Source organism: Rhizobium sp. BT04, assembly GCF_030053135.1.
Lineage (GTDB): Bacteria > Pseudomonadota > Alphaproteobacteria > Rhizobiales > Rhizobiaceae > Rhizobium > Rhizobium binxianense.
Window position 1 is genome coordinate 344,369 of the sequence record NZ_CP125653.1, and the last position, 57,671, is coordinate 402,039.

Below are 57,671 nucleotides of genomic sequence, written 5' to 3' on the forward strand. Positions count from 1 at the left end.
GCTAAGAATGTCGCCGACGGTTGATATCGCCGCCTCCGCAGGCCCGATTGCAACAGGCGTTGCGGTTTCACCATCGCCATTGATCGCGACAAGCCAATGTCCGGGGGATTGCGCGACGATACGGATATCGGCGGAAAGCGCCGATAGGCCGAAGGCTCCGCCGCCATCGATGACGAGCGACAGTTTTGGCGCGAGCCGCGGCGAGCCAAGCTGACCGTGGAGCTTACGGCGCAATGCCGTTTCCATTGCGGCCGGATCGCCTGTCTCTTCCGGGTCGATGCCGTGCAGCGGCGAGGTCTCGATCGCCGGCCCGTCCGGCACAACGATCCCGGCGGAATCGATATCGGCAGCGAGTCTCCCGACCGTCTCGGCGCGCAGACCGCGGATCTGCAGATTGCCGCGCGCGGTGATTTCCAGAATGCCGTTTCCACGCGCCGCGGCAGAACCGGCAAGGCTTGCGAATTGCGACAGCGTCAAGGCGCCGCCGGCCGGCCGCAGCCGCACCAGCAAGCCGTCGCCGGTCGGCATCGGCGCCGACAAGGCCGGGCAGGCGCCGCGGGCGTGGGTCTTCGCCGCCTGGCGACCGTGCCGATCCGCCTCGTCTGTTCTGTCGATCGCCGTTGCGGCCTCAATTCCCATACGCAATCCTCTGAGCATTTCTTACATGATCGCAGCCGGTGCGGCAAAGCATGATGGAAATGGTTCTGGCCGGCTATTCCTCGAAATCACGTCCCTTGCGCAGGAGATAGATATCCATGATCCAGCCGTGCCGCTGCCTGGCTTCGGCCCTCAGCGTCACAATGTCGGTGGCGATATCGCCAAGCCGTCCCGATCTGACGATCTCATCCTCGGTGCCGAGATAGGCGCCCCAGAAGATCTCGGCATCGGGATCATCGATCTTGGCAAAGGCCTGTTCGCCATCGAGCATGACGATGGTGCTGTCGCTCAAAAGCCCGTCCCGTGCCAGCCTGCGCCCGGTGGTGATCTCGATTGGCTTGCCGATCAGGTTGATCGGGATTCTGTGGCTGGCCGCCAGGGCCTGGATGCTGGTGATGCCGGGAATGACGCCATAATCGAAATCCAGGCTGCTTTGCTGTCGCACGCGGTCGATGATGCGGATCGTGCTGTCATAGAGGCTGGGATCGCCCCAGACGAGAAAGGCGCCGCTGCTGTCATCCGGGAGGCCGGAAATCAGCTCTTGATAGATGCCGGCGATTTCGCCGTGCCAGGCGTCGACGCTTTGCGCATAGGTTCTTTCCGCTGTCTGCCGTTGCGGCACCGCAAATTCTGAAATGCTGACGCCTGGCCGCGTGATGTAGCGTTCGCAGATGTCACGCCGGATTTCGGCGAGCTCCTCCTTGCCGGCGCCCTTGACCGGGAGGAAGATCGCGTCGGCCGCGTTCATCGCGTTGATCGCCTGTACGGTGAGGTGCTCCGGGTTGCCCGTGCCGATGCCGATGATAAGGATATGCTTCAAGCGGATACTCCGGTGATTCCTGTGGTCTTGCCGAAAAAGCCCGTTCGCCGCAAGGCCGGGAAGGAAAGTTGGCCGCGGCCAACCAAGCCTGTGGATGACGCTAAGGCCCTATTGTTGCTGCAAATCCCGAATCGTGTCACTTTCGATACGCTTTTTGACGCTATGTTGACAGAAAAGCGCATCGAAAAGGATTGAGTGTTTTGGACAACATTAGCGTATCGACGACAGATGTACGGATCGAGCGGCATGCGAACCAGCTTTCGCGGCAGCTGAAGCTGCTCCGCGACAAACTGTTTCCGCCGCTCTCGCAGAAGACGCTGCGCACATTCTCCTCCGGCGAGGCCGCCCAGATGATCGGCGTTTCCGACGGCTATCTTCGTCAGCTCTCGCTTGACGGCAAGGGTCCGCAGCCGGAGCTTTCCCAGAACGGCCGGCGCTCCTATACACTCGGTCAGATCAATGAATTGCGCCATTATATGGCAAAGCTCAAGCCGAAGGATGCGCTTTCCTATCTGCCATGGCGGCGGCCGGGCGAGAAGCTGCAGACGGTTGCCGTCACCAATTTCAAGGGCGGCTCTGCCAAGACGACGACGACACTTTATCTGGCGCAATATCTGGCGCTGGAGGGGTATCGGGTGCTCGCCATCGATCTCGATCCGCAGGCCTCGCTGTCTTCCATGCTCGGTGTCCAGCCCGAATTCGATCTTTCCGATGGCGATACGCTTTATGGCGCCATCCGCTACGATGCGGACCGCAAGCCGCTGAAGGACATCGTCCGCAAGACCTATTTCGACGGGCTTGATCTGGTGCCGGGCAATCTCGAACTGATGGAGTTCGAGCATGAGACGCCACGGGCGCTCAACGATCGCCAGAAGCCGGCAGAGCTGTTCTTCCGCCGCGTCGGTGTTGCCATTGCCGAGGTCGAGGCCGATTACGACGTCGTGGTGATCGATTGCCCGCCGCAGCTCGGCTACCTCACTCTCGGCGCCGTCTGCGCCGCCACATCGCTGCTCATCACCATCCATCCGCAGATGGTCGACGTCGCCTCCATGTCGCAATTCCTGCTGATGACCTCGGATCTGCTCTCCGTCGTCCGCAAGGCCGGCGGCGATCTGCAGCATGACTTCATCAAATATATCGTCACCCGCCACGAACCCTTCGATGCGCCGCAGTCGCAGATCGTCGCGCTGTTGCGCAGCCTGTTCGGCGACGACGTGTTGACGGCGACCATTCTCAAATCGACGGCGATCGCCGATGCCGGCCTGACCAAGCAGACGCTCTTCGAGATCGAGAAGGGGCAGGTGCGCCGCTCGACCTACGATCGGGCGCTGGAATCGGTCAATGCCGCCAACAGCGAGGTTCTCGCCGGCATTCACCAAGCCTGGGGCCGGACATGAGCAGACGCGATCGCCTGAAAGGTCTTTTCGACGATACGGCGCAGGAGTTGGCCGCGGCCAACTACGAGGAGTCGTCTTCGCGCGGATCGGCCGGTCCGGTCCGGACGATGGCGCTGACCCTCGGGCGCATGGAGGAAGAGAGCAGGGCGATACAAGAGGCGTTGCTCTCCGGTGAACGCATCGTCGAGCTCGATCCCGATCTGATCGATTCCTCCTTCGTTCGTGACCGTCTGGCCGACCAGCCGCTTGATCTGGAGGACGAGCTGGTGCAGTCGATTGCCGAGAACGGCCAGGAAGTGCCGGTCCTCGTTCGTCGCCATCCCGATGATGAGACCCGCTACCAGATCGCCTACGGCCACCGGCGCCTGCAGGCCGTCAGGCTGCTCGGGCGCAAGGTGCAGGCGATCGTGCGCAAGCTTGACGATACCGATGTCGTCATCGCGCAGGGCATCGAAAATTCGGCGCGCCGCAACCTTTCCTACATCGAGCGCGCCGTCTTTGCCCTCAATCTCGAGCTCAAGGGTTTTGAGCGCCCCGTCATCATGAAGGCGCTGTCGACCGACAAGACGGAACTTTCGAAGCTGCTCTCCGTCGCCAGGGCCATCCCGGCCGAGATCGTCAGGTCGGTCGGCGCTGCCCCCGGCATCGGGCGACGCAAATGGATGGCGCTTGCCCAGGACTGGAACGGGATGACGGCGGCGCGGCTTGCCAAGCTCGTCGGCTCGGAAAGCTTCCTGGCGGAAGAGAGCGATCGCCGTTTCGAGCTTCTGGTTGCCGAGCTCGCCAGGAAAGAGGCGAAGCCCGAGGCCACCGAATATGATTGGAAGCCGAAGAGCGGCGGCAAGATTGCCGGCCGAATCAAGAGCGCCGGCAATTCCTTCACGATCGCGTTGAAAACGGGCGATGCGCCGGATTTCGGCGCTTACATTTCACGCCGTCTCGATGAGCTTTACGAAGCCTATCGGGCCGGCAAGTTGCAAGCAGGAGAGTAGGCCGCAAAAGAAAAAAGCCTCCGAACGTTGCCGCCGCGGAAGCCTTTCTCATATCTGGACAATCTGAGAATCGCACTTCCTCGAATCACTGTCAAGCGTCTTCGGCATCCTTTTGGGTGGTAGGTTTCTTTTGCCTTGAAAAAAGGTGAGGGACATGGAGCCTCAATATGTATCGACGCCCTTTGGGCGGCGATCGATGACGCTTGGCATGCTGGCAAGCCAGGAAAACGCCAGCAAGGTCGATCCGGACGCATCGGTCGACAAATGGAAGATCTTTCGCGCGCTTTGCGAAGCAAAGGAGATGGTCGGCGTATCCGATCGTGCGCTCGCTGTTCTCAACGCACTGTTGACCTTCTACCCGAAGAACGAGATTGCCGAGGCCAACGGCTTCGTCGTCTTTCCTTCCAACGAGCAACTGTCGCTGCGCACGCATGGGATGGCCGGGACGACGCTGCGGCGGAACCTGGCAATGCTGGTGGAAGCCGGCCTGATCATCCGCAGGGATAGCCCGAACGGCAAGCGTTTTGCCCGCCGCAACGGCGAGGGTGGGCTTGGAGAGGCCTTCGGCTTCAGCCTGGCACCGCTGGTTGCCCGCGCTCGGGAGATCGAGGCGCAGGCGGCACAGGTGCTCGCCGCCAAGCTCGAATGGAAGCGCCTGAGGGAGCGGCTGACGCTCTGCCGGCGTGATATAGCCAAGCTGATCGAAATCGCGCTGGAGGAGCAGATTGCCGGCGAATGGATCGAGATGCAGACGCATTTCAACCTGCTTTCCGCAAGCCTGCCGCGCCGCCCGTCGGCCACCGAGATGGAAAGCTTGCTGACGGATCTCGAAGCTTTTCGCGAATTGATCGTCAAGACGCTGGAATTGAAGACGAAAGCAGAAAAAACAGACGCCAATGACAGCCAAAACGGTCGGCACATACATAATTCAAACCCACACCTCACATTTGAACTTGAACCAGGCTTCGAACCGAAGCAGGACGCAAAGCCGGAGGAAGAACCGCGAGCGTGGCGAGAGCCGCCGAAATCCTTCCCGCTTGCCATGGTGCTGCAGGCTTGCCCGGAGATCGTCGCTTACGGGCCGGGCGGCGGCATCGGCAGTTGGCGGGATCTGATGGCCGCGGCCGTCATCGTCCGGTCCACCCTTGGCGTCAGCCCCAGCGCCTATCAACTGGCCTGCGATATCATGGGGCCGGAAAACGCCGCCACGGTGATCGCCTGCATTCTGGAAAGGGGCGGCCATATCAATTCCGCCGGCGGCTATCTGCGTGACCTGACACGACGGGCCGAACGCGGCGAGTTTTCGCTCGGGCCGATGCTGATGGCGCTGATGCGGGCAAATGGTCCGGCCGCGAGGAAAACCGGATGAACGGCTGTGAAAAAGCTTCGCGCCAGTTGCGGCGGTTAGCGGTTTATGCGGCCGCTCGATCCGCCATCTTAACGGCTTCTTTCCCAGAGCTTTTGTTGAAATACACCGTTAACCATGTCATACATGACGGAAGGAAACATGCGTTTTGCTTCCATTTGTGAAAAACCGTAAAGCTTAACAATGCGCTACGATATCGACGGTGCGATGCTTCAAACCCTGCTTCCATTCCTTGCCGCGGCGGAGGATGCGGTGGCGCGGCTGGACGAGCGGGTATTACGCTCGCCGGTGGGTGAAGGCTTTGCCGAACGCAGCCATTTCTTCGATGCCGCCGGTGCGCTTTGGGTGGCCGGCGAACTCGTGCATGTCGAGGATCTGGTTTTGCACGATGCGCATATGGATAGCCGCGCCCCCAGCCACGAACTGACGATCGCCCATTCCGTGCTGCGGGCACGTCGACGCATCTGGACCGGCGAACCGTCCTGGGCGCTTGGAGCGCCGGGGCTTGCGACGCTGACGGCGACGCTCGGGGAAGGGGAGGGTGATGCGCGGGAACCGAAGCGTCCCGAAGCCTCCGCCGAGGTTGACGAGGAGGGTGAGGATGAAGACGCGCCGCTCGCCGCCGAAATGGCGGAGATCGACGCCATCCTCGCGCGGTCGCAGAAGCTCATCGATATCCATACGGGAAAGACGTCGGCAAGCGAGCAGGTCGCAATCCCCACGGCAAGGCGAAACGAAGATCCTCTGGGCTTGCTCGGCGATGACGAATGGGATGAGGAGCAGCGGCTGGCGGAGTGGCGGAGTGTGCTGCCGCTGGCCGATACGTTGCCGCCGGTTCTCGGCGCCGTCATCCTTTTCGAGGCCTGGGAGAGGATCGAGCCGCTGCGACGCCAGCACTGGCTCGGCGGTCTTCTGGTCGCCGGCCATCTGCGTGCCCGCGGCAAGGTCGCCTCGCATCTCTTTTCTTTTTACGGCGGGCTGAAACTGGTGCGCCATGAGCGTCGCCGGGCCCGCGACCGGGCAACGCGGCTACAAGCCTTTCTGGAGGCTATGCATCTGGGTGCTACCGCCGGACTCAAGGAGCTCGACCGGTTGACGCTGGCGCGCACGCAGATGGAGCTGCGTTTTCGCGGCCGTCGTTCGAATAGCAGCCTGCCGGAACTTGCCGATTTCATCCTGTCGCGGCCGATGGTCTCGGCGGCGATGATCGCCCGTCATCTGCGCATCACGCCGCGCGGCGCGCTCAATCTTGTCAACGAGATCGGCATCCGCGAAATCACCGGCCGCGGCCGCTATCGCGCCTGGGGTATCATCTAATGCATGTCGCCCAAAAGTGTGCATGCGGTTTTGGGACAACGACATGCATAAAACAAAGACTTAGTCTAAAGCGCGTCGCATGATTCCGATTTGACGCGACGCGCTTTAAAACGAAAACGGCCGGGCGTTGGCCCGGCCGTTTCCTTTAAGTGAGCACCCGGTCCGCCATCTGTCACAGATGGCAGGCCAGGCGCTCTTGCGCTTCCATTGCCCCCAGAAGCGCAGTCCTATTCCCGCTCGCCGGTGAAGTTGAGCAGAAGCTGGAAGATGTTGACGAAGTTCAGGTAGAGCGAGAGCGCGCCGAAGACGGCGAGCTTCTGGTTCGATTCCTGATCGTAGTTTTCCGAATACTGTTCCTTGATGTTCTGTGTGTCGTAGGCGGTGAGGCCGACGAAGACGACGATGCCGATCACCGAGATCGCGAACTGCAGGGCGGAGGAGCCCAGGAAGATGTTGACGATGCCGGCGATGATGATGCCGAACAGGCCCATCATCAGGAACGAGCCCATGCGCGAGAGGTCACGCTTCGTCGCATAGCCGTAAAGGCTGGTGGCGCCGAACATCGTGGCGGTGATGAAGAAGGTCCGTGCGATGCTCATCCCAGTGAAGACCAGGAAGACGGAGGCAAGCGACAGGCCCATTACGGCGCAGAAGGCCCAGAAGGTGATCTGGGCGGTGCTGGCCGACATCGTCTGGATGCGGAACGAGAAGAAGAAGACGAAGGCGAGCGGGGCGAGCATCACCACCCACTTCAGCGGCGAGCCGAAGATCGGGACGTAGAGTGCCGGCGTCGAGCCGACGACGAAGGCGACGAGGCCTGTGATGACGAGGCCGAGAGCCATATAGTTGTAGACGCGCAGCATATGCTGGCGGAGACCCTCGTCGAAGAGGGCCTGGGAGCCGGCGACGGCGCCATAGCGGGGATTGATCGGGTTCATGCTGATCTCCTCGGTTTGAATTAATAGAGCGAGCGGGCGAGCCGTTCGGCCGCCTGGTCGAGGTTGAGACCGCTATCGTCGGCGATCAGCGCATAAGCGACCTCGCCGATCTGCCAATAGGCGGCTTCTGCTTTCTCAAGCGTGAGATGGCTGACCGGCTTGACCTCGAAGGCGCCCGGGCGGACGGCAAAAAGCGACAGTCGCTTTCCATCGGCCTGTTCGATCGCCATCTCGACGCTGGGGCCGAATTCGGACGGGAAGATCTGCACATCGGCCACCTTCCAATCCCTGGGCAGTTCGGGCATGACGATCGCAGTGGCGGCGCGAATGTCGTCAGCACTATAGGTGGCCGGCGTCTGCGGAGGCATCGATTGGCGCAGGGCCGCGGTCTGATAGGCACGGACGGCATCTTCGACATAGGCCGGCGCCGGCACGGAGGCCGACACCTCGGTGGCCGAGAAGGCGCCGAAGGAATTGTGCGCCACCCAGCCGGCGGCGACCAGAATGGCGACGGCGGCGATGCGCTGCATCGAATGGAAAATGCGGCCATAGGAAAGGCCACGTTCCAGTCGGCGGGCGGCATCGCGGGTCTCGGGACGGCCGAAGGCACTTTCGCCGGCAAGCGCCAGACGCAGTTCGCCTTTGACACTGAGGTCGGCCATCACCTTGGCGGCAATCGCCGGATGCTCGGAAAGATAGGATTCCACCTGGATGCGGCGGGCGACATCGAGCTCGCCGTCGACATAGGCGTCGAGATCGGCATCGAGGATCGGATCAATTGCTTTCATTGCCGTTCCCTCCGATCAATCTCAGATGCGAAGCGCGCGGCGTCTTCTCCTCGAATTCGCGCAACTGCGCGCGGGCCCGCGAGATGCGCGACATCAGCGTGCCCACGGGAATGCCGAGCGCCTGGGCGGCTTCCTGGTAGGAGAGGTCTTCGATGGCCACGAGATGCAGCGCCTCGCGCTGTTCCTCCGGCAGATCGAAGAAGGCGTCGCGCACCTGCTGCAGGCGCACCGCATGTTCCTGGCCGGCCGGCAGCGACTGCTCGGCTTCGACAGCCGCCTCGTCGTGGCGGCGCGTCAGCGAGCGATTCCGGCGAAGACGGTCGATATGGGCATTGTGCAGGATGGAGAGCAGCCATGTGCGCAGGTTGGCGCCGCTGCGGAAGCTCTTTTTCTTCTCGAAGGCACGCACCAGCGCATCGTGCACCAGATCCTCCGCCTCGTCCGAATTGCGCACCAGCGAGCGAGCGTAGCGCCGCAGCGCTGCAAGCTGTCCGATGACGTCGAAGGGGCGGTCTTTGCGTTCCATGATTGAGTATACGCAAGTGCGGCGGATTTTATTCCCGGCGGAGTGAAAAATTCATACGGGCCGAAGACCGTCGCTGGATAATCATCAAATATCCTTGTCCAGCAGAGGGGCGCCTCAAATCCGCGATTGTTTATGACAATTACATGACAGATCATGACGCCGCTGATTTGCAGGGGAAATAAAGAATGAAGGAAAAGAAGCGGGTCTACGAAGCTCTCGTAGACGGCGCCATGGAAGGGCTGACGGATCAGGCGCTCTACGATTTCGTCAAGGCGCGTTGCCCGAAGGCCACCAGCAAGAAGATCGTCCGCGCCTCGCTTCTCGCCCTGATGGATCCTCATCTCAGAGACCGCAATATTCTCGACGTGATCTATGCGCTGGCGATCAAGCATCGGCTGGATGACGGCGTGCTGGATGATGGCGAAGACGAAGAGCCGGACGAGCGGGCTGAACCCTCGCTGGCGGCCAACCAGAATATGCCGCAGCTTTCCTGAAGCTGCGCTCTGCTCTCCCGACAGGATCAGCCGCCGTCCGAAAGCTCTTCGAGGATCGGACAGTCCGGCCTGTCGTTGCCGTGGCAGGCATGCACGAGGTGCTCCAGCGTGTGGCGCAGTTCCGACAGTTCGCGGATCTTGCGGTCGATCTCGGTAAGCTTGGTCTGGGCGATATCCCTGACGTCGGCGCTCGCCCGGTCCTTGTCCTCATAGAGCGCCAGCAATTGCCGGCATTCCTCGACGGAAAAGCCGAGGCCGCGCGAGCGCTGCAGGAAGCGCAGCTTGTGCACGTCGGTTGCGGCATAGTCGCGGTAGCCGTTTTCGCCCCTTTCGGGGCGGATAAGGCCGATATCCTCGTAATAGCGGATGGTCTTCGACGGCAGGCCGGACCGTTCCGATGCTTGCCCGATATTCATCGCCGTCTCCTACAGTTTTGCAAAACGCAGTCTCAGCGCATTTGATATCACCGAGACGGAGGAAAGGCTCATCGCCGCCGCCGCGATCATCGGTGACAGCAGCAGCCCGAAGATCGGATAGAGCACGCCGGCGGCGACCGGCACGCCGAGGGCATTATAGCCGAAGGCGAAGCCGAGATTCTGGCGGATGTTGCGCATCGTCGCCTCCGCCAGCCGCCGCGCCCTGACGATGCCGGTGAGATCGCCCTTCACCAAGGTGATGCCGGCGCTTTCCATCGCAACGTCGGCGCCGGTGCCCATGGCGATGCCGACGTCGGCCGCGGCAAGTGCCGGCGCGTCGTTGACGCCGTCGCCGGCCATGGCGATGATGGCGCCTTTGGCCCGCAGCTCATCGATCAGCGCCTTCTTGCCTTCCGGCAGCACATCGGCGCGGACCTCGTCGATGCCGAGGCTTTTTGCCACCGCCCGCGCGGTGCGTTCATTGTCACCGGTCGCCATGATGATCTTGAGCCCGCTGTCGTGCAGCGCCTTGATGGCCGCTGTTGTCGTCGGTTTGATCCGGTCGGCAACGGCGACGAGACCGGCAAGCGCGCCGTCGATCACCACGAACATCACCGTCTTGCCGTCGTCGCGCAGGGCCTCTGTCGTCTCGGAAAGTGCTGTGGAGTCGATGCCGAGATCGGCGAGCATCGCCGCATTGCCGAGCGCTATCGTCGTGCCGTGGGCGAGGCCCTGGACGCCCTTGCCGGTCTTTGCCTCGAAGCCGGTGACCTCCACGAAGGGAACACCGCGCTCCTCGGCGCCGGAAACGATCGCTTCGGCCAGTGGGTGTTCGGAGCCGCGCTCCAGGCTTGCCGCCAGCGACAGCAGCCGAGTATCATCGACGCCGCCGAAGGCGACGATATCGGTAAGCTTCGGCTTGCCTTCGGTGAGCGTGCCGGTCTTGTCGACGATCAGCGTGTCGACCTTGGAAAAGCGCTCAAGCGCCTCGGCGTCCTTGATCAGCACGCCTTCGCCAGCGCCGCGACCCGTGGCGATCATGATCGACATAGGCGTTGCAAGGCCGAGCGCACAGGGGCAGGCGATGATCAGAACGGCGACGGCGGCAAGCAGCCCATTGGCCATGCGCGGCTCCGGACCGATCGCGGCCCAGACGACGAAGGCGAGGATGGCGGCGGCGACCACCGCCGGCACGAAGACGGCCGATACTCTATCGACCGCACCCTGGATCGGCGCCCGCGAGCGTTGCGCTTTGGCGACCATGTCGACGATGCGCGACAGCACCATGTCTGCGCCGACCTTCTCGGCGGCCATGACGAAGGTGCCGTTCTTGTTGATCGTGCCGCCGGTCAGGGCATCGCCCTGCGACTTCTCCACGGGCAGGGGCTCGCCTGATATCATCGATTCGTCGACGGTCGACTGGCCTTCGAGGACGGAGCCGTCCACCGGCACCCGCTCGCCGGGACGCACGCGCAGCCGGTCGCCGGTCTTGATATCGTCCACCGGCATGTCGGACTCGCTGCCATCGGCTTGAATGCGACGCGCCGTCTTCGGCGCAAGGTCGAGCAAGGCGCGGATTGCCGAACCGGTGCGTTCGCGGGCTTTCAATTCCAGCACCTGGCCGACGAAGACGAGCGCGACGATAACGGCGGCGGCCTCGAAATAGACAGGCACGGCTGCGGCATGGCCATGGAAGCTCATCGGGAAGATGCCGGGCGCAAGCGTGGCGACGACACTGTAGAGATAGGCGGTGCCGACGCCGAGACCGATCAGCGTCCACATATTCGGGCTGCGGTTGACAAGCGACGCCCATGCGCGGCGGAAGAAGGGGAGGGCGGCCCAGAGCACCACCGGCGTTGCCAGCAGCAGTTCGATATAGGTCGCCTGCGGCTCGCCGATCGCTTCGCGGAGCGTCAGGCCGAACATCGGCCCCATGCTGAGGGCCAGCAACGGCAGGGCAAGGATGGCGCTGACCCAAAGCCGCCTGACGAAATCGATGAGTTCGGGGTTCGGGCCTTCGTCAGCGGGCGGAATGCCCATCGGCTCCAGCGCCATGCCGCATTTCGGGCAGTCGCCGGGACGATCGCTGACGACTTCAGGATGCATCGGGCAGGTATAGAGCGTGCCTTTCGGCGCCGGTTTTGGAGGTGGGCGCTGGCCATCGCGATAGGCTGCGGGGTCGGCTTCGAATTTCGCTTGGCACGCCGCGGAGCAGAAATAGAATTTCTCGCCCTCGACTTTCAGGAAATATCTCGCCGTCGATCGATCGACGCTCATGCCGCAGACGGGGTCCTTCGCCGTCAGATAATCCTCAGGTGCAGCGGCGAATTTCGTCCGGCAACCCTCGGAGCAGAAATGATAGGTGCGGCCGCCATGGTCGAGCGAGGGCTTGCCGGCCTGCGGATCGACGGTCATGCCACATATGGGATCACGGATCATGGCGACGGCAGACTTCTCCTGATCATCGCCGCAATGGCACTGATCGTCGCCATGGGCGTGGCTGTGATGGTGATCGTGTTCGTGCTTGATATCCATAACTCTCTCCGCGCCGGGAGCGGCACCTGGACAGGTTTATGAACCTTCCAGCAACTGGAAGGTCAAGCGCTATTTTCGTGAATGTCCAGGCGTTGGCGCCGGATGCCTCAGAGCATTTCCGTTTTTCTCCGAATCACGGAAATGCTCTGTCTCTTTGTTTTCACGCAATTCCGGACGGAAAACCGCTTCGCACTTTTCCTGGAATTGCTCTAGAGCGGGCTGATCAGCCCAACCGGCTGGCTGCCGAGCAGGGCGGCGACCGAGATGCTGCCGCCGGGTTCGATCGTCTTTCCGGTCACCAGGTCCGCTTTCAGCCCGTGAAGAGGGGAGGGGACGGCGATTGCCGTATCCTCCCAGAATTCCGGGCCGGCAAAGAGCACGCCCGGGTCGAGCCAGCCGAACATCAGCCGCGGCGCCGCGATGATGGCGAAATCACCCTTGTGCACCCGGGCAAAGGCCAGCACATGGTCGCGCCGATTGCCCGTCACCTTCAGCGGCAGATAGTCGCCTCTGGCAAAGAGATCCGCGTACCGCTGGCGCAGTTGCAGGCCGATCGCCACGATGCGCTGCTTCAAGGCCGCCGCCTGCAGCTTGGCGATCGGTCCGGCTTCATCAAGCCATGCTGTCAGCCGTTCATGGTCGATCGGCCGGCGGTTGTCGGGATCGACGAGGCTGAAATCGAAACCCTCCGTGCCCTGGTAGATATCGGGAATGCCGGGAGCCGTCAGCTTGAGCATCGTCTGCGACAGGCTGTTGAGGTAACCCGCCGCGATGAAGGGCTGCAGCACGCTTTCGAAATCTTCGAGGAAGGCGCTATTCTCGGCTGACACCAGTGCCGCGGCATAGCGCGTCACTGCTTCTTCAAAGGCGGTATCCTGTTCTGTCCAATTGCTGCGCAGTTTGGCCTCGCGCACCGCCTTGACCGCATAGCCGGTGAAGCGTTCAGCAAGCGCATCCGTCTGCCCACGGTCGAAATCTTCCGGCCAGATGCCGGCGAGCGCCTGATAGAGCATCCATTCGACATTCGGCTCCGGCGCAACGCCATCCGGCAACTCCTGCAGCCACGGCCGGTTCATCTCGCGCCAACGATCCACCGCCTGGGCAAAGACATCCGCCCCCTCGCTCAGCGCGTAAAGCCTGGCGCGCGCATCCTCGCCGCGTTTGGTGTCGTGGGTGGTGCTCGCCGAAAGCCCATGCGGCTGCAGCCGCGCCCGCTCGGCCATGCGACGGTGGAACTCCTCCGTGCCGCCGGGCGCCTTGCCCGGTTCGCCGCCCACTTCGTTTGCGGCAAGCAGCCTGTTATAGCGGTAAAACAGCGTATCCTCGGTCGCCTTCGCCATCACTGGCCCGCTCAATTGCTGGAAGCGGATCCGGAACGCGCGGGCCGCATCACCTTCGATCTTGCCTTCGAGAAGCCTCAGCACATGGTCGCATGCACTGCGATTATCGAGCTTTGGCATGACTTGCGATGCTGTCCCGGCAAGGACCGCTGCATCCTGCCAGGAAAGCGGGCCGCCGTCGCCATAGGTGCGGTAGACGGGAAAGGCGATCAGCAGTTCGCAGAGCGCGGTGGCGATCTCGTCTCTCTTTAGCTCGGGAAAGATGCCTGCCACGATCGACACCAGCCTGTTTGTCTCGCCGGCGAAATTGCGTTCGACCATCAGGCTTTTGGCAAGCCGCCGGCCCTCCTCGAGATCGCCCGTCCCTCCGGCGAGGCTGCGATAGGCGCCGTCCAAGATGCGCAGACCGCTGCTGTCGATGAACAGTTCGCTGAGCGCGGCGATGAATTCATATCCCGTGGTGCCGGCGACCGGCCAGCTCTCCGGCAGGACCTCACCGGGTCCGAGGATCTTTTCGACGACGATATAGGTGTCCGGCCCGACCGCCTCTCGCAACCTGTCGAGATAGGCCTTGGGTTCGGCGAGCCCGTCGACATGGTCGATGCGCAGGCCCTGGACCTTGCCATGACGCACCAACTCGACCGTCAGCCGATGCAAGTCCTCGAACACCGCGGGATCTTCCACGCGGGTGCCGACCAGTCCGGTCACCTCGAAAAAACGGCGATAGTTCAGATGCCGCGACGCTTCCTTCCAGTGGGTCAGCCGCCAGTACTGCCCCTCATGCAGGTTTTTGAGGAAATCGCAATCGGACGAGACGTCCTCGAGTTTTTGCCGGAGGAGCGCCCGATCGCCGCCTTCAAAAAGAATGTCGCGCATCGCCCGGGCGAAGTCCTCGCCGGAGGTGACGGCTGCTGCCTCCGCCATTCTCGTTGCAACCGGGTCGTCGAGCCGGTTGGCGAGCACGCCGTAACTGCTGGGGTTTAATGGCAACAGCGTGTCGAAATGACCAAATGCGAAATTGCCGTGCGTTTCGTCGAGCGTGATGCTGAGCTCGCCGGCGGCGAGCGCCGCCTCGAAATCCTGGCCGAGTTGCGGCAGGGTCAGCGGTTCGCTCCAGTCGATGTCGAAGTGGTTGGCATAGGCGCTTTGCCGGCCGAATATCAGCACGTCGCGCCACCAGCCGTTTTCCGGCGAGGCGGCCATGTGGTTCGGGACGATGTCGAGGATCAGCCCCATGCCTGCCGAGGCGAGGCTTTCCGTCAGCCGCTCGAATCCGGCCCGGCCGCCGAGCGCCGGATCGATCTCATTGGCGTCTGTCACGTCATAGCCATGAGTGGAGCCGCTAACGGCGGTGAAGATCGGCGAGGCGTAGAGGTGGCTGATACCGAGCGCCTTGAGGTAGGGGACGAGGCCGCAGGCGTGATCGAAGGTCATGCCATTGCGGAATTGGATCCGGTAGGTCGCTGTCGGAAGTGTCATGAGGCCGTCTGACGTTGGAAAGAGACTATTCCGAACGGTTGCAGCCGGGTTTTGTTCCCTCAGTCGATGAAGACGCCCACACTTGCGGCGCGGCCGGCCGAGTCGATAACGGTCAGTTTCGAATAGCCGCCGCCATCGGGCAGCCATTGCTGGGTGCGCCGGCGGGAGAGGTCGGGCAGCGGCTTGCCGTTGGCAAGCCAGCGGAAGGGGGCGCGGCCGCCTTGCAGCTTCAGCATTAGCGGTGACAGGTCGCCTGCTCCGGCACCGAGATCGATATGGGCGCCCTCGGGCGGATAGACGATCTGAGGCGCCGGCTCGCGGCCGGAGGCGACGAGCAGGCCGCTGGCGTTGAGGGCGAAACGCCGCTGGCTGATCGGCAGTTCGGATTGGGCGATGCGCACGGCGCCGGCGGGCGGGCGGGGCAGCGGCGTCGTCGATATGCCGGACTTGGCGAAACCTTCGAACAGGATGGGGGCGGCGGTGCCGTAGCCGGTCAAACCCGGCACGGCGCTATTGTCGGGCCGTCCGACCCAGACGCCGAGCACATAACGACCGTCATAGCCGACCGACCAGGCGTCGCGATAGCCGTAGCTCGTGCCGGTCTTGTAGGCGATGCCGCGCTGCGGCGCGCCGGCAGGCGGAATGACGCCGGACAGAATATCGGCGATGTTCCAGACCGCGACCGGCTCCAGCAGCGGTTCGCCGTCCAGCTTGCCCGGTGTGCCGGTGATGCCGTCGCCGAGCCTTGACGGCTGGCCGCGATTGGCGAGCGCCGTATAGAGCTGCACCAGATCCTTCAGCGTCATGCCAATGCCGCCGAGACCGATCGCCAGTCCCGGCGTCTCGTTCGGCGGCAGCACCGGGCGCACCTCGGCGCGGCGAAAGCGGACCATCAGCCGCGACGGCCCGACGGCATCGAGCAGCTTGACGGCCGGCACGTTCAGCGAAAGCTGCAGCGCCTCGCGCACGGTGACGTCGCCCTGATAGCTCATATCGAAATTGCGCGGCCGGTAGCCGAAAAAATCGGCCGGCCGGTCCTCGATGATCGTCTCCTGGGAGACGAGGCCCTGCTCGAAGGCGAGCCCGTAGATGAAGGGCTTCAGCGTCGAGCCCGGCGAGCGGTTGACGCGCGTCATGTCGATCCAGCCGGAGCGGCTGGCGTCGAAATAATCGGCCGAGCCGACCTCGCCGACGATCGCGCCGGTCTGCGCATCCGCCATCACCATGGCGAGCGAAAGCTTCGGCCCGAGCTTCATCGCCGCTGCCCGCGCGACCGATTCCAGCCCCTGCTGCACCTGTTTCTTCAAAGTCGTCTGGTGCTTGAGGACATCAGGCTCCTTGCGCCGTGCGGCTTCCGCGACATGGGCGGCCAGCGCCGGCAATTGCATGCGCCGCGGCGGGACCGCCACACCTTCGGCCCGCTCCGCTTCGCCGTCGCCGACGGCTTCGGTCACCGCCACGCGGTCAAGCACGCGCTGGCGTGCTGCCTCGGCTGCCTTGAGATTGCGGTCCGGCCGGCGCCGTTCCGGCAGTTGCGGCAGGGCGACGAGCAGGGCCGCTTCGGCGACCGTCAGGCGCCGCGGCTCCTTGCCGAAATAAGCAAGGCTTGCGGCGCGCACGCCTTCCAGATTACCGCCATAGGGCGCATGGGTGAGGTAGAGATTGAGGATCTGTTCTTTCGACAGCCGCCGCTCGATCTGCACGGCGCGCACCAATTGCAGGAGCTTTGCCGAAAGCGAGCGTCCTTCGCGCGGTTCGATCAGCCGCGCCACCTGCATCGACAGCGTCGAGGCGCCGGAAACGATGCGGCCATTGCTGACCAATTGCGTGGCGGCCCGCCCGAGCGCCCAGACGTCGACGCCGTCGTGATCATAAAAACGCTGGTCCTCATAGGCGATCAGCATGCGCAGGAATTGCGGGTCGACGTCGGCGACCGCCGTCTTCAGCCGCCAGCGGCCTTCCGAGGTCGCGAAGGCGCGCAGCAATTGCCCATCGGCATCCAGCACCTCGGCGGAGACGGCATTCGCCTCGTCGAGTGGCGGCGGATAGGCCTTGTCGGCAGCACCGAGCGCGAAAAGGGCCGCGCCGGCAAGAACGATGCCGGCCGCGGATCCGATCGCAAACTTGTGCCACCGCTTCATTATTGCGCTGCCACGACCTCCATCTTGCCTGTCGCCGTGCGGGCCGAAAGCTCGGGACGATACATGTCCTCGACGCTGGCGGCCGGATGGTCATAGGTGCCGGGGGTGACGGCGCGCACGACATAGGCGACGTTGAATTCGCGTTCATCGCCCTGAGCGCGGTTGAAGGCGGCGACGAAGCGGTCGAAGCGGAATTCGGTATGGGCAGCCGAGATCTCGCCGATCCAATCGAAATTCGTCATCTGGGCGCTGTCGACGAGATTCGGATTGTCGATCTCGAAACCGGCCGGCAGCAGGTCGGTGATGACGATGCGCGACGGCCAGTCGTTGGTTTCGCGCACATGGATGACGACCACGTAGCGCTCGTTCTGTTTCGCTTCGCTGACATTCGCCTCCTCGCCGTCGAGCGTGTAATAGCTGCGCTCGATGAGGAAGCCGTCGCCGCCGGCCGGCAACGGCGCGGTGGGGGCGGCCACGGTGGTGACAACGGCCGACACCGCCTCACCCGTCTGGTTGGTCAGCGTCAGCGGATGGTCGGCGAGCGCCTCGCCGGTCATGCGGGCCATATAGGCGCCGGTGTGTGCGGCACCGTTGACATCGACCTTCAAGCTGTCGTCACCGCCCTGGATGGCGCGCGCGGCAAGCAGCATCCAGGTTTCTTCCTGGGTGCTCTTGTATTTGCTGCGGCCCCATTCCTTGGCGACGGCCTTGGCGAGGTCAGGGATGACGGGCGGCACCGGCCGGCTTTCGGCGGCAAGCGCCAGGATCGCCGCGCCATCGCGCAGGATCGTGCCGTAATCGGTGCGCGACAGGTTCACGCGCGAGACCATCGATTGCTGCGACATCTGCAGGGCGTCGAGGAAGATGTTCTTCGAACGCTGGCCATCGCCGTAGAGCGCCAATGCGGCGGCGATATGCGCCTTGGCGAGCGGCGTCGGGAAGTCGTTGATCATCGTATCGGCATAGTAGCGCAGATCGCTGATCGCCGCCTTCTTGTTGCGGGCAAGCACGTAGATCGCATAGGCGATCTGGTCGCCCTGGCCCTTGATGTCGGTGGTGTAGGACAGCGTGTTCTGCAGGTTTTCCAGTGCCTGGACGAAAGCCCTTTCCGGCACGTCGTATTTCATTTCGCGGGCCCGCGTCAGGAAATCGGTGACGTAGGAATCGAGCCAGACGTCGCCCGAATCCGGTCCCCAGAGGCCGAAGCTGCCGGCCGAGGCCTGATAGGAGAGCACGCGGTAGATCGCATCCTGCACGCGGCTGTGCACGTCGTCGTCATTTGCGATGCCGGCCTGCTTCGCCACTTCGGCGAGGTAGAGCAGCGGCAGCGCCCGGCTGGTGGTCTGCTCGGCGCAGCCGAGGGGATAGCGGTCGAGCGTCATCAGCAAGGCCGGAATGTCGAAGGCGGCCGAACGGGTGACGTTGACGCTGATCGAGGCGCCGGGCAGCACGCTGTCGGCGAGCAGGTTCTTGTCGACGGTGAGTTTTGCCCCGGGCTTCAGCGCCAGCACCCGCCGTTCGGTGATCGGCAGGGAGGCCGGGCGCACCGGCACGTCGACCGTCTGGTCAAGCGAGAGGCCGGAGGCGTCGGAGAGGTTGATCGAGACGCTGCCGGCGCCCGGCTGTTTGCCGATGAGCGACAGCGTCAGCTCGGATTTCGCCCCGGCTTCGAGACGGATCGTCTGCGCGGCGGAGGCTTCTTCGATGCCGACCGCGTCGCTGCCGGTCAGCTGCAGCTTGTAATCGCCGGCCGGCGCATCGGTATTGGCAATGTCGAGGCGCAGATTGGCTTTGTCGCCGGGGGCAAGGAACTTCGGCAGGCTCGCGGTCACGACGACGGGATCGCGGATAATGACGTCCTTGACGGCGTGGCCGACACCCGTCTTCGTCCAGGCGACCGCCATGACACGCGCCGTGCCGTTGAATTGCGGAATGTCGAAGGAGACATGGGCCTTGCCTTCGGCGTCGAGCTTTACCGGGCCGGAGAAGAAGGCGACCAGCTTCTGCGTCGGCGGGCTTGCCTGCAGCGCCACGGCACCGCCGTCGCCGCCGGTCCGGAGCTTGCCGGTCGCACCCAACGAGCCGTCGATCAGCCGGCCGTAGAGGTCGCGGATTTCAAGGCCGAGCTGGCGCTGGCCGAAATACCAGTCCTCCGGGTTCGGCGGTTCGTAGCGCGTGAGGTTGAGGATACCGACATCGACGGCGGCAACCGTGACATAGGCATCTTCATTGGCACCGGCGCCGGCCACCTGCAGGCCGATATCGAGCGGCCCGCGCGGCAGCATCTTTTCCGGCGTGTCGAGCTTGACCTGCAGCGCCCGCTGTTCGGGATCGACCTTCAGCCATTTGATGCCGATCGAGCGCATCGGCATGTGGCTGTCCTGGGCGTCGCCAGGCCGGAAGAGCGTGGCGGTGACATAAGCGCCCGCACCCCAGTCCGCGGTCACGGGGATATCGACCTCGCCGCCGGTCTCGCCGATCGCAGCGTTCTGCACGGCGACCAGCTTTTCGGTGCCGGCCGTCACCATCAGCTCACCGCCGTAGCGCGAGGTGACTTTCAGCTTGGCGGTGTCGCCGATCTTGTAGCTGTCCTTGTCGAGGGCGATTTCCAGCCCGTCCGGTGTTTCGGTCGAGGTCGAGCTCACGAACCAGCCGGCGTCGAATTCGACGCTGGAGGTCGGACCGTCGGCATCCGGGCTTTCCACTTCGAGGCGATAGCGGCCCCATTTCACCGGCACGGCTATCTTGCCGCCGTCCATCGTCGCATCGACGCTGCCGTTGGCAACCTGCTCGGCGGTGTAGACCGGCTCGTATTTCCAGGCCGTTCCCTCGCGATACCATTGGTATTCGCGGTTGAGACTATAGAATTTCCAGCGCAGGCCCTTGGTCTCCTGCTTCTGTCCGCCGGCATTGACACCGATCACCGTGAAGTTGGCGATCGCGTTCTCCGGCAGGTCGTCGGAAAATTCCGGCTTGATGCCGATCGAAGCCCGCTCGGTCTTCACCGGCAGCACCAGCGAGCGCTCGATGGCGCGCCCGCCCGCTTCCTGCATGCTGATATAGACGGTGGCGTTGAGCAGCTGCGTCGTTGCCGGCAGCTCGCCGACGGTGAGGTCGGTCGAGGCTTCGCCGTTCTCGTCCAGTACCGGCAGGCCGTCGATCGGCAGGCGCGAATCCTCGCTCGCCTCCTCGTCGGCAAGCCCGAAGACGAAGCCCTTATAGGCGGCGCTCTCGCGCGTCGGCTTGACGACGACGTTGCCTTCGAGCGTTAGGCCGGCGGCCGGCGCGCCATAGAGATATTTGCCCGAGATGGTGATCAGCGCCGGCGTATCCGAGCCGATTTCCTTGGCTTCGGTCTTGATCTCCATGTCGGTGCGATCGGGCACGAAATCGTCGACGAGGAAACTCTTGCTGGCGATAGCGCTGCCCTTGGGGTCGGTATAGATGTTCATCGTCCAGGTGCCACGCATGGCATTTTCCTGGGTCGGGAAATCGACCGTGTAACCGCCGAGATTGCTGGTCTGGCTGACGATCCGCCGGTCTTCGACGCCGTCGGGGCGGCTGAAGATGAAGGTGAGCGGCAGGTTCTCGATGGCGGTGCCGTCGGTATCGCGGGCGAGCGCCTGCGCATGCACCGTTTCGCCGGCGCGGTAGATGCCGCGTTCGGTGAAGGTCAGGACGTCGATTGCGCCGGGTGCGGCGCGGCCGGTGACGCCGCGGTCGGAGAGATCGAAGCCGGCCCGCGTCATGTCGAGGAAGACGTAGTCCGAGGTGCCGTTTCTGGCGGCGATGACGGCAGGCGTCAGCGCCGCTGTGCCGCGGATCAGGCCGGCGGTGAAGGTGGCGCGGCCGTTTTCGTCGGTCGTCGCGGTGCCGAGCACTTCATTGTTCTTGGCGAGCAGCTGCAGTTCGACGCCTGCGATCGGCTTGGCCGAGGCGAGAGAACGGGTGAAGACGTTGAGCCCGTCGGTGCCGGCATAGGTGGTGACGCCGATATCGGAGACCAGGAACCATTGCGTCGCCTGCGAATCCCACTCCTGCGCCGGACCGTTCGGGCCTGTTGCCGTCAGCACGTAGATGCCGGGCTTGCGCTCGGGCAGCGCCTCGTCAACCGGAAAGCTGGTGACGATGTCCTTGTTGAGCTCGTTGGCGATGTCGATAGAGCCCTGCCAGACGAGTTCGCCGTTCTGATCCTGAATGGTCTGGGCGCTGTAGCCGTCGAGCTGGGTCAAGAATTGCGAATTGGTCAAGAGCGGCGCAATGGCGCGATCGCCGACGCGGTAGAGTTTGAGATTGGCCGAGCTCAGGTTGACCGAGACGAGCGGGATGCCGCGGCGCGCCGTCGACGGCAGCACGAAGCTGTCGCCGGTGAAACGCACCATCTGGCTGCGGTCCTTGATATAGACGTCGATGCTGACGGGTGCTTCGAGCGCCTCGTCGACGGAGGACGGCAGGCCGGTGCGGAAAGCGATCTTGTAGGTCTCGCCATGCGTCAGCCCCTCGACGCAGATCTGCTTGTCCTTGGTTTCCAGCGCCTTGGGGGCCGCGCCGTTCAGCGTCACGAAGGGCGTGTAGTCGGTGGTCTTGATCAGCGCCTCGGAGAAGGTGACGCAGGCGCGCGGCGTGGCGCTGTCGGCGTCGACCGTGTGTTCGGTGATGCGGAAGCCCTGCGTCGATTTCAGCTGCAGGTAGGCCGCCTGCACGTCCTCGGCGGCAACCAGCGCCAGGCTCGCCTTATAGGCGTCGAGGGCAGGACGGTAATTGGCGTTTCGCTCCAGAGCGGTGGCGAGGACGGCGAGCGCTTCGGCGCGCTTGGCCTTGGTGCGGGTCAGCTCATAGCCGTTCAGCGCGTCGACTACGGCCTGGCCGGTGACGCTGCTTTCCGTGCTGCCGAACGAAATGGCGGCACGCGCGGTTTCGAGCCAGAGATCGGCGTCGTCGGGCGTGATCGACAGCGCGCCGTGGAAGGCTATCAGCGCGTCGGTCAGGTTGTTGGCGGTCATGTCGAGGCGGGCATTGGCCGTCAGGCTGTCGACGCCCTGCCCCTGCTGGTCGTCGGCAAGCGCCAGATTGTCCTTGAAGTCATGGGCCTGCTGGATAAGGTCGTTCGTCAGGAAAGTCAGGCGCGGTGCAGCGCCGAGATCCGGCTCCTGCTTGCCGGATGTCTCGACGATCTTGCCGGCGATCGCGCCGGGGAAAGCGTTCATCGTCTTGAAGTCGGACTTCAGGAAACACCATTTCACCTTGGGATTGTAGGTGAAGGCCTTGCAGCTCTTGTCGCCGATGCACGAAGTCTTGCACTGCTCGAGCGAGACGTTCTGCTCGGTGCGAAGATCGAAGCCGAAGAAATCGGCGTCCTTGATCGTCTGGATGTCGCGCTTGGTCTCCGCAGCAGCGGCGGGAAAGCTGACGGCGATCGTGGAAAGAAATGCGACTGTCGCGAAAGCAAAGAACGAGCGCACGGACATAGGTTCCCCCCGGAAATGCAGGCTCTGACAGGCGGGCACTCTCCTCACTCCACGCAAGATTGTCAACTCGACTCGTGCGCTGTTTCAACTTCGCACAGGCGCTTTCGTCCGGCTGTCACATCGGCGTGAGTGATCGTCTTGTGATTTGCGGCTTTCACTGACATGAGCGAGGATTTGGGCGATCGCAGGAGGTCGCGCCATGTCCACGTCATCCCGCCGCAGGAGCCTTGCTGCGCTTCTTGCCGCGACTGTTCTTTCAATCGGTGCGAGTGCTGCGGGCGCCGCCGAAGATGCCGTCGTCATCCCGCCGCCCGCTGTCGACGAGACCGCGGGGGCAGGGACCGAGACCGCCATTTTCGCCGGCGGCTGTTTCTGGGGCGTCCAGGGCGTCTTCCAGCACGTCAAGGGCGTCAAGAGCGCCGTCTCCGGTTATGCCGGCGGTGAAGCCAAAACGGCGCAATACGAAACCGTCAGCACCGGCGCGACCGGTCATGCCGAATCCGTCGCGGTGAAATTCGATCCGAGAGAGGTGAGCTACGGCAGGTTGCTGCAGATCTTCTTCTCGGTGGCGCATAACCCGACGCAGCTGAATTTCCAGGGGCCGGACCGGGGAACGCAATACCGCTCAGTGCTGTTCGTCGCCGATCCCGAGCAGCGCAAGGTGGCCGAGCGCTATATCGACCAGCTCGACAAGGCGCATGTCTTCGCCCAGCCGATCGTTACCAAGGTGTCTGAAACCACCGGCTTCTATCCCGCCGAAGCCTATCATCAGGATTTCCTGACGCTCAATCCGACCTATCCCTACATCGTCTACAACGACCTGCCGAAGATCGAGAACCTGAAGTCGCTGTTTCCCGCCGACTACCGCAGCCAGCCGGTTCTCGTCAGGAAGGCCAAGGGCTAGGAAGCCGACAGAGCAATCGGTCAGGGCAAGATGTCTATGGGGGTGTGGTCGGGAACACGGGCCCAGATATCGCGCATCTCGGTGTTGGTGACGGCAATGCAGCCATCCGTCCAATCCCACAGCCGATGGGCGTTTCCGAACAGGCCCCAGCCATTGGGAAGGCCGTGGATCATGATAGCACCGCCGGGCGGAAAGCCATGGAATTCGGCGTTGCGCTGATCATTTGGGTTCGGATAGGAAATGTGCAGGCTGAGATGGGCCATGGATTTGGGATTTCGCCAATCGATTTCATAACGCCCTTCCGGTGTTTTCTTGTCACCTTCTCGCTGCTTGGGACCTGCGTCGGCTGCCTGCCCAAGCGAAATTCGATAGGTCGAGAGGGGAACATCCCCTTTGAGAAGGACCATGCGGCGTTCGGATTTATAAACGCGAATGAGGTCGGCCTGTTGCGCGAGCGGCGCATCTGGAGGCGGCGAACCTGAGCCGATCTTGGCCATCAATTTGGTGTAGGCGAACAAGCCGATGATCACGGCGGCCAAAACGATAAATTTATTTCTCAATATGGATTCCAATCTTCGAGCGGACGGGAGGGTTATACCGCCTTATCGCACCATCAGCCAGAAGAGTACGCGCTAGAATTGAGCGCGAGCCGGCGCCTCTTTTTTGCTGCACTTCCGTCACTTTAAGAATTTGTCAACGTTAACAATATCTTAAATATAAGAAATCGCGTTCCACCCCGGAACATATGGTCGAGTTGCCCGTTATGGCTGTGAGTTTCGTGTGGGATCGTCTGCCGGAGCGGATCCCTCTTTCGAAGTATGGGCGTAACCAAGGGGACGTATCATGGCCACCAATGTCGTGCGGCGCTGGCAACGAGATGATCTCATGAAACAGAGAGTATTGATCGTCGAAGATGAATTCCTCATTGCGCTCGATCTCGGGGCGACGGTGGAAGCCATGGGCATGCAGGTGGCGGGCCTCGCCAATGATCGCGAAGAGGCGCTGCGGCTGGCGCCGCTTGCCGATATCGCCTTCGTCGACGTCAATCTCGCCGACGGCCCGACCGGTCCGGAGATCGGCCGGCGGCTGGCGGAAGAACATGGTATTGCGGTGGTCTTCATGACCGGCAATCCCGAGGTGGTCGCCGATGGCGTCAAGGGCGCGATCGGCGTGGTCCAGAAGCCGGTCATGCCTTCGCTTGTGGAGCAGCTGGTAAAATATCTTGCCGCGCGCCAAGTCGGCATGTTCGCGGTCGTGCCGGCACAGATGACGGTTTTTACCTGATCGGAAGGGCCTGATCAGCCGGAAACGGCGGAGAATTGCGGCTGATGGCCGGCCTTCTCCGGCTCCGGCCTGCCATAGGCCTTGAGAAATGTACGCACGGCATTGCGCGCCGCCTTCTCCAGTTCCGCATCGCTGGGTGTTTCGCCGAAAAGCGTCATCATCTGCAGGTCGGCATTGCCGAGTGCGACGAACTGGCGGGCGGCGACGTCGAAATCGTCGATGACGAGCGCTCGGCCGTGGGCAAGCCGGGCGAGAAGCGCGGAAAGGGCGGTGGTCAGCTTACCCGGCCCCTGCTGGCGCCAGCTCTCGAAAAGGTGCGGATAGCGCTCGCCCTCGGTCTGCACCAGCTTGCGCAGGAATTTTCCGTCGTGGTTGCAGATGCAGTTCTTGTTGAGGCGCACGGCGAAGGCCGTCAGGTCGTCCTCGAGATTGTCGGCGTTTTCGGGGAAGCTCGACAACACGGAGAAGAGCATGGCGTTGGCGCGGTTCATGACGTCTTCAACGACGGCGACGAACAGCGTCTCTTTTTCGCGGTAGTGATTGTAGATCGTCTGGCGGGAGACACAGGCAACGGCGGCGATCTCGTCGATGCTGGCGCCGGCAAAACCCTGGCGGCAGAAGACGTCGGCTGCGGCATCGAGGATCGACAGGCGCTTGGCGCATTGTCCGCGCTGCCTATGCCCCGCCATTCCCGCCGGTGTCATGCGATCTTTCATGAGAGCGAAGATAAGACGTCTTGACGTTTTAGACAATGGCGTCTAATTTTACATCCGTGTCCAAATTTGTTGACACTCTTGGTTCCGCCGCTGGAGATATGAGCTCCCAACTTCGTCTTCGCGCGAACGATCGTCATTAACCTTCAAGAGCAATGCGGCGGAGCGGACGATCCGGCGCTTCCGTTGCGCTTTTAAGAAAGATCACCCTTATGACGGCTTCCTTCTTTCGCATTGCCCTCATTCTCGGCCTTCTCTCGGCCATCGGGCCTTTCGCCATCGACATGTATCTGCCAGCGCTGCCTTCCATCGGCCAGGACCTGCATGCCGATAACAACGTCACCCAGCTCACCCTTCTCGCCTTCTTCATCTCCTTTGCGCTCGCCCAGCTCGTCTACGGTCCGCTGTCTGACATGTGGGGCCGCAAGCTGCCGCTCTATCTCGGCATCGGCCTCTTCGCTGTCGCCTCGATCGGCTGTGCGCTCGCCACCAATATCGAAACGCTGATCGCCTTCCGTTTCGTCCAAGGCATCGGCGGTGCCGCCGGCATGGTCATTCCGCGCGCCATCGTCCGCGACATGCACACCGGCGTGCAGGCCGCCCGCCTGATGTCGCTGCTGATGCTGGTCTTCTCGATCTCGCCGATCCTGGCACCGCTGACCGGCAGCGCCGTCATCGAATTCTACGGCTGGCGCGGCGTGTTCTGGGCGGTGACGATAGCCGCCTTCATCGGTCTCGTCCTGCTCGCCACCCAGCTCGAGGAAACCCGCTCGGTCAACGAGCGCAGCGGCAGCGGTCTGAAGAGCGCCATGGCGGCCTACCGCCTGCTGCTCACCGACCGCCATTTCCTGACACTGACCTTCATCGGCGGCCTCGGCATTTCAAGCTTCCTCGTCTATCTCGCCAACTCGCCCTTCGTGCTGATCCAGCATTACGGGCTGACGCCGACGCAATATAGTTTCGCCTTCTCGATCAATGCCGTGTCCTTCTTCGCGGTATCGCAGGCGACGGGCTGGCTCGGCGAGCGTTTCGGCCTGGTGCGCGTCATGCGGATTGCCGTCAGCGCTTATGCGCTGGCGATGGTGGTGATGGCGGTGGTGATGGCCTCTGGCTTCAATCAGCTGCCTGTCCTGGCGAGTTTCCTGTTCATCGGCTACGGCTTCCTCGGCCTCGTCATCCCGACGAGCGCGGTGCTTGCCCTTGAGGATCACGGCGAGATCGCCGGCACCGCCTCGTCGCTGATGGGCACGCTGCATTTCGTCATCGCCGCCGTCGCCATGGTCATATCGAGCCTCTTCTTCGACGGCACCGCCGTTCCGATGGCCGCCGGCATTGCGCTTTGCGCCTTCGCAGCCTTCGTGCTGACCCAGGCAACGATCGGCCGCCGCGCCGCTGTTGCTGCCGCCGAATGATCGAAGACCGGCCGCACCCGGCTCTCCGGGTGCGGCCACACGATTCGGCCGCGGCTGCTCGAGAAAATGCAACGCGCAATTGATTATCATCTGACCGCTCTATCTACGCCATGACGAAGCATGGTCATTTCGGAGGATACGCATGGTCGACGAGAAGCGGCTGATCTCGAAAATCACCTGGAAGCTGATGCCTTTTCTCGGCATCCTCTATCTCATCGCCTATATCGACCGGCAGAATGTCAGCTTCGCCAAGCTGCAGATGGTCGATGCGCTGGGAATGAGCGAATATGCCTATGGGCTCGGGGCTTCGCTGTTCTTCATCGGCTATTTTCTTTTCGAGGTGCCGAGCAACCTCTTTCTCGACAGGCTCGGCGCCCGTGTCTGGTTCGCCCGCATTCTGGTCTCCTGGGGCATCGTCACCGTGGCACTCGCCTTCACGCAGAACGCGACGATGTTCTATATCCTGCGTTTCCTGCTCGGTGTCTGCGAAGCCGGCTTCTTTCCCGGCGTGCTCTATCTGCTGACGCTGTGGTTTCCCTCGGTCTATCGCGGCCGGATGGTCGGGCTGTTCATGATCTTCAGCGCGATCGCCAATGCCGTCGGTGCGCCGCTCGGCGGCGTGCTGCTCGATCTCGACGGTCTCTACGGCTTTGCCGGCTGGGAATGGGTCTTTCTGGCGACGGGTGTTCCGGCTGTTATCGCCGGCATCGTCACCTTCTTCTATCTTCCCGGCCGGCCGGAAAATGCTGGCTTTCTGACAGGCGAGGAAAAGGCCTGGCTCGAACGCAGGCTCGCCTCGGAAAATGCCGGCATGGGCGAAAACGCCGGAAACGGCTTCAGGGCACTCATCGACCCACGCGTGCTGCTGATGGCGCTCTGCTATATTGCCTTTCCGCTTTCTGCCTATGGGCTGAGCTATTGGCTGCCGACCATCGTCAAGGCCTTCGGCGTCAGCAACACGGTGAACGGTTTCCTCAACATCATTCCCTGGGTGCTGGTCGCGATCGCGCTCTATGTCGTTCCCGCCATGGCCGACAAGGCGCCATCGAAGACGCCCTATATCGTCATTCCGGCCGTCATCGGCGCCGCCTGCCTGCTGCTCTCGGCGCTGATCCCGAACCACACCCTGCAATTCGCCTTCCTCTGCGTCGCCGCTGCCGGCATCTTCGCGCCGCAGCCGGTGTTCTGGAGCCTGCCCTCGCGTTTCCTGAAGGGGGCAGGGGCGGCGGCTGGTCTTGCCGCCATCAATTCGGTCGGAAATCTCGGCGGCTTCGTCGCCCAGAACGTCGTGCCCTGGATCAAGGATGAGAGCGGCAGCACGATCGCGCCGATGTTTTTCCTCGCAGCCTGCCTTGCTGCCGGCGCCCTGCTGGTCTTCTTCGTCACCCGGCAGCTGTCGAGCCGGGAGCCTCCGGCGGCGCCGAGCCGGGTCTGAGGAGCTTCACGGCATCAGCGTGAAGGCGTCGCTTTCGCCTGGCACGAGCTCCATCGGCCAGATCCGGTTGCGGGCGCCCTGCGGATAGTGCTCGGCATAGGCCGGCATGGTGGCGAGCAGGGTTTCGCCGAGCTGGGCGCCGAGATCGCGCAGCGACATGCGGAAGGAGGTCAGCGACGGCTGCAGGAAATGGGTGCGCGGCTCCTCACGGAAACCGACGACGGCGAGATCGCGGCCGGGCACGATGCCGGCTTCGGCAAGCCGCCGGTAAAGCCCGATCGCCATCAGCTCGTGGATCAGGATGATCGCGGTCGGCCGCTCTTCGATCATCAGCAGTTCGTGGCCGGCCTGATAGCCGCCCTGTTCGCTCGACTTGACGCGGATGACGAGCGCCGGATCGAAGGCAATGCCGTGGCGTTGCAGCGCCTCACGGTAACTGTCGATGAAGATGTAGCCGAGGTTGATGTCGGAGGAGGGGGCCGCTACCGCGATCCGCCGGTGGCCTTTCGCCACCAGCCGGTCGACACCGCGCGCCGCCACGCCTTCGAAATCGAGGTCCATCCAGGTGTAGCTGCCGCCGGACGCGCTGCGGCCGAGCGCCACGAAGGGAATGCGGGCCTTTTCCAGAAGCTCGATGCGCCGGTCGGTGCGCCGGGTCGCCGAGATGATCAGCGCATCGACGAGGCGGCGCGCCACCATGCGCTTCAGATATTCGTGCGGATCTTCGTCGTCGGGGCAGGGCAGCATGACCAGATCGAGCTTATGGCGGGAAAAGACGCTCTGCAGCCCGTCGGTGACGCCGAGGAAGAAGTCGTCGCTGTTTTCGACCGTCTCGCGGCTGACCTCGAGCATCAGCCCGATGACGTTGGTCATGCCCTGGCGGAGGCTGCGGCCCGACTGGTTGGCGACGTAACCGAGCTCTTCGGCGGCGGCGAGCACGCGCCGGCGCGTTTCGTCGTTGACGTCAGGCTTGCCGTTCAGCGCACGGGATACGGTCCCGATCGAAATGTCGAGATGTTTGGCAAGCTGGCGAATTCCCTTCATCTCAAGCGATCTTCCTCCCTGACAGCGCGCGCGTCATTTCAGGCGCAAAGGACGCTGCAACACTTTGATCCACGCGTCTTCTTGCCACAGGATGGCGTCCGCGAAAAGCGGGGGAGGCGGTCAGGGTTCGAAGCTTCGGCGGATGACGAGTTCCGGAATGACGCGCTCATGCGCTGGCGGCGAGCCCGGATTTTCCAGCCGCCGCTCCATCAGTTCGACGGCGCGTTGCGCCATGGTCTGCGGATCCTGCCGGAAGCTGGTCAGCTGATAACTCAGCCAGGCGGATTCCGGCACGTCGTCGAAACCGATGACGGCGACATCCTCGGGGATGCGCAGCCGCGCTTCCAGGCGCACGACATCCATCAGCCCGAAGGCGATCTGGTCGTTGGCGCAGAAGACGGCGTCGGGCTTTATCTTCTCCGAAAACAGCGCGCGCCCGGCGGTGACGCCGCCCTCATAATCGGAATCGCCGCCGCGGGCGACGACGACCGATGCGCCGAGTGTCTCGGCAGTCGCAAGGAAAGCGCCTTCGCGCTCGGCGATAGAGGGCGTTCCGGTGTTGGAGCCGATGACCGCCAGCCGCCGCCGGCCACTTTCGTAAAAGGCCGCCGCCGCCTTGCGCGAGGCTTCGGAATTGCCGGCGCGCACATGGTCGGCATCGGGCTCCGAACGGCCGATGACGACGAGCGGCTGGCCGTTTCGCTGCGCCAGTTCGAGGAAACTTGCCGGCGGCGAGCCGGACAGGATGATGATCGCCTCGGCGCGGTGGCCGATCAGCATCTTCTGGGCGGCAAGCAGTTCGTCTTCCGTCTGGCCGGTGTTGATCAGGATCGGAATGCTGCCGCGTTGGATCAGGCTTTTGGCAAGCGCCGCGGCCAGATGCGCGCGAAAGCCCACTTCCGGCCGCGTCGCGACGATGCCGACGAGGCGGCTCTGATTGGCAAGCACACCGCGCGCGAGATCATTGACGTGATAGCCAAGTTGTTCAGCGGCCCGCAGCACCTTTTCGCGCGTTGCCGGCGCCACGCTTGCACCAGGCGTGAAGCTGCGCGACACGGCAGAACGCGAAACGCCCGCCAATTGCGCGACCTGCTCGGCGCTGACGAAGCGCATGCGTTCTTTCTTCGGCGGCTTGCCGCCGTTCACCGGACCATCATTCATCGGCTTCAGCTATTGGGCGTCTCTGACATCAGGATGACAGGAAGCGTATGGGAGTGCGAATTTTTGCGATGGCGGTGCCGTACGTCGGCATGACCGGGCGGTTCGCGCCCCACGCAAGACCCCTCCCCGCAAGGGGAGGGACTAACGCGCTGCGCCAACTGGGGCAAACGTCAGCCTTTCTGCGGATGTAAGGGTGAGATAAAAAACAGCGGGGCGGCATCCAAGCCTCTGCCCCTTGTGGGGAGGGGTTTTTCTCGAATGAGGAGCTGATCTCTTGGCCGGGATGTGGCTGATGTCGAACAAAAAATACCGAGGCTGCGGGATGCAACCTCGGCCAAGGGCGAAATCAACGGCGATGACGAAAGATCAGATCAACGCCGCTGCAATAGTTCGGAGGGACTACTCGCAGACCCGCACGGTTTCGGCATGATAGCCGCCATCATAGCGGTTGCGGACATCGCGGTCCTCATACCAGCATCTCGGTGCCGGTTCGACATAGCGGGGGCCATCGACATAACGCGGCTCTTCGACGTAGCGAGGGCCGCCGCCATTGGCGATTGCGCCGCCAATGAGCCCGCCGACAACACCTGCGGCAACGCCGCCGGCGATGATTCGGCCGGTGTTATCATGATGATGGTGGTCGCGGGCGGCAGCAGGCTGAATGGCCGATCCAACAAGGGCCGTAGCGATCAGCAGGCTGCAAATTGCTTTTTTCATAACATTCTCCTCAGTAGCACTCGCCCCGGATAAAAGGGAAATACGGCAGCAACACGTTTGTTCGTTCAAACTTTGCAACATTCGTCAATGCATGTCATCTGCTTTCACGTCGCCGATTGCGCCGCCGTCGTCTCTTCCAGCACATCTTCGGGAATATCGTCGAAGGAGGCGTAGTTGAGATTATAGAGCTTGGAATAGAGCTTGCCGTTTTTCATCAACTGCCGGTGGTTGCCGCTCTCGATGATTTCGCCGTTCTGCAGCACGATGATGCGGTCGGCTTCGCGGATCGTCGCCAGCCGGTGGGCGATGACGAGGCCGGTACGGTTTTCGAGCAGCTTCACCAACGCCTTCTGGATCAGCATCTCGGTATAGCTGTCGATATTGGCCGTCGCCTCGTCGAGCACCAGGATTTTCGCATCCGCCACCAATGCGCGGGCAAAGCTCAAGAGCTGGCGCTGGCCGAGCGAAAGATTGCCGCCACGCTCGCCGAGAACGCTGTCGTAGCCATCGGCCAGGCGCATGATGAAATCGTGCGCGCCGACGGCTTTCGCCGCCTCGATCACGTCTTCGCGCGTCGCTTCCAGCTTGTGGTAGCGGATGTTTTCGAAAACGGTGCCGGTGAACAGGAAGGGTTCCTGCAGCACCATGGCGATCTGCGCCCCGAGCGAATCCTGCGTCAGATCGCGCACATTATGGCCGCCGACCAGCACCTGGCCTTGCTGCACATCGTAGAAGCGATGGATCAGCGACATGCAGCTCGATTTGCCGGACCCCGTCGGTCCGACCAGCGCCACCGTCTCGCCGGGATTGACCTTGAAGCTGACATGCTTCAACACCGGATGCTTCGGATTGTAGCCGAAGACGACGTCCTTGAATTCCACCGAGCCGTCCATGTCGCGCGACAAGGCCTTGGCATCGGGCGCGTCCTTGATGTCGACAGGCACGTCGAGCACTTCGGTCAGCCGCTGGCCCGACGCCATGGCGCGCTGCATCACCGAATATTGCAGGGTCAGCGAACGGATCGGGTCGAAGAAGCGCTGGATGTAGAACAGGAAGGCGACGAGCACGCCGACATCGAGCGCCTGATTGAGAACGCGGGCGCCGCCGACGACGATGACGAGCGCCATCGCAACACCGGTCAGGCTATCGACGATCGGCACCATCACCTGCGCATAACGTGCGGCCGTCAGATGCGTCAGGAGATTGGCACGCGCCTTGTCGTCATAGAGCGTGAAGTTGACGCCCTGCCGGTCCATGCTCTGGACGGCGCGCACGCCGTGGATGGCTTCGGCAAGCGCGCCGTTTGCAACCGAATTGGTTTCGTGGGCCGCCATGAAGGATTTGCGGGCGAGCGGCAGCCAGAACAGCCGGACGACGAAGAGCACCGGCAGCACCGAGAGCGTCAGCAGCCCCAGCTTGAAATCGAGGTAGAGCATCACGAAAACGATGCCGAAGAGCAGCACGATGTCGCCGACTGACAGCACCGAGGTTTCGAGGAATTCCTGCATCGAATTGACGTCGCCCTGCAGGCGCGACATCAGCCGCCCCACTTCGGTCTTGTCCATGAACGAGAGCGAGACGCGCTGGAGATGTGAAAACATCGCCCGGCGGATATCGAAGAGCACGTCTTCCGCCACGCCGCCGACCAGCGTCTCCTGCGCGTAACTGGCGGCATAGTTGATCAGGATGGCAATGGCGAAGGCGGCGATCGCCCAGATCAGCGCCGACGGACTGCCGCCCGGCGACATGCCGTGGTCGATGGCATAACGGATGATCAGCGGGATCAGCAATTGCATCATCGTGAAGGTCAGGACGGCGACAACAGCCCAGGCGACCTGGCGGCGATAGGGATGAACGAAGGCCCAGATGCGCTTGATGATATTGCCGTCGAAGGCCTTGCCGAACATCTCCTCCTCGACGCGATGCGAACCGACCACCGCCCGCGGCGGGCGGCGTCCATCCTCGCGAACGTCGGGACGCTCGGTTTCCAGTTCCTCGGCCATGCCATTCCTCCCGCGGCCATCCCATTGGGTGGCCCGCATAAGTCACTACCCGTTTGCTAGGCGCTCAAGGCTTCGTCGCCCGGCCGCACCTGAAGATCGTAGAGCGCCTTGTAGCGCCCGCCGAGCGTCAGCAACGCCGCATGCGTTCCGCGTTCGACGATCCTTCCGTCTTCGACGAACAGGATCTGGTCGGCATGCATCAGCGAACTCAGGCGATGGGCGACAATGATCGTGACGCGGTCGGCGGCATAGCGGCGCATGGCGCTGCGGATGCGCTGCTCGGTGGCGGCGTCGATCGCCGCCGTCGAATCGTCGAACACCATCACCGCCGGCTTCAGCATCAGTGCGCGGGCGATCGAAAGACGCTGCCGCTGGCCGCCGGACAGCGAAACGCCGCGCTCGCCGACGACGGTGCCGTAACCGGTGGGCAGGCCGAGCACGTAATTGTGTAGCTGGGCGCTTTCGCTGGCGCGTTCGATGCGGCCTTCCTTCGCCCACGGGTCGCCATAGGCGATGTTGTTTTCGATCGTCGTCGTGAACAGGAAGGAATCCTGCTGGACGACGGCCACCGCCCGGCGCAGCGATTGCAGCGTCGCCTTGCGGATATCCTGGCCGTCGATGGTGATCTTGCCGCCAGTGACGTCGTAGAAGCGCGGGATCAGATGGGCGATCGTCGACTTGCCGCTGCCCGGAGGGCCGACGATGCCGATCGTCTGGCCGCGCCTGGCTTCGAAGGAGACATCGTGGAGCACGGTGCGCTTTTCCGAACCGGGATAGGCGAAGCTGACATTTTCGAAGCGCAGCACGCCGTCGGTGAGCTTCAATTCCTTCGCATCCGGCGCATCCTTGATTGATATGTCGAGGTCGAGCAGGGCAAAGAGGCGCGAGCCGCAGGTGGAGGCGCGGGCAAAGGCATTGACCATCAGGCCGAGCTGGCGCACCGGCATCTGCAAAATGGTCATGAAGGTCAGGAACGAGGCCAGCGTGCCGACGGTGATCTCGCCCGACATCACCTTGCCGCCGCCGATCCAGAGCACCAGGCCCATGGCCGCGAAGAAGGAGAAGGTCATGGCGCTGGTATTGACGACGCGGATGCCGACGCGCTGATGCGCGAGCGCCAATGCGTTCTTCGACGCCGCCTCGAATTTCGACATCTCGTGGTCCTGGGCGGCAAAGGCGCGCACGACGCGGATGCCGCCGAGATTTTCCTCCATGATGCGGGTCAGCACCGAAAGCCGTTCCTGCAGGTCGAGCCAGGTGGCGCGCAGCCGGAGCTGCGTCACCGAGGAGCGCCAGCCGACGAAGGGCACGAAGGAGAGCGAGAGAAGACCGAGCACGACATCGGTCGACAGCAGCATATAGGCGCCGATGCCGATCAGGATCGACAACAGGATCATCCGGACGAGCGCGGTGGAAAAATACATGCGCACGCCTTCGAGATCGAGCAGGCCGATGGTGATCAGGTCGCCGGAATGCACCGTGTCGTGAAAGCTGAAGGAGAGCCGCTGGATCTTCTCGTAGCAGGCCAGCCGCAATTCGTAGCCGATGTGATGGCCGACGGCTTCGCTGTAATAGTTCTGCACCATGGTGAAGAGGCCGCGCAGCACGGCCGCGCCGAGCAGCAGCAGCGCCGTGGTCAGAAGTGCATCCTGCGCCGCCTGGCCGGCCGTCCCGCCGCTCATCGCCATCTGCGTGTGGTCGACCGCCTGGCCGAGAAGGCGCGGGATCATCAGCTGGAAGGTGGAAGCGACAAGCGTGGCGCCGATCGCAAAGCCGGATTGCCAGGGGTGGCGGAAGGCCATCATGGTGATGCGCACCAATGTGTAGAGGCCTCGGCCCCAGCCTGCCGCAGTTGCAAGCGCCATCGAAGCCGAAGGCTTCGTCGCGCGTATTAACGCATCGCTGCTCACGGTATTTTTTCCAAATGATGTGTGGTCGGACGCTGGCCCGAAAAGACGGCAAATCCATGAAGGGATTGATTGCACCGTCACTTTTGCCGATTCCATTTGGGGGTTCAAGTAAAGAATTCACCAGTTGGTTATTTTTACGTGAGGCACTCGCACCCCTTGGGAACAATCGGCGCGCGGGTGGGTTGCGGCAGCAAACCCCGACAGGCAACCGCTACGGAGAGACCCATGCCGCTGAAAGCACTTGCCCTCAACGCGACGCTGAAGACCAGCGACGCCAAGGATCCGTCTTCGACCGACCGGATGATCGCTCTCATCGACAAGGCGATGTCCGCTTATGGCGTCGTGACCGAAGTTCTCCGCCTTGCCGATTTCGACGTCAAGCCGGGCGTCACGTCGGACGAGGGCAATGGCGACGACTGGCCGGATATTCGCGCCAAGGTGCTGGACGCCGATATCCTGCTGATGGCGACGCCGATCTGGCTCGGCCAGCCATCCAGCGTCTGCAAGCGGGCGCTCGAGCGTATGGACGCCTTCCTCGACGAGACCGACGATCAGGGCCGGATGGTGTCTTACGGAAGGGTGGCTGCCGTCGCCGTCGTCGGCAATGAGGACGGCGCCCATCATGTCTCGGCCGAGCTCTATCAGGCGCTGAACGATGTCGGTTTCACCATTCCGGCAAATGCCGTTGCCTACTGGGTCGGCGAGGCGATGGGCTCCACCAATTTCGTCGATCTCGACAGGGTGCCGAAGGTCGTGACGACAGCCGTCGATATGCTGGCGCGCAACACTGCGCATCTGGCCGGCCTATTGAAGGCGAAGCAATATCCGGGCGAAGGCGACTGATGAAATGCGGTGAAACGCGGCCCAGGGCGGGGCGGCCTTGCCCTTCCAGGTCGCCTGCGGGCCGCTCGCACGGACCCGATCCTGCGGCATATGTTTGGGAATCGCCGCATGAACCTCATCAATGCATGATCCGCTGTTTATGCGTTGAACCTCAATCTGCACAGGTGCGTGCGGCCGAAGCCGCAGAGGAGTTGCGCTGACGGTTCAGGGACTTTTTTCCGCGAGAGCCAATGCGGGCGGCGCAGATCTCTGCCGTCCCGCGCATTGCGATCGTCTCACGCCGGCCGTTCGGAAGCGCTTGCTCGCCACTTGATGAGGCGCTTCTCGGCGATGTCCAGAATGCTGTCGATAATCAAGACGAAGATCGCGAGGATCAGGATGCCCGCGAAGACTCCAACCGCATCGAAATTGCCTTCGGCCTGAGCGATCAGATAGCCGAGCCCGGCAGAGGAGCCGAGATACTCGCCGATGATTGCCCCCACAACGGCGAAGCCGACCGAAGTGCGCAAGGACGACAGAATCCAGCTTGCCGCTGCCGGGAAATAGACATGGCGAAGCAGGTCCGACCGAGTGCCTCCCAGAATGCGGGCGTTCGACAGTACCACCGGGTTGACTTCGCGCACGCCTTGCATAGCGTTGAAGAACGTCACGAAGAACACCAGCGTTACGGCGAGCGCCACCTTGGACCACAGCCCAAGGCCGAGCCATAACACGAAGATCGGCGCGAGCACGACACGGGGAATTGCGTTCAGCCCCTTGATGAAGGGGTCCAGAATGCGTGCGGCCGAACGGCTGAGGCCGAGCCACACGCCCGCCGCGACGCCAAGTGCCGTTCCAACGAGATAGCCGAGCACGGTTTCCGTGAGGGTGATGGCGACATGGCTATAAAAGCTGACGTCCGCGACCCAGGATACAACCTGGTCGAAGATGTCGACCGGAGCCGGAAAAAAGAAGACGTCAATGACGCCTGCCGCGACACCGAGCTGCCAGCCGCCGACAATTGCCACAAGCAGCACGATTTGGATAAGGCGTTCAGTCATGACATTCATAGCTTTTCTCCACTTCGCCGCGCAGCGATGACCAGATGTTGCGATAAAGATCCATGAAGCGCGGATCGAGCTTGATTTCAGCGACATCACGCGGACGTTCGAGGTCGACGGGGAAGCTGTCGATCACGCGCGAGCGCGGTCCGGCGGCAAGCACGACGACCCGATCTCCGAGCGCAATGGCCTCTTCGAGGTCGTGCGTTATCATCACCACGGCGCGCCGTTCCTCCTGCCAAAGACGCAGCAGCTCGTTCTGCATCAGGTGACGGGTATGGATGTCGAGCGCGGAGAAGGGCTCGTCCATAAGGATGACCTTGGGGCCGGTAATCAGCGCCTGGGCCATCTGCACGCGCTTGCGCTGGCCGCCCGAAAGCTGATGTGGATAGCGATACTCGAACCCTTTGAGCCCGACTTTCGCCAGCCATCTCATCGACCGCTCGCGGCGTTCGGCAGCGCCGACACCTTTGAACATGGGGCCGAGCTCCACGTTTTCGATTGCGGTCTTCCACGGAAGCAATGCATCCTGCTGGAACAAATAACCGATGTCGTTCTGGATCCCGCGCACGGGCTGACCATCGATGGAAACAATGCCACTTGCAGGTTTCAGGAGACCGGCAATGGCATTGAGTATGGTGCTCTTGCCGCATCCAGTCGGTCCGACGATGGCGAGGAACTCGCCATCGGAGACACTAAGGTTGACATCCTGGACAGCCACATAGGCGCCGAAGGACATGGTGACCGAGTCGATGGAAACCATCGCCTCTGCTCGACTCGGATGGTTGGTCGGGGGTGCGGTTTTCAATACGGCCAATTCCATGACCTCCTCCTGTCAGTTGGCAGCGGCGTTGGGGACCTTGTCGACGAACTCGTTCGTGTAGGTTTTCGTAAGGTCGATTTCAGCTGTGGCGACTTTTTCGTTAAAGCTCTTCAGGACGGCGAGCGGAATCTTGATGTCTTCCTCGTTTATGCGCCCGTCCTTGGAGAAGATCGTCTTCGCGTTCTCCACTGCCTTGATGTAAGTGTCACGATCGCCGGAAATGAACTCCTTCGGGAGTTTTTCGACGATCTCTTCAGCGGAATGGCTATTCATCCATTCGAGCGCTTTGACGGTCGCATTGGTGACCTTCTGAATGGTCTCGGGGTTTTCGTCGATGTAGTGCCGTGTGGCGTAGAGGACGGAGGTTGGGTAAATCCCGCCATAGATTGCTCTGGCACCGTCGTCGCTGCGACCGTCGATCAGGATCTTGCCGACACCCTTGGCCTCGATGAAGGTGGCAGCCGGGTCGTAATTGACGAGTAGGTCGACTTTGCCCTGTTCAAGCGCTGCGACAGCGGCCGACCCGGAGCCGACACCGATCAGAGAAACGTCGTTTGCGGACAAGCCGTTGCGTTGCACGTAGTAGCGGACAAAGAAGTCGGAAGACGAACCCGGCGAAGTGATCCCGACTTTTGCACCTTTGATCGTTTCCGGCTTCGCCGGATCGAATTTACTATCCTTGCCCCCAGCCAGAACGAGCCCTGAATTGCGGGCGAGCTGCACGAACGCCACGACGGCCTTCTTCTGCGATTGCATCTGGATCGTATGGTCGTAGAAGCCGACGGCAATGTCCGTTGAGCCTGCAACAAGCGCCTGAAGCGTCTTCGAGCCGCCCGACGCAAAGTTTTCCACGGTCACCTCCAGCCCCTCCTTTTCATAAAGGCCGAGCCCTTGGGCGACGGGAAAGGGAAGATTGTTGAGGTTGTAGGATCCGACACTGATGCGGACTGGATCCGCCAATGCGGAGCCGGTAAACGCGACAGTTGCCGCGAGGGCGAGCATAAACTTGCGCATGATGACATTCTCCTCCTATTGGTGGCGCCCTCCCGGCGGCCAGAGCTATTATGCCGCGCAACCCAGTTGCGTGACAGGTTTTGCTAACACATGTCCTTCGAACAGCCGGCGGGCAGTGCGAAGAATTCCGGCGACGACCTTGCCGTCCCGCTCATACAGTTTGACATCCAGGTGGCCGCTGGGGTGCTCGATGGAAAGAACAACCGGGGGAACTTGCCTGCCGATCAGAAGCGAAGCGACCGTATCCTGGCTGATACAGGCTGTGGCGATCCCAACGGCGCCCGTGGTCGCCAGGGATGGATGACATTGATGCGGCATGAAATACCGCACGCTGATGTCGCCTCCGGTCTTTGGACGGCATATGAGCACCGGCTTTGGCGTTACCTGATTGCGCACGTCTCCAAGGCCCATTCGTTCGCCAGCGGCGATGCGCAACTTTTCCAGCCGTTCAAGCAATTCCTTATCAGCGTCGAGTTCGGCCGCTGATTCCAAGCCGGTTGTGCCGATCGAAACTGCCTCGATCAAGATCATCGGCATGGCGCAGTCGATGCAGGTGACAGCGACGCCATCGATCAGGTCGATGGGTTTGCCGGTGGGAAAGAGCTGTCCGGTACGAGCCCCGGCTGCGTCCATGAAGGTCAGCGCGATCGGTGCTGCACGGCCGGGCACGCCGTCAATTGCAGCTTCCCCGAGATAGGAGACGCTGCCATTTGGGGTGGGGACTTCGGCCTCGATCAGCTTGCCGGTGTTGACGTTATGGATCCTAACGAGCGTGGCGACTCCACGAACCGGGACAAGTCCAGCTTCGATGGCAAACGGTCCGACTGCCGCGAGCATGTTGCCGCAGTTCGGCGAGGTGTCGACAATCTGTTGATCGACCCGCACCTGAGCAAAGAGATAATCCACGTCCGCGCCAGGAACGGTGGCAGGTCCGATGATGGCCACCTTGCTCGTGACCGGGTTGCCGCCACCAATTCCGTCGATTTGCAACGGATGGCCCGAGCCCATGATCGAGAGCAGGATTTTGTCACGCTGATCGGCAGCCGCGGGAAGGTCGCTCGCCAGGAAGAACGGGCCTTTTGATGTGCCGCCTCTCATCAGAACGCAAGGGATAGCCGTCAGGTCGTTCATTGCTTGTGCATCCATCGGAATTATGTCATCGCCGTATCAATCGGCGCTATTTGATCCGATTATCGGAAAAAGCGTTTATTTGTGAAATGCTAAGAATCACAGGATTGATGCACGATGAGCATTAATTGCGAAATTCTTGACCTTCGAGCCTTCCTGGGCGTTGTAGAATTGGAGAGCTTTAATCGCGCTGCGGACGCTCTGCATATGTCACAGCCTGCGTTGAGCCGCCGCATTCAAAAATTGGAGCAGGTTATCGGGGCGCCGCTCTTGGAACGGACGACCAGGCACGTATCCCCGACGGCTCTCGGTACGGAGCTCGTGCCGCTCGTCCGACGCATGCTCGAGGAGTTTGATGGCTCTCTCTTTGCTGTCCGTGACGTTGGACCCAATCGAGGCGGATTGGTGACGATTGCATGCCTTCCAACCGCGGCATTCTATTTCCTGCCTACGGTCATCCGCCAGTTCAATGAAGACTATCCGAACATCCGCTTTCGTATCCTCGATCTGCCTGCCACGGACGGCCTTCGCGCCGTGGCAAGTGGGGAGGTGGAGTTCGGCATAAACATCATGGGCACCTCCGACCCCGACCTCACCTTCGAGCGGCTTGCGGAAGATCCATTCGTGCTTGCAGCGCGAAAGGATCATCCTCTTGCGACAAAACAATGGGTCGAGTGGGCGGAACTAGAGCCCTATCATTTGATTACGGTTCATCGGTCGAGCGGCAACAGAACGCTGCTGGACGCGGCACTGGCAAAATCGAACATCAAACTTCGCTGGTTCTACGAGGTAACGCATCTGTCTACCTCCCTCGGGTTGGTGGAGGCGGGCCTCGGGATCTCGGTGCTGCCACGAATGGCAACCCCGCGAGAAGATCATCCATTCCTGATCACCCGCCCCATCCGCAATCCCGAGATATCCCGCACAATCGGTGTGGTTCGACGTCGCGGCGGCACCTTGTCGCCGGCGGCAGAGCGGTTTCTTGAGATGCTGATAGGGGTATGGGGAGCGTGATCGAAAGGCTCGGCGCAACGCAAACGTGGCCAGGTTGAAGATACGCTAAGAGGAAGCGCAGAAAGTAGATGGCCGAAGCCTCCGATATTGACCCGCAAATCGGCGGATCTGGCAAATCTGTTGCAGACGAGGTGGTACAAGGCTGATGACGAGTCGCGGCCCTGCGGCGCGAGGCTGTTTGATCGAAAATATGCCGTGATTTCGACAACTTAAGCATCGCGCCCAATAAACCCCTTGCCACCCGCGGTTTTTAGCGCTTTCATACACGACTAGTTTAATAGACTATGGACGAGCCTGATCGCTCCCCTAGTTCCCATGCGGGCCGCTCGTACGGCCCCCGATTCTGCGGCGGATGTTGTGAATGGCCGCATGAACCTCATCAACGCATGAGCCGCTGTTTTATGCGTTGAAACCTCGATCGACCCACGGTGCGGATGAAGCCGCAGAGGAGTTGCGATGACGGTTCAAGGACTTTTTTCGGCGAGAGCCAATGCGGCGGCGCAGATATCCGCGGTGCCGCGCATTGCCATCGTCGGGCGCGGCTTTTCCGGGATGATGGCGGCGATCGCGCTGATGAAGACGGTGCGTGCGCCCTTCCACCTGCAGCTGTTCGATCCGAATTCGTCGGTCAGCGGCGGGCAGGCGCTGGCTTCTGTCCGCGCCTCGACGATCCTCAACACCCGCGTGCGCGATCTCTCGGTCTCGCTCGGGGACAACGACGATTTCAACGACTGGCTCTGCAGCAACGCCGTCTTCCGCGCCGCCGTGCCGGCCGCCATCCCCGGTTTCCGGCAGATCTTCGTGCCGAAGGAGATCTTCAGCGATTACGTCTACCAGCGCTTTTCCGAAGCGCTGGCCGCCCGCCGGGATATCACCGTCCAGGTCTGCAACGATCCGGTTGTGGCGATCCGGAGGAGCCACGGCCACCGCTTCCTGCTCGAAAGCGCCAATCCCGCCAATCCGCTGTTCGATACCGTGATGCTCGCCACCGGCTACGGCCTGACTGCGCCGGATGCCGGCGAGCCGGAGGCTTCGCCGGTCCGGGCCCAGCGCCTCGTCGCGCGGCCGCATGCGGTGCTGCTCGGCAGCGGCATCCGCGTCGTCGACCAGCTGCTGCAGCTGCGCGATTCCGGCTATGCCGGCCAAGTGACGATCATCTCGAGACGCGGCTTCCTGCCCCAGAGCCATACGCCGAATTCCGCCGATCCGGTCTTCCCGGCCGAAGCGCTGCCTGAGAGCCTGCCTGAGATCGTCCGCTTCATCCGCCAGGCCTGTCGCGAGGCGGAGGAGGAGGGCCGAAGCTGGCAATCGGTGATGAACGGCCTGCGGAAACATGCCCGGTCGCTGTGGCGTTCGCTGCCGGCGCGCGACAAACATCAGTTCAACCGGCACCTCCGGGCAATCTACGACAGCCATCGCAACCGCCTGCCGGAGGCCATGCACCTGCGGCTGAAACGCGAACTCGCCGAAGGCCGCACGGTGCTGCGCCGCGGCCGGGTCGGCCGCCGGGGCCTGAGCGGCCTATTCTTCACGCCGGCCGGTTCCGCCGCCGAGGAGGTCATCCACGCCGAGCGCATCATCGATTGTCGCTGTCAGGCGCCGGATCTCTCGGCGCCGCTGATGCAGAGCCTGCTTTCGGCCGGCCTCGCCATGCCGGACGAGCTGTCGCTGGGGCTCGCGGTCAATGCGCGCGGCGAGCCCTTCCTCGAGGACGGTTCGACGGTCGCCGGGCTCTATGCCGTCGGCCCGCTCGGCCTCGGAAGCCTGCCCGACATCGATCTCGTGCCGGAGATCGTCTCGCAGGCCTATGCCGCTGCCGAGCGTGTCGGTGAGCGCTTCTACCCGCAGGTCAAGGCCGTCTGAAAATTTGAGGCCGTTTCGGAACCATCCGCCTGCCGCAGCGTTATAAAGCGCTGGTGACCACGAGGGGCCGATGGAAGCGCTGAATCGACATGATACGTCCCTTGACGATGAGGGACGCTTTCGCCTTCTGGTCGATGCCATCACCGACTACGCCATCTATATGCTGAGCCCCGAAGGCATCGTTACCAGCTGGAATACCGGCGCCCAGCGTTTCAAGGGTTACAAGCCTTCCGAAATTCTGGGCGAGCATTTTTCCCGTTTCTATCTGGAAGAGGACCGCGCCGCGGGAATACCGGCGCGCGCGCTCGCCACGGCGGCGGAGCAGGGGCGGTTCGAAGGGGAAGGCTGGCGCCAGCGCAAGGATGGAACCCGCTTCTGGGCGCATGTGATCATCGATCCGATCCGTCGTCCTTCCGGCGAGCTCATCGGCTATGCCAAAATCACCCGCGACCTGACCGAACGCAGAGCAGCCGAAAAGGCGATCCGCCAGAGCGAGGAACAATTCCGCCGGCTGATCCAGGGCGTTTCGGATTATGCGATCTACATGCTCGATCCCGACGGCAACGTCAGCAGTTGGAATTTCGGCGCCGAGCGGATCAAGGGCTATCGGCCGAAGGAAATCATCGGCCGGCATTTCTCGACCTTCTATACACCCGAGGACCGCGCTGCCGGCGTGCCGGAAACGGCGCTCAACATTGCGCGCGCCGAGGGTCGGTTCGAGCGGGAAGGCTGGCGCGTCCGCAAGGACGGCACTCGTTTCTGGGCCAGCGTCGTCATCGACGTCATCCGGGACGATGAGGGCGGTGTGCTCGGTTTTGCGAAGATCACCCGCGATATCACCGAGAAGATGGAGACCCAGAGGGCACTGGAGCAGGCGCGCGAAGAGCTGTTCCAGTCGCAGAAGATGGAGGCGATCGGTCAATTGACCGGCGGTATCGCCCATGATTTCAACAATCTGCTGATGGCGGTGCTCGGCAGTCTCGAAATCCTGAAGAAACGCATGCCGCAGGATCTGTCGCTGACATCGCTGGTTGACAATGCCATGCAGGGTGCCCAGCGGGGTGCGGCGTTGACGCAGCGCATGCTCGCCTTTTCCCGCCGGCAGGAACTGCACATGGAGCCGATTGACGTCTCCGGCCTGGTGCGCGGCATGATGGATATGCTGAGCCGGTCGCTCGGCCCCCTGACGGCGATCGAGACCTCTTTCCCGGTCAGGCTGCCAACGATCCTGACCGATCCGAACCAGCTGGAGATGGCGATCCTGAACCTCGTCGTCAACGCCCGCGATGCCATGCCGACCGGCGGCCGGATCGTGCTTCGCGCGTCCGAGGAAACGGTGCCATCAGGCAAGCGTCCGCTGCCGCCCGGCCGCTATGTCCGCATCGCGGTGATCGATGAAGGCGAGGGCATGGACGCAAAGACGATGGAGCAGGCGATTACGCCGTTCTTCACCACCAAGGGTGTCGGCAAGGGCACCGGTCTCGGCCTTTCCATGGTGCAGGGCCTTGCGTCCCAGTCCGGCGGCCGGCTGATGCTGAAGAGCAGCCCCGGCGAAGGCACGACCGCCGAATTGTGGTTCCCGGTCGTCACTGCAGCGCGGGTGGCCACGGCCGCTGCGGGCCTGCCGCAACGGGCGGAAAATGCACCGCACGGGCTGCGCATCGTCGCTGTCGATGACGATGGCCTGGTCCTGATGAATACGACGCTGATGCTGGAAGATCTCGGTCACACCGTGTTCGAGGCGATGGCGGGTTCCGAGGCGCTTGAGATCCTGCGCAGGCAGCCGGTCGATCTGGTGATTTGCGACCATGCCATGCCGCGTATGACCGGCGCGCAGCTTGCCGAGGCAATCCGCCAGGAATGGCCTGAAATGCCGATCATCCTCGCAACCGGTTACGCCGAGCTCCCCGAAGGAACGGCAATCGCCAACCTGCCCCGTCTCGGCAAGCCTTTCTCGCAGGCGCAGCTCGCCGAGGCGATCAGCCGGGTCGCTTCCTAAGGAACGCAAAGGCGCGGAGCGTCTCGTCGCCATTGTTTTCGGCCTCCCGGAGTTCACCCGCCGTGGGTGACGTTGTGCCGCTGTGGAGGCGTTGTTCGGTCTCTTTGAGGTCCAGGATCGCGCGTTCAATTTCTTCAGCCGGCGTTTCGCGCGAGACAATGCGCCACCGGCGATGCTGCCACAAGCCGACAAGCAGCCGTCGGCTTGGGACTTCTATCGTCTCGTGAATGAACCATGCTCCGCCTGCCGCAACGGCAAGCGTCATCCCGATGAGCGCCGGTTCGGGCATCAGGCTATCAAACGTCCGGCGTGCAAGGAACATGATGGGCACGTGGAAAAGATAGAGTGAGAAGCTGATCGTGCCCAAAAACCTTACGGGTGCGGCTGAAAGGACAGAGGTTGCGATGGGCGGTTGCCGCGCGACGAGCGCCACAATGACGGCTGCCGCGACTGCGCTTGGCAAGCCCCAAAATTCGGGGGAAAAGCTCGGCACGACATGCCTGTAAGTGAAGAACACCGCCAGAAGCAACAGCGTGAAAATTCCGGTGAGGGCAGATGGCGTCCATCTCTCCCAATGGGAATGCATCGTCCCGGCAAGTGCGCCGAAGAGAAAGTAGGGGAGCTTGGAAACGAGCATGATTCCAGGCCCCGGCAATTCCAGCAGACCATCCACGACGACGACCACTGCGAAGCCTGCGATCACGCCGCCATAACGCTGCGGGTTGGCGAGGCAAAGCCATAGGATCGGAAAGAGCAGATAGAATTGAATTTCGGGTGGAATCGACCAGAAAACGCCACTCGAGCCCAGAAGAAGGACATGACGCAAAACGTCCATGCCGCCGGCAATCGGCTGAATGAAGTTGAGATTCTGCATGCCGGACAGCATCGCCACGAGCACGACGGCAGCTAGGTAAACCGGATAGATGCGAGCAAAGCGGCTGACAAGAAAATCCAGGACGTTTTCCCTCGTCACCGGCCGTGAACCGTAGAGATGGCTCATCAGAAAGCCACTGAGCGCAAAGAACAAGCCGACGGCTTCGCTGCCCATCGTCATGAAATGCAAGGCTGTGTTCGGAAAGACAAGTCCGATATGCGCTTGAACGACCAGAAGCGCGGCGATACCGCGCAGGCCATCGAGACTGGGGATGTAATCCGGCCGGCTCATGTGCAGCTTTTAAATATTCCGTTCAGACAAGCAGTATCGGACATCGCTTTACGAGATATTAATGCGGTGCACTCGAGCCCCGCGGGGCAACCGCGTGTCGGAGGGCGCGCCTCACTGCAGGGCGACAGTGCGTGCCCGGACTATTCCCGGTGGCTTCTTCCGATCTCGGCGCGCAGGATGAACAGCAGCAATACCAGCACCATCGCCGCCAGCCCGTACCAGGTGACGGCATAGACGAGGTGGTTGTTGGGGAAATGGATGATGGTGAGGCCGCCGACAGGCAGGCCGCCCGGATTGGGCGTGGCATCGGCGTCGATGAAAAAGGGTGCGACCGCACCGACATCGCGCTTTGCAGCAATCGCCTCGACATCGCGCGAATACCATCGGTCGGCCACGACGTCGTTGGATTGCAGCAGCGATCCCTTCGGCTCGGTCATCCGCATCAGCCCGGTGATTACCAACAGGCCCGGCACATCGCCGGCGCGGCGCGAGGCCGGGTCGCGCCTGTTGACCGGCACGAAGCCGCGATTGACGAGGATCGATGTCCCATCGGCAAGCGTCAGCGGCGTCATCACCCAATAGCCCGGGCCAAGCGCGGTGGAGGCATAGACCAGGGTTTCCTTGTCGTTCGCCAGCGTCCCCACTGCGGTCACCCGCCGATATTCGTCGTCGCCGGCATTGACCTTGTCCCAATCGGCGCGCGCCGGCGCGGGCACCGGTGCCGCATGCACACGCTCTTCGACGCGGGCGATGAGCTCGCGTTTCCACGCCAGCCGCTGCACCTGCCACGTGCCGAGTGCCACAAGTGCTGCCGCAAGCAGTGTCAGGCAGACGGCGAAGATTGCGCGTCTTGCCTGATGACGCCGTCTTTCCGATTTTTCCGAGGGAGCCTGCGGGTGACGCTGCCGCCGTCCCTTCGTGGCAGTCACGGCATGTTCTTCATCATCTCGGGGCTCATCGGCATCATGTTGGTGTTGAGATGATGCATGACCCAGAGCGAACCGGAGAGCGCGATCGCGACGATGATGAGGGTGAAGATCAGCGCCATGATCGTCCAGCCGCCCTCGCTCCTGGTATTCATGTGCAGGAAGAAGACCATATGGACGACGATCTGAATCGCGCCGAGGCCCATCACCAGCACCGCCGTCAGCGCCGGGCTGGCGATGACGCCCGACATGACCAGCCAGAAGGGAATGGCGGTGAGGATGACGGAGAGGACGAAGCCCGCCATATAGCTGCGGAACGTGCCGTGGCCGGCCTGATGGCCGTGGCTGTGGCCGTGATGCGCCTCGTGGGCATCCTCATGGGCGGGTGCTTGCGAACTCATCCGAGAACTCCCAGCAGATAGACGAAGGAAAAGACGCCGATCCAGACGACGTCGAGGAAGTGCCAGAACATCGAAAGGCACATCAGGCGGCGGCGATTGGCCTCGATCAAGCCGTGCATCGACACCTGCACCATCAGCGTGATCAGCCAGATGATGCCGAAGGTGACGTGCAGACCGTGTGTGCCGACCAGCGTGAAGAAGGAAGACAGGAAGGCGCTGCGCGTCGGCCCGGCGCCTTCATGGATCAGGTGGATGAACTCGTAGAGTTCGAGCCCGATGAAGGCTGCGCCGAACAGCCCGGTCACGCCAAGCCAAAACAGCGTTTCCGCCTTGGCGTTGCGCTCCATCTGCAGCATGGCGAAGCCGTAGGTGATCGAAGACAACAGCAGCATCGAGGTGTTGAGGGCAACGATCGGCAGATCGAAGAGATCGGCCGGCGATGGGCCGGCGGCATAATTGCGGCCGAGCACGCCGTGCGTGGCAAACAGCACCGCAAAGATCAGGCAGTCGCTCATCAGGTAGAGCCAGAAGCCGAGATTGGTGCTGTTCTCCGGATGATGATCTTCCGTCAGGTAGAATTCAGGCTTTTCGGCCGTGTCGATGGTGTGATCGCTCATGGTCATTACACCTGTTCGGCAAGCAGCGCGGTGCGCTTGCCTTCCGTTTCGGTTACCTCTTCGGCGGGGATGTAGAAGTCGCGTCTGTAGTTGAAGGTATGGCCGATCGCCACAACGAGCATGGCGACGAATGAGACGACGACCAGCCACCACATGTACCAGATCAGGCCGAAGGCGAGTGCAACGCTGATAGCAGACAGGATCGCGCCGGTGCCGGTGTTCTTCGGCATGTGGATCGGCCGGAAACCTTCCAGCGGACGCGCGTAGCCGCGGTTCTTCATGTCGTACCAGCCGTCATGATCGTGCACGACCGGTGTGAAGGCGAAGTTGTAGTCCGGCGGCGGCGAAGAGGTCGACCATTCCAGCGTGCGGCCATCCCAGGGATCGCCGCTGTCGTCGCGCAATTCCTCGCGTTTCATGAAGCTGACGACGATCTGGACCAGGAAGGCGGCAATACCCAGCGCGATCAGGCCGACGCCGAAAGCGGCGATGATGAACCAGATCTGTATCGACGGGTCCTCGAACTGGCTCATGCGGCGGGTGACGCCCATCAGGCCGAGCACATAGAGCGGCATGAAGGCGAACCAGAAGCCGATCTGCCAGAACCAGAAGCTCATCTTGCCCCAGAAGGGATCGAGCTTGAAGCCGAAGGCCTTCGGGAACCAGTAGTTCACCCCGGCGAACATGCCGAAGAGAACGCCGCCGATGATGACGTTGTGGAAGTGGGCGATCAGGAACAGCGAATTGTGCAGCACGAAATCGGCCGGCGGCACGGCAAGCATGACCCCGGTCATGCCGCCGATGACGAAGGTCACCATGAAGCCGACCGTCCACAGCATCGGCACCTCATAGCGGATGCGGCCGCGATACATGGTGAAGAGCCAGTTGAACATCTTCGCTCCGGTTGGGATCGAGATGATCATCGTGGTGATGCCGAAGAAGGAATTGACGGAAGCACCCGAGCCCATCGTGAAGAAGTGGTGCAGCCAGACGATGTAGGACAGGATCATGATCACGCAGGTGGCGTAGACCATCGAGGCGTAGCCGAACAGGCGCTTGCCGGAGAAGGTGGCAACGACTTCCGAGAAGATGCCGAAGGCCGGCAGCACCAGGATGTAGACCTCCGGATGACCCCAGATCCAGATGAGGTTGATGTACATCATCGGATTGCCGCCGAGGTCGTTGGTAAAGAAGTTCGTTCCAGCGTAACGGTCGAGCGACAGCAGGGCGAGGGTGGCGGTCAGGATCGGGAAGGAGGCGACGATCAGCACGTTGGTGCAGAGCGCCGTCCAGGTGAAGACCGGCATCTTCATGAAGGTCATGCCCGGCGCGCGCATCTTGACGATGGTGGCGATCAGGTTGATGCCCGATAGCGTCGTTCCGACGCCGGCCACCTGCAGGCCCCAGATATAATAGTCGACACCGACGCCCGGACTGTAGGCCGCCCCCGACAGCGGCGGGTAGGCGAGCCAGCCGGTCTGGGCGAATTCGCCGATGAACAGCGACAGCATGATGATGATCGCGCCGGCGGTGGTCATCCAGAAAGAGAAGTTGTTGAGGAAGGGGAAGGAGACGTCGCGCGCGCCGATCTGCAGCGGCACCACGAAGTTCATCAGGCCGGTGACGAAGGGCATCGCCACGAAGAAGATCATGATGACGCCGTGGGCGGTGAAGATCTGGTCGTAGTGGTGCGGCGGCAGATAGCCTTCCGAACCGTTGAAGGCGATCGCCTGCTGGACGCGCATCAGAATCGCGTCGGAGAAGCCGCGCAACAGCATGATGACCGCCAGGATCACATACATGATGCCGATCTTCTTGTGGTCGACGCTGCAGATCCAGTCGCGCCAGAGCGAACCCCAGAACTTGAAATAGGTGATGGCGCCGAGCAGGGCGAGGCCGCCGATGACGACGCCGATGAAGGTCACGACCAGGATCGGCTCGTGATAGGGGATGGCATCGAGGGTCAACCGGCCGAAGACGAACTTCAGGAGGTCAGGATTGGAAAACATGGAACAACCCGTTCATTATGTCTTGCGACGCAAAGCGCCAGGTTAATTGTTGTTGTTGAGCTGCGCCGGCGCCGGATCGGCGCCATTGCTCATGCCGGGCATGGAATGACCCTGATGCTGCATGTCCATGCCGGGCGTGCTCTGCATGCCGGGCATGTCGTGCTGCATGCTGCTGCCGTCGGTACGCTCGGGCTCGCTGCGGGCCGGCGCCCCGGTCGCCGGCACGGTGGCGGCCGGCGCCACGATGCCTTCCTCGGCATGACGGTCGTCATATCGCAGCTTCTCGCGATTCTCGGCACTTTCCTTGCCGCCGCCGCCCATCATGTCGATGTGCATCATCTCGTTCATGCACATTTTGCCCGGCGTGGCGCACATGTTGAGGATGGCGTTGTAGAGGTCGGCATCGGCACCGGCATAATAGCGAACTGGTTCCTTCTCGCTGGGCTTCTCGAGCTTCAGATAGGCGTCACGGTTGAGCATCGTGCCCTGCTGCTTGACCCCAGCCACCCAGGCGTCGAAGCCCTCGCGGGTCAGGCCATGGAACTTGAAGCGCATGTGCGAGAAGCCGGCGCCGCTGTAATTGGCGGAGAAGCCGTCATATTCGCCTTCTCTATTGATGACGGCGTGTAGCTTGGTCTCCATGCCCGGCATGGCATAGATCTGGCCGGCAAGGGCAGGGATGTAGAAGGAGTTCATCACCGAGGAGGCGGTGATCTTGAAATTGATCGGCATGTCCACAGGAGCGGCGAGCTCGTTGACCGTGGCAATGCCGAGTTCGGGATAGAAGAACAGCCACTTCCAGTCGAGCGCCACGACCTCGACGATGAGCGGCTTGGTATCGGCCGGAATGGCGCGCTCCGCATCGAGGCGGTCGAGCGGGCGGTAGGGATCGAGTTTATGCGTGGAAATCCAGGTCACGGCGCCGAGCGCGATGATGATCGCCAGCGGTGCTGCCCAGATCACGATTTCGAGGCGGGTCGAATGGTGCCATTCCGGCGCGTAGGTCGCGGCCGTATTGGAACGGCGGTAGCGCCAGGCGAAGAACAGCGTCAGGAAGATCACCGGGATGATGATCAGCAGCATCAGCACCGTCGAGATGATGATGAGATCGCGCTGTTGCATGGCGATGTCGCCGGAAGGCGCCATGACCACCATGTTGCATCCTGCCAGGAAAAGCAGCGGCAAGACGGATAGAAGGCGGGAAAACTTCATGAGTTTTGGCACGTCTCTAAGCTCTTGTTGTTTCATTTGGTTCGCGACTAAAGCACTGAACCCGATAGCGACATGAGGCGGAAGGTCGCAGTGCAGCAATCATACCGCACCGCGGCACAAATCATGTGCGCTAGTGCTTTGAAATCCTGACGAAATCAAGAAGGATTTTTCGCAAGCGCATGTTTCAGTCAATATATCCGCAAGAGCCGGCCATGCCAGCGTTCCCATGGGAAAATCGAGGTGTGGATCACGCAATTTTTTCCATCCGAGCTTCATTTTGAGCCGCCATGATGAACTATTTACGTCTTACGGACTTGATAAGCCTGCAGGTTTGATCAAGATCAGGCTGAGGCGCCTTGGCGAAAGCGCTTCAACGAGGGAGGCGTTTTATGGCTACAACATCGCATTACGGACCGTCGTCGTCGTCGCTGGAACGCGACGCGCGGCGCATTCACGACGACAAACCGGTTTCGCCGAGCAGTATCGCCATCGGTGTGGTGATCGGCCGCATGTCGGAATTCTTCGATTTCTTCGTCTACGGTCTCGCCTCCGTCCTGGTCTTTCCGCAGCTGATCTTCCCCTTCGCGCCGGACAGGCTGACGGGAACCCTCTATTCCTTCGCCATCTTCTCGCTGGCCTTCCTGGCCCGCCCCGTCGGCTCCGTCGTCTTCATGACGATCGACCGGCTGTATGGGCGCGGCACCAAGCTGACGATCGCACTTTTCCTGCTCGGTGGCTCCACGGCCTCGATCGCCTTCCTGCCGGGTTATGAAGAGATCGGCGTCTGGTCGATCGCGCTGCTGGCGCTCTTCCGTCTCGGCCAGGGCTTCGCCCTCGGCGGCGCCTGGGACGGTCTTGCCTCGCTGCTGGCGCTCAACGCGCCGGCCAATCACCGCGGCTGGTATGCGATGATCCCGCAGCTCGGCGCGCCGATCGGTTTTGCGCTGGCCAGCACGCTGTTCGGCTATTTCGTCGCCAATCTTTCCAGTGAGGACTTCCTCTCCTGGGGCTGGCGTTATCCTTTCTTCGTCGCCTTCGCGATCAACGTCGTGGCGCTGTTTGCGCGTCTGCGCCTGGTCATGACCAAGGAATTCGGCACGCTGCTCGAACAGCATGAGCTGGAAGCGGCACCGATCCTCGACGTGCTGCGCGTGCATGGCCGCGACATTCTGATCGGCGCCTTCGTGCCGCTTGCGAGCTTTGCCATGTTTCACCTCGTCACCATCTTCCCGCTCGGCTGGATGAGCCTATACGGCAACCAGCCGATCGGCGCCTTCATGGTGGTACAGGTGGTCGGCGCCATGGTCGGCATCGTCACCATCATCGCGTCGGGCCTGATCGCCGACCGTATCGGCCGGCGCGCCCAGCTTGCCATCTGCGCCGTCATCATCGCCGTCTTCAGCTTTGTCGGGCCGATCCTGATCGCATCCGGCAACAGCGGCCACGACGCTTTCGTCATCATCGGCTTCGGCGTGCTCGGCCTTTCCTTCGGCCAGGCCACCGGCTCGATCTCGTCGCGTTTCGGCCGCGGCTATCGTTATACGGGTGCCGCCTTCACCTCGGACCTTGCCTGGCTGATCGGCGCCGGTTTCGCACCGCTGGTGGCGCTCAGCCTCTCCAGCCGCTTCGGCCTGACCTTCGTCGGCTATTATCTGTTGTCCGGCGCCATCTGCACGCTGGCGGCGCTGGCCTTCAGCAGGGCGCTTGAGCAGCGCGAATAGACCTGAACACACGGGCCTGCGCCCAGGGCACCAGCCCCTCATCCGCCTGCCGGCACCTTCTCCCCGTAAACGGGGCGAAGTGACCATGCCGCGACCTCTCCGTTTCCACCTCGCTCTCGCCGGGCACGTCCCCTCGCCCCGTTTGGGAGAGGGTTAGGGTGAGGGGCTGCTTTCGGCGCGAATCGGACAGCAACGGGAAGCAGGCTTTGGTTTCGGTTGCACAATTCAATTATTGAATGCCTTGCAATCTATAATTAAATGCATACCATGTTCGCGATCAGCGAGGATTTGCCATGACCGCAGAAACCATCGATCATTCGACCCTGTCTCGCCTTGTCGAGGCAGGCGCGGTCGATGCCGCTCATGTGGTCGGCAAAACCGGCGGCTGGTCCGTCGTTATCCGCTACGGCAAGTCCGAGCGCCCGCTTGCCGCCCAACGCAGCCGGCAGGTGCGCGTGTTCAAGCGCATCGACACCTTGGTGTCTTATCTCAAGGATGTCGGCATTTCGCAGTTCGATGTCGATGCAGGCGATTACGCGCCTGAGACGGTATCGCGGCCGGACCGGGCCGCCGCTCTGCGTCGCACCCATGAGGCGGCGGAATACGACAAGTGGTTTCGTGAACAGGTCGAGCAAGCGATCCGGGAGGCCGATGATCCGAACGCGGTCTGGATCAGTGCGGAGGATGCCGAAAAGCAAATGGACAAGCTTCGGGCCGAACTGCTCGCGCGGCTGGACTCCGGAGATAAGGCTTGATCGTCAAATGGCTGCAGCAGGCGCTTGTGGATCGGGAAAGTCAGATCCGGCACATCTTCGCCCAAAATCCGAAGGCTGCAATCGCATTGGATGATGTCATCCGGCAGCAGGCCAAAATGCTCGCCGATCATCCCGAAGCAGGACGCGGCGGCCGCCTCGACGGAACGCGGGAATTGGTCGTTCCGCGCACGGCATTTCTGCTGATCTATCGCATCGACAGCAAAGCACAGAGGGTGGAAATATTGCGCCTTCTTCACGGCGCCCAGCAATGGCCGCCGAAGGGCTGAATGCGTTTTACTGCGCCATTTGCGGCTGTTTCGCTGCCCGCGCCGCGGTCAGCTCCGCCGTGGTGTGGTTCAGGCGGTCGGCCAGCACCCGCATGATTTCCACGGCCATCTCCGGGAAATCGCTGAGCAGCTTCAGGAAGTGTTCCTTGCTGATGCGCAGCACCTCGAGAGGCGAGGTGGCGCGCACCGTTGCCGTGCGCGAGACGTCGCAGAGGATCGCGATTTCGCCGACGATGGAATTGAGCTCGACGTCGGCGACCTTGATCTCGCCGGCCGGCGAGGAGACGATGATATCGGCGGTGCCGGAAAGGATGACATAGGCGGCGTCGCCGACATCGCCCTGATGGAAGAGGTTCTGCCCGGCCTTGTAGGTCATACGGTCGGAGGTGAAGGCCAAGAGCTTGAGCTTGGCTGGTGCGATCCTCGAAAAGATCGGCACCCGTCGCAGCATTTCGACTTCGTCTCTCAACAGCACGTTTCAACCCCCTGACGCAGGGTCCGCGGGACCGGGCGTCTTCATAACTCCGAGGCGTTCCCGTCCGGAACGCCAACCATCGCCGCCCCAATAGAATATTACGATAATAGTTCCTTGAACATCCCGTTTTTCTCGGAAAGTTCCGGATAGTTTCCGGCTTCCGCCAACCCGCCGCGGTCGAAGAGCAGGATCCGGTCGAACATCTCGGCGAGGCGCGCATTGGAGAGCACCCAGATGATCGCCGGCCGCTGGCCTTCCTCATGAAGGTCTTCGACGATGTTGCGGGTGATCTGGTCCTGAACGCGCTGGTCGAGCGCCGACAGCGGCCGGTTGAAGATGAAATAGTCCGAGCGTTTCAGCAGCGCACGGGCAAGGTTGAGCTTCTGCCGCTGCACCATGGTCAGCCGCTTGCCGCCGGAGCCGACGTCGAATTCGAGTCCGATCGACAGCACGTCGTCGTAAAGGTCGAGGGCGTCGAAGAGTTCGCCCATGATGGCGCGGATGCGATCAGAGGCGTCGGCTTGCTGATAGGCGATGCGGCCGAAAAGCACATTGTCCATCAGGCTTGCCGACGGGGTGAAACGCTCGGCGTCGTAACGCTCGATCAGCTCGGCGAGATCGGCCGGAATATGCTCGTGGAACTGCTTGCGGGCGCTGACGATCTTGTCCATCAGCTCGTCGGTCAGCAAGCCGAAGCGATGGCGCGGCTCGATATAGGCAAAGCTCAGCCGGATGATGGCCGAGCGTTCCTCGGGCGTGGCGTCCTCAAAGCGGCGGCTCTGCAGCTTCTGTAGCAGCGCCTGGTAGGTCGGAATATCGTCCGCCGTCATGAAGGTCAGCTGCTGGAAGAAGGGATGGTCCGGCGGCAGGTCATGGAAGAGTTCGACCGCGTTTTCGGCGATTTCGAGGCCCATGGCGTAGAGATCAGTACTGAGGCCGGTTTCGCGGAACAGCTGCTGGAAATAGGGATGCGCGGCAAGCCTTCGATTGGTCATCAGAGGCCGCTTCATGGTGCCGAAGAGCAGGTTCTCGCCGACCGTCGCCTGGGCGTTATAGGCGTCGAAATCGAAAGGCACGACGATGGTGTCGAGCCCCTCGTCGCGCAGCCGGTCGCGCAGCGAGGCGCGCAGCGCGACGACATGGTCGCTGACGGCCACATGCACGTCGGTATTGACGGTCGAGCGCAGCGCCAGATCGAGGATGTCCTGCGAGATCAGGACGGCGTCGAGCACCGGGCGGATCGCCTTCAGCAGGTCCTCAGGGCCATTGGCACCCGCCGCCTTGTAATCCACCCAGTCGCTGTTCAGGTCGAGCGTCGGATTGCCGGCCTTTACCGCCTCGATGGAATGCCATTTATACTCCAGCGCTTCCTTCTCGTCGTAGACCGGATCGGTCATCGGCGCGTGCTTGAGGCCGTAAAGCAGATTGCTGGCGAGCGAGCCGTGGAAGAAAAAGGTATCGGCCGAGGCGTAGGAGATGCGTCGGCCGGTGATCGATTCCGGCAGGTCCAGGAGGTCGCGGCCGTCGATGGTGATGCGGCCGGAATCCGGCCAGACCATGCGTCCGAGCGCCTCGGCGAAGGCTTCCGCGCCGCTGCCGTTCGGGCCGACGATCGCCACCGTCTCGTTCGGCTTGATCTCGACGGAGACGTGGTCGACAAGGCGGGCGCCGCTGTCGTCGGAAAGCGAGAGATTGGTGACGACGAGTGCGCTCGTCAGTGCGCCCACGGGGGCGGTGGCGAGTTCCTGGATGCGGCTGTCGATCAGCGGCTCGACATTGAACTGCTCGTAGACCTGCTGGTATTTCACCTGCACGTCCTGGCGCATCTGGTCCCAGTCGATCAGTTCCTTCAGCGGCCCGGGCAGGTCCTTATAGGCCGATATGACGGCGACGAGCTGGCCGATGTCGAGCCGGCCCTGCAGCGCCAGGTAGCCGCCGATCGCGTAGAACAGGAAGGGCGTGACCTGGGCGAGGAAATTGTTGATGAACTTCACCAGGAACTTCCACTGGTAAAGGTCGTAGCGGATCGAGAAGATCCGGCCGAGCCGCGAGGCGATGTCGGCGCGCTCGAGGTTCGATGTGTCGTTGCCATGGATCGTGCCGATGCCGTCGACGATTTCGCCGACGCGGCCGGAGAGCTCGCGCGCCGTCAGCTGCCGCTGGCGGCCGAGCTCCAGCAGCCGCTTGCGCATGCGGGGAATGACGACGGCCTGAACGCCGACGATGCCGGCGGCGATCATGCCGAGCCAGAAATTCTGGACGATGATGAAGGCGAGCGCCGTGATCGCCTGGCCGCCGAGAAGGGCAGGCGAGACGAAGGCATCGCCTGTGAAGCCGCCCATCGGCTCCACCTCGTCCTTGATCATGGTGGCGATCTCGGCCGATTTGACCCGCTTGAAATGGATAGGCGGAAAACGCAGCACCCGGTCGATGAGCTCGAAGCGGATACGGCGCAGCATGCGCTCGCCGAGCCGGCCCTTATAGGTGTTGATGTAGAATTTGAAGAGGCCGTTCAGCACCACCAGCGCCAGAAACACCAGGCTGAGGGCCATCAGCATCTGGAAGCGGTTGAGCTGCAACCCTTGAAAGAATTCGACATGGCCGATCAGCGGGATGTCGTAGGCGATGTGCATGAAGGTCTGCCTTGCGCCCGGACCTTCGAAGCCGTCGCCCTGGATCGGTCCGTTGACGATCTGCTTCGGCAGGTCGAAGGACAGGAAGTAGGGCACCATCGAGGCGGCGACGACAGCCAGAATCCACAGCTGCTGCAGCCGCGTGTTCTTCCAGATGTAGCGGGCGAGGCTTTTTTCCATGGCTAACCGTCAGCGTGCTGGGAAATTCCGGGGGCCGGGATGGGGAGAAATCTTAAGAACAGGACCATGCAGCCGGACCGCCGATATCGCAATGAAAACAAGGCGAAGCGACCGGCTGCAGACATGCCGATTCTCGCCGGAACAATGTTTATATCACAGGAATTTTGGATTAGGCGAGGGATTCGGCAATCATGGAGCGAATGATGCCGGCGGTTTTCTCCGCCCCGTCGAGATCGAGCAAGACCGGCTTGCGTGCCGGTGCGGCGAGCGCCTTTTCGACGGCCTCTTTCACATGGCCTGGCGTCAGTC

General features: G+C 62.3%; 47 protein-coding genes (2 of these 47 running past the window's edge). 17 read left to right on the plus strand and 30 right to left on the minus strand.

Features of this window, described 5'->3' with window-relative positions; genetic code table 11:
• Together cobG and cobF are read right to left on the minus strand one after the other, a co-directional pair.
• On the minus strand, positions 1–639 hold the beginning of the coding sequence (gene cobG, locus QMO82_RS32815; protein ID WP_183608831.1) for a precorrin-3B synthase. 744 nt of this gene lie to the left of the window's left edge; only the first 639 of its 1,383 coding nucleotides appear in the window; the start codon lies at positions 637–639; its stop codon lies off the left edge, out of view.
• 73 nt (positions 640–712) lie between these two features.
• On the minus strand, positions 713–1,477 hold the full coding sequence (gene cobF / locus QMO82_RS32820) for a precorrin-6A synthase (deacetylating) (protein WP_183608832.1): 765 nt from the start codon (positions 1,475–1,477) through the stop codon (positions 713–715).
• Here cobF and QMO82_RS32825 point away from each other — a divergent pair.
• The 5 genes from QMO82_RS32825 (at position 1,469) to QMO82_RS32845 (ending at position 6,549) form a co-directional block, all read left to right on the plus strand.
• Positions 1,469–1,672, plus strand: a complete 204-nt coding sequence (locus QMO82_RS32825) for a hypothetical protein (protein ID WP_183608833.1) — start codon at positions 1,469–1,471, stop codon at positions 1,670–1,672. The two genes, cobF and QMO82_RS32825, sit on opposite strands and share 9 nt — an antisense overlap.
• Before the next feature lie 5 nt (positions 1,673–1,677).
• A complete protein-coding gene (gene repA / locus QMO82_RS32830) occupies positions 1,678–2,874 on the plus strand; it encodes a plasmid partitioning protein RepA (RefSeq protein ID WP_183608834.1) in 1,197 nt (398 codons plus the stop codon).
• Entirely contained in the window at positions 2,871–3,866 is a 996-nt protein-coding gene (gene repB, locus QMO82_RS32835; RefSeq protein ID WP_183608835.1) for a plasmid partitioning protein RepB, read from the plus strand. The genes repA and repB overlap by 4 nt, the downstream gene beginning before the upstream one ends.
• Before the next feature lie 154 nt (positions 3,867–4,020).
• Positions 4,021–5,235: a plasmid replication protein RepC gene (gene repC, locus QMO82_RS32840; protein ID WP_183608836.1), complete on the plus strand. Its 1,215-nt coding sequence runs from the start codon at positions 4,021–4,023 to the stop codon at positions 5,233–5,235.
• Between the two features lie 180 nt (positions 5,236–5,415).
• A complete protein-coding gene (locus QMO82_RS32845) occupies positions 5,416–6,549 on the plus strand; it encodes an RHE_PE00001 family protein (protein ID WP_183608837.1) in 1,134 nt (377 codons plus the stop codon).
• Between the two features lie 227 nt (positions 6,550–6,776).
• Here the strand turns inward: QMO82_RS32845 and QMO82_RS32850 are convergent, their stop codons facing one another.
• The 3 genes from QMO82_RS32850 to QMO82_RS32860 are packed head-to-tail and all read right to left on the minus strand — an operon-like array spanning position 6,777 to position 8,801.
• Positions 6,777–7,487, minus strand: coding sequence for a Bax inhibitor-1/YccA family protein (locus QMO82_RS32850; protein WP_183608838.1), 711 nt, complete (start codon positions 7,485–7,487; stop codon positions 6,777–6,779).
• Positions 7,488–7,507: 20 nt separating this feature from the next.
• Positions 7,508–8,275 carry an anti-sigma factor gene (locus QMO82_RS32855; protein WP_183608839.1) on the minus strand — a complete coding sequence of 256 codons (768 nt, stop codon included), beginning with the start codon at positions 8,273–8,275 and terminating at the stop codon, positions 7,508–7,510.
• Positions 8,262–8,801, minus strand: a complete 540-nt coding sequence (locus QMO82_RS32860) for a sigma-70 family RNA polymerase sigma factor (protein WP_183608840.1) — start codon at positions 8,799–8,801, stop codon at positions 8,262–8,264. The genes QMO82_RS32855 and QMO82_RS32860 overlap by 14 nt, the downstream gene beginning before the upstream one ends.
• 185 nt (positions 8,802–8,986) lie before the next feature.
• Here QMO82_RS32860 and QMO82_RS32865 point away from each other — a divergent pair, with 185 nt between their 5' ends.
• Positions 8,987–9,295, plus strand: a complete 309-nt coding sequence (locus QMO82_RS32865; protein ID WP_183608841.1) for a hypothetical protein — start codon at positions 8,987–8,989, stop codon at positions 9,293–9,295.
• Between the two features lie 26 nt (positions 9,296–9,321).
• Here the strand turns inward: QMO82_RS32865 and cueR are convergent, their stop codons facing one another.
• The 5 genes from cueR to QMO82_RS32890 form a co-directional block, all read right to left on the minus strand.
• Positions 9,322–9,711, minus strand: coding sequence for a Cu(I)-responsive transcriptional regulator (cueR, locus tag QMO82_RS32870; protein WP_183608842.1), 390 nt, complete (start codon positions 9,709–9,711; stop codon positions 9,322–9,324).
• Between the two features lie 9 nt (positions 9,712–9,720).
• Positions 9,721–12,246 carry a heavy metal translocating P-type ATPase gene (locus tag QMO82_RS32875; RefSeq protein ID WP_183608843.1) on the minus strand — a complete coding sequence of 842 codons (2,526 nt, stop codon included), beginning with the start codon at positions 12,244–12,246 and terminating at the stop codon, positions 9,721–9,723.
• A 209-nt stretch (positions 12,247–12,455) separates the two neighbouring features.
• Complete coding sequence (treY, locus tag QMO82_RS32880; RefSeq protein WP_183608844.1) at positions 12,456–15,065, minus strand: malto-oligosyltrehalose synthase; 2,610 nt, start codon at positions 15,063–15,065, stop codon at positions 12,456–12,458.
• Positions 15,066–15,124: 59 nt separating this feature from the next.
• Positions 15,125–17,206 carry a penicillin-binding protein 1C gene (gene pbpC, locus QMO82_RS32885; RefSeq protein ID WP_183608845.1) on the minus strand — a complete coding sequence of 694 codons (2,082 nt, stop codon included), beginning with the start codon at positions 17,204–17,206 and terminating at the stop codon, positions 15,125–15,127.
• Positions 17,206–22,674, minus strand: coding sequence for an alpha-2-macroglobulin family protein (locus QMO82_RS32890; protein ID WP_183608846.1), 5,469 nt, complete (start codon positions 22,672–22,674; stop codon positions 17,206–17,208). The genes pbpC and QMO82_RS32890 overlap by 1 nt, the downstream gene beginning before the upstream one ends.
• A 199-nt stretch (positions 22,675–22,873) precedes the next feature.
• Between QMO82_RS32890 and msrA the strand changes: the two genes are divergently transcribed.
• Positions 22,874–23,578 carry a peptide-methionine (S)-S-oxide reductase MsrA gene (gene msrA / locus QMO82_RS32895; protein ID WP_183608847.1) on the plus strand — a complete coding sequence of 235 codons (705 nt, stop codon included), beginning with the start codon at positions 22,874–22,876 and terminating at the stop codon, positions 23,576–23,578.
• A gap of 20 nt (positions 23,579–23,598) precedes the next feature.
• On the opposite strand, the gene QMO82_RS32900 is transcribed toward msrA, so the two are convergent.
• On the minus strand, positions 23,599–24,138 hold the full coding sequence (locus tag QMO82_RS32900; protein WP_183608848.1) for a murein L,D-transpeptidase family protein: 540 nt from the start codon (positions 24,136–24,138) through the stop codon (positions 23,599–23,601).
• Between the two features lie 283 nt (positions 24,139–24,421).
• On the opposite strand from QMO82_RS32900, the gene QMO82_RS32905 reads away from it, so the two are divergent.
• On the plus strand, positions 24,422–24,862 hold the full coding sequence (locus QMO82_RS32905) for a response regulator (RefSeq protein ID WP_183608849.1): 441 nt from the start codon (positions 24,422–24,424) through the stop codon (positions 24,860–24,862).
• Positions 24,863–24,876: 14 nt separating this feature from the next.
• On the opposite strand, the gene QMO82_RS32910 is transcribed toward QMO82_RS32905, so the two are convergent.
• The gene (locus tag QMO82_RS32910) at positions 24,877–25,614 is read right to left on the minus strand and encodes a TetR/AcrR family transcriptional regulator (RefSeq protein WP_183608850.1); all 738 of its coding nucleotides are present in this window, start codon (positions 25,612–25,614) and stop codon (positions 24,877–24,879) included.
• 173 nt (positions 25,615–25,787) lie between these two features.
• Between QMO82_RS32910 and QMO82_RS32915 the strand changes: the two genes are divergently transcribed.
• The gene (locus QMO82_RS32915; protein ID WP_183608851.1) at positions 25,788–26,987 is read left to right on the plus strand and encodes a multidrug effflux MFS transporter; all 1,200 of its coding nucleotides are present in this window, start codon (positions 25,788–25,790) and stop codon (positions 26,985–26,987) included.
• 142 nt (positions 26,988–27,129) lie between these two features.
• Entirely contained in the window at positions 27,130–28,422 is a 1,293-nt protein-coding gene (locus QMO82_RS32920) for an MFS transporter (RefSeq protein ID WP_183608852.1), read from the plus strand.
• 6 nt (positions 28,423–28,428) lie between these two features.
• Here the strand turns inward: QMO82_RS32920 and QMO82_RS32925 are convergent, their stop codons facing one another.
• The 5 genes from QMO82_RS32925 to QMO82_RS32945 all read right to left on the minus strand — a co-directional run bounded on the left by QMO82_RS32925 (position 28,429) and on the right by QMO82_RS32945 (position 35,365).
• Positions 28,429–29,466, minus strand: a complete 1,038-nt coding sequence (locus QMO82_RS32925) for a LacI family DNA-binding transcriptional regulator (RefSeq protein WP_183608853.1) — start codon at positions 29,464–29,466, stop codon at positions 28,429–28,431.
• Between the two features lie 120 nt (positions 29,467–29,586).
• A complete protein-coding gene (locus QMO82_RS32930) occupies positions 29,587–30,627 on the minus strand; it encodes a LacI family DNA-binding transcriptional regulator (RefSeq protein WP_183608854.1) in 1,041 nt (346 codons plus the stop codon).
• A 399-nt stretch (positions 30,628–31,026) separates the two neighbouring features.
• A complete protein-coding gene (locus tag QMO82_RS32935; RefSeq protein WP_183608855.1) occupies positions 31,027–31,344 on the minus strand; it encodes a hypothetical protein in 318 nt (105 codons plus the stop codon).
• 104 nt (positions 31,345–31,448) lie between these two features.
• Complete coding sequence (locus QMO82_RS32940; RefSeq protein WP_183608856.1) at positions 31,449–33,347, minus strand: ABC transporter ATP-binding protein; 1,899 nt, start codon at positions 33,345–33,347, stop codon at positions 31,449–31,451.
• 56 nt (positions 33,348–33,403) lie between these two features.
• The gene (locus QMO82_RS32945) at positions 33,404–35,365 is read right to left on the minus strand and encodes an ABC transporter ATP-binding protein (protein ID WP_183608857.1); all 1,962 of its coding nucleotides are present in this window, start codon (positions 35,363–35,365) and stop codon (positions 33,404–33,406) included.
• Between the two features lie 117 nt (positions 35,366–35,482).
• On the opposite strand from QMO82_RS32945, the gene QMO82_RS32950 reads away from it, so the two are divergent.
• The gene (locus tag QMO82_RS32950) at positions 35,483–36,100 is read left to right on the plus strand and encodes a flavodoxin family protein (RefSeq protein WP_183608858.1); all 618 of its coding nucleotides are present in this window, start codon (positions 35,483–35,485) and stop codon (positions 36,098–36,100) included.
• Positions 36,101–36,375: 275 nt separating this feature from the next.
• On the opposite strand, the gene QMO82_RS32955 is transcribed toward QMO82_RS32950, so the two are convergent.
• From QMO82_RS32955 to QMO82_RS32970, 4 genes are read right to left on the minus strand one after another with little or no spacing between them, the layout of a single operon-like run.
• Positions 36,376–37,149, minus strand: a complete 774-nt coding sequence (locus tag QMO82_RS32955; protein ID WP_183609062.1) for an ABC transporter permease — start codon at positions 37,147–37,149, stop codon at positions 36,376–36,378.
• Positions 37,133–37,963 carry an ABC transporter ATP-binding protein gene (locus QMO82_RS32960; protein WP_183608859.1) on the minus strand — a complete coding sequence of 277 codons (831 nt, stop codon included), beginning with the start codon at positions 37,961–37,963 and terminating at the stop codon, positions 37,133–37,135. Before QMO82_RS32960 ends, QMO82_RS32955 begins: the two co-directional genes overlap by 17 nt.
• 12 nt (positions 37,964–37,975) lie before the next feature.
• Positions 37,976–38,977, minus strand: a complete 1,002-nt coding sequence (locus tag QMO82_RS32965) for an ABC transporter substrate-binding protein (RefSeq protein ID WP_183608860.1) — start codon at positions 38,975–38,977, stop codon at positions 37,976–37,978.
• A 48-nt stretch (positions 38,978–39,025) separates the two neighbouring features.
• Positions 39,026–40,108 (minus strand): 4-oxalomesaconate tautomerase, encoded by a 1,083-nt coding sequence (locus QMO82_RS32970; RefSeq protein WP_183608861.1) that lies wholly within the window; start codon positions 40,106–40,108, stop codon positions 39,026–39,028.
• A 114-nt stretch (positions 40,109–40,222) separates the two neighbouring features.
• Between QMO82_RS32970 and QMO82_RS32975 the strand changes: the two genes are divergently transcribed.
• The 3 genes from QMO82_RS32975 to QMO82_RS32985 all read left to right on the plus strand — a co-directional run bounded on the left by QMO82_RS32975 (position 40,223) and on the right by QMO82_RS32985 (position 44,981).
• Positions 40,223–41,119, plus strand: coding sequence for a LysR family transcriptional regulator (locus QMO82_RS32975; protein WP_183608862.1), 897 nt, complete (start codon positions 40,223–40,225; stop codon positions 41,117–41,119).
• A 456-nt stretch (positions 41,120–41,575) separates the two neighbouring features.
• A complete protein-coding gene (locus QMO82_RS32980) occupies positions 41,576–42,982 on the plus strand; it encodes an FAD/NAD(P)-binding protein (protein ID WP_183608863.1) in 1,407 nt (468 codons plus the stop codon).
• 70 nt (positions 42,983–43,052) lie between these two features.
• Positions 43,053–44,981 (plus strand): PAS domain-containing sensor histidine kinase, encoded by a 1,929-nt coding sequence (locus tag QMO82_RS32985; RefSeq protein WP_183608864.1) that lies wholly within the window; start codon positions 43,053–43,055, stop codon positions 44,979–44,981.
• Here QMO82_RS32985 and QMO82_RS32990 read toward each other — a convergent pair.
• The 6 genes from QMO82_RS32990 to cyoA form a co-directional block, all read right to left on the minus strand.
• The gene (locus QMO82_RS32990; RefSeq protein WP_183608865.1) at positions 44,962–46,146 is read right to left on the minus strand and encodes an acyltransferase; all 1,185 of its coding nucleotides are present in this window, start codon (positions 46,144–46,146) and stop codon (positions 44,962–44,964) included. The two genes, QMO82_RS32985 and QMO82_RS32990, sit on opposite strands and share 20 nt — an antisense overlap.
• 140 nt (positions 46,147–46,286) lie before the next feature.
• On the minus strand, positions 46,287–47,075 hold the full coding sequence (locus QMO82_RS32995) for an SURF1 family protein (RefSeq protein WP_183608866.1): 789 nt from the start codon (positions 47,073–47,075) through the stop codon (positions 46,287–46,289).
• The gene (gene cyoD / locus QMO82_RS33000) at positions 47,072–47,473 is read right to left on the minus strand and encodes a cytochrome o ubiquinol oxidase subunit IV (protein WP_097616533.1); all 402 of its coding nucleotides are present in this window, start codon (positions 47,471–47,473) and stop codon (positions 47,072–47,074) included. The genes QMO82_RS32995 and cyoD overlap by 4 nt, the downstream gene beginning before the upstream one ends.
• The gene (cyoC, locus tag QMO82_RS33005) at positions 47,470–48,090 is read right to left on the minus strand and encodes a cytochrome o ubiquinol oxidase subunit III (RefSeq protein ID WP_183608867.1); all 621 of its coding nucleotides are present in this window, start codon (positions 48,088–48,090) and stop codon (positions 47,470–47,472) included. The genes cyoD and cyoC overlap by 4 nt, the downstream gene beginning before the upstream one ends.
• Positions 48,091–48,095: 5 nt before the next feature.
• Positions 48,096–50,099: a cytochrome o ubiquinol oxidase subunit I gene (gene cyoB / locus QMO82_RS33010; RefSeq protein ID WP_183608868.1), complete on the minus strand. Its 2,004-nt coding sequence runs from the start codon at positions 50,097–50,099 to the stop codon at positions 48,096–48,098.
• 42 nt (positions 50,100–50,141) lie between these two features.
• Positions 50,142–51,323: a ubiquinol oxidase subunit II gene (gene cyoA, locus QMO82_RS33015; protein WP_183608869.1), complete on the minus strand. Its 1,182-nt coding sequence runs from the start codon at positions 51,321–51,323 to the stop codon at positions 50,142–50,144.
• Positions 51,324–51,700: 377 nt separating this feature from the next.
• Here cyoA and QMO82_RS33020 point away from each other — a divergent pair, with 377 nt between their 5' ends.
• The 3 genes from QMO82_RS33020 to QMO82_RS33030 all read left to right on the plus strand — a co-directional run bounded on the left by QMO82_RS33020 (position 51,701) and on the right by QMO82_RS33030 (position 54,074).
• A complete protein-coding gene (locus tag QMO82_RS33020) occupies positions 51,701–53,032 on the plus strand; it encodes an MFS transporter (RefSeq protein WP_183608870.1) in 1,332 nt (443 codons plus the stop codon).
• A gap of 293 nt (positions 53,033–53,325) precedes the next feature.
• The gene (locus QMO82_RS33025; RefSeq protein WP_183608871.1) at positions 53,326–53,787 is read left to right on the plus strand and encodes a hypothetical protein; all 462 of its coding nucleotides are present in this window, start codon (positions 53,326–53,328) and stop codon (positions 53,785–53,787) included.
• On the plus strand, positions 53,784–54,074 hold the full coding sequence (locus QMO82_RS33030; RefSeq protein ID WP_183608872.1) for a type II toxin-antitoxin system RelE/ParE family toxin: 291 nt from the start codon (positions 53,784–53,786) through the stop codon (positions 54,072–54,074). The genes QMO82_RS33025 and QMO82_RS33030 overlap by 4 nt, the downstream gene beginning before the upstream one ends.
• A 7-nt stretch (positions 54,075–54,081) precedes the next feature.
• Here QMO82_RS33030 and QMO82_RS33035 read toward each other — a convergent pair whose 3' ends face one another.
• The 3 genes from QMO82_RS33035 to QMO82_RS33045 all read right to left on the minus strand — a co-directional run.
• Entirely contained in the window at positions 54,082–54,549 is a 468-nt protein-coding gene (locus QMO82_RS33035; protein WP_003563501.1) for a cyclic nucleotide-binding domain-containing protein, read from the minus strand.
• A gap of 98 nt (positions 54,550–54,647) precedes the next feature.
• On the minus strand, positions 54,648–57,362 hold the full coding sequence (locus QMO82_RS33040; protein ID WP_183608873.1) for an ABC transporter ATP-binding protein: 2,715 nt from the start codon (positions 57,360–57,362) through the stop codon (positions 54,648–54,650).
• A 169-nt stretch (positions 57,363–57,531) separates the two neighbouring features.
• Positions 57,532–57,671, minus strand: the 3' portion of a protein-coding gene (locus tag QMO82_RS33045; protein WP_183608874.1) for a glycosyltransferase family protein. The gene runs 1,006 nt beyond the window's last position; the window shows 140 of its 1,146 coding nt (coding positions 1,007–1,146); its start codon lies off the right edge, out of view; the stop codon is at positions 57,532–57,534.

Excerpts from the sequence above, each read along its gene's own strand:
- QMO82_RS32970 (WP_183608861.1), bottom strand. The coding sequence starts at position 40,108 with ATGAACGACCTGACGGCTATCCCTTGCGTTCTGATGAGAGGCGGCACA.
- QMO82_RS32935 (WP_183608855.1), bottom strand. The coding sequence starts at position 31,344 with ATGAAAAAAGCAATTTGCAGCCTGCTGATCGCTACGGCCCTTGTTGGA.
- QMO82_RS32940 (WP_183608856.1), bottom strand. The coding sequence starts at position 33,347 with ATGGCCGAGGAACTGGAAACCGAGCGTCCCGACGTTCGCGAGGATGGA.
- QMO82_RS32920 (WP_183608852.1), top strand. The coding sequence starts at position 27,130 with ATGGTCGACGAGAAGCGGCTGATCTCGAAAATCACCTGGAAGCTGATG.
- QMO82_RS32845 (WP_183608837.1), top strand. The coding sequence starts at position 5,416 with ATGCGCTACGATATCGACGGTGCGATGCTTCAAACCCTGCTTCCATTC.
- QMO82_RS32875 (WP_183608843.1), bottom strand. The coding sequence starts at position 12,246 with ATGGATATCAAGCACGAACACGATCACCATCACAGCCACGCCCATGGC.
- cyoC (WP_183608867.1), bottom strand. The coding sequence starts at position 48,090 with ATGAGCGATCACACCATCGACACGGCCGAAAAGCCTGAATTCTACCTG.
- QMO82_RS32965 (WP_183608860.1), bottom strand. The coding sequence starts at position 38,977 with ATGCGCAAGTTTATGCTCGCCCTCGCGGCAACTGTCGCGTTTACCGGC.
- QMO82_RS32985 (WP_183608864.1), top strand. The coding sequence starts at position 43,053 with ATGGAAGCGCTGAATCGACATGATACGTCCCTTGACGATGAGGGACGC.
- QMO82_RS32825 (WP_183608833.1), top strand. The coding sequence starts at position 1,469 with ATGCTTCAAGCGGATACTCCGGTGATTCCTGTGGTCTTGCCGAAAAAG.
- QMO82_RS32950 (WP_183608858.1), top strand. The coding sequence starts at position 35,483 with ATGCCGCTGAAAGCACTTGCCCTCAACGCGACGCTGAAGACCAGCGAC.
- QMO82_RS32850 (WP_183608838.1), bottom strand. The coding sequence starts at position 7,487 with ATGAACCCGATCAATCCCCGCTATGGCGCCGTCGCCGGCTCCCAGGCC.
- repB (WP_183608835.1), top strand. The coding sequence starts at position 2,871 with ATGAGCAGACGCGATCGCCTGAAAGGTCTTTTCGACGATACGGCGCAG.
- QMO82_RS32855 (WP_183608839.1), bottom strand. The coding sequence starts at position 8,275 with ATGAAAGCAATTGATCCGATCCTCGATGCCGATCTCGACGCCTATGTC.
- QMO82_RS33025 (WP_183608871.1), top strand. The coding sequence starts at position 53,326 with ATGACCGCAGAAACCATCGATCATTCGACCCTGTCTCGCCTTGTCGAG.
- QMO82_RS33040 (WP_183608873.1), bottom strand. The coding sequence starts at position 57,362 with ATGGAAAAAAGCCTCGCCCGCTACATCTGGAAGAACACGCGGCTGCAG.
- QMO82_RS32905 (WP_183608849.1), top strand. The coding sequence starts at position 24,422 with ATGGCCACCAATGTCGTGCGGCGCTGGCAACGAGATGATCTCATGAAA.
- repC (WP_183608836.1), top strand. The coding sequence starts at position 4,021 with ATGGAGCCTCAATATGTATCGACGCCCTTTGGGCGGCGATCGATGACG.
- msrA (WP_183608847.1), top strand. The coding sequence starts at position 22,874 with ATGTCCACGTCATCCCGCCGCAGGAGCCTTGCTGCGCTTCTTGCCGCG.
- QMO82_RS32915 (WP_183608851.1), top strand. The coding sequence starts at position 25,788 with ATGACGGCTTCCTTCTTTCGCATTGCCCTCATTCTCGGCCTTCTCTCG.
- pbpC (WP_183608845.1), bottom strand. The coding sequence starts at position 17,206 with ATGAAGCGGTGGCACAAGTTTGCGATCGGATCCGCGGCCGGCATCGTT.
- QMO82_RS32860 (WP_183608840.1), bottom strand. The coding sequence starts at position 8,801 with ATGGAACGCAAAGACCGCCCCTTCGACGTCATCGGACAGCTTGCAGCG.
- QMO82_RS32980 (WP_183608863.1), top strand. The coding sequence starts at position 41,576 with ATGACGGTTCAAGGACTTTTTTCGGCGAGAGCCAATGCGGCGGCGCAG.
- cyoD (WP_097616533.1), bottom strand. The coding sequence starts at position 47,473 with ATGAGTTCGCAAGCACCCGCCCATGAGGATGCCCACGAGGCGCATCAC.
- treY (WP_183608844.1), bottom strand. The coding sequence starts at position 15,065 with ATGACACTTCCGACAGCGACCTACCGGATCCAATTCCGCAATGGCATG.
- cyoB (WP_183608868.1), bottom strand. The coding sequence starts at position 50,099 with ATGTTTTCCAATCCTGACCTCCTGAAGTTCGTCTTCGGCCGGTTGACC.
- QMO82_RS33020 (WP_183608870.1), top strand. The coding sequence starts at position 51,701 with ATGGCTACAACATCGCATTACGGACCGTCGTCGTCGTCGCTGGAACGC.
- QMO82_RS32960 (WP_183608859.1), bottom strand. The coding sequence starts at position 37,963 with ATGGAATTGGCCGTATTGAAAACCGCACCCCCGACCAACCATCCGAGT.
- QMO82_RS32865 (WP_183608841.1), top strand. The coding sequence starts at position 8,987 with ATGAAGGAAAAGAAGCGGGTCTACGAAGCTCTCGTAGACGGCGCCATG.
- QMO82_RS32990 (WP_183608865.1), bottom strand. The coding sequence starts at position 46,146 with ATGAGCCGGCCGGATTACATCCCCAGTCTCGATGGCCTGCGCGGTATC.
- QMO82_RS32955 (WP_183609062.1), bottom strand. The coding sequence starts at position 37,149 with ATGAATGTCATGACTGAACGCCTTATCCAAATCGTGCTGCTTGTGGCA.
- QMO82_RS32890 (WP_183608846.1), bottom strand. The coding sequence starts at position 22,674 with ATGTCCGTGCGCTCGTTCTTTGCTTTCGCGACAGTCGCATTTCTTTCC.
- cueR (WP_183608842.1), bottom strand. The coding sequence starts at position 9,711 with ATGAATATCGGGCAAGCATCGGAACGGTCCGGCCTGCCGTCGAAGACC.
- QMO82_RS32930 (WP_183608854.1), bottom strand. The coding sequence starts at position 30,627 with ATGAATGATGGTCCGGTGAACGGCGGCAAGCCGCCGAAGAAAGAACGC.
- QMO82_RS32925 (WP_183608853.1), bottom strand. The coding sequence starts at position 29,466 with ATGAAGGGAATTCGCCAGCTTGCCAAACATCTCGACATTTCGATCGGG.
- QMO82_RS32975 (WP_183608862.1), top strand. The coding sequence starts at position 40,223 with ATGAGCATTAATTGCGAAATTCTTGACCTTCGAGCCTTCCTGGGCGTT.